Source organism: Pontibacillus salipaludis, from assembly GCF_014642405.1.
Classification (GTDB): Bacteria; Bacillota; Bacilli; order Bacillales; family BH030062; genus Pontibacillus; species Pontibacillus salipaludis.
The window spans coordinates 230,686-288,356 of sequence record NZ_BMIN01000002.1 but is presented as its reverse complement, the minus strand read 5'-3'; the positions used below and the strand labels follow the sequence as shown (position 1 = coordinate 288,356).

Annotated in this window: 44 protein-coding genes and 1 riboswitch (2 of these 45 only partly in view); of the genes, 27 read left to right on the top strand and 17 right to left on the bottom strand. The window is 41.5% G+C overall.

Translation table 11 applies throughout. From position 1 onward, the window contains the following. A protein-coding gene (locus IEW76_RS03465; protein WP_188650955.1) for an adhesin crosses the window boundary here: on the top strand, positions 1-30 show its 3' end. It extends 246 nt beyond the left edge of the window; 30 of the gene's 276 nt are visible here — the last part of the coding sequence; its start codon lies off the left edge, out of view; the stop codon is at positions 28-30. Between the two features lie 80 nt (positions 31-110). Here the strand turns inward: IEW76_RS03465 and IEW76_RS03460 are convergent, their stop codons facing one another. Both IEW76_RS03460 and IEW76_RS03455 read right to left on the bottom strand, forming a co-directional pair. After that, complete coding sequence (locus tag IEW76_RS03460) at positions 111-854, bottom strand: ABC transporter permease (RefSeq protein ID WP_188650954.1); 744 nt, start codon at positions 852-854, stop codon at positions 111-113. Positions 855-871: 17 nt separating this feature from the next. After that, positions 872-1,783 carry an ABC transporter ATP-binding protein gene (locus IEW76_RS03455; protein ID WP_188650952.1) on the bottom strand — a complete coding sequence of 304 codons (912 nt, stop codon included), beginning with the start codon at positions 1,781-1,783 and terminating at the stop codon, positions 872-874. Positions 1,784-1,945: 162 nt separating this feature from the next. Here IEW76_RS03455 and IEW76_RS03450 point away from each other — a divergent pair, with 162 nt between their 5' ends. Together IEW76_RS03450 and mqo are read left to right on the top strand one after the other, a co-directional pair. Next, entirely contained in the window at positions 1,946-2,389 is a 444-nt protein-coding gene (locus tag IEW76_RS03450; RefSeq protein ID WP_188650950.1) for a GNAT family N-acetyltransferase, read from the top strand. A gap of 265 nt (positions 2,390-2,654) precedes the next feature. Next, positions 2,655-4,193: a malate dehydrogenase (quinone) gene (gene mqo, locus IEW76_RS03445; protein WP_188650948.1), complete on the top strand. Its 1,539-nt coding sequence runs from the start codon at positions 2,655-2,657 to the stop codon at positions 4,191-4,193. Between the two features lie 90 nt (positions 4,194-4,283). Here mqo and ahpF read toward each other — a convergent pair whose 3' ends face one another. The 3 genes from ahpF to IEW76_RS03430 all read right to left on the bottom strand — a co-directional run bounded on the left by ahpF (position 4,284) and on the right by IEW76_RS03430 (position 8,251). Beyond that, entirely contained in the window at positions 4,284-5,813 is a 1,530-nt protein-coding gene (gene ahpF, locus IEW76_RS03440) for an alkyl hydroperoxide reductase subunit F (protein WP_188650946.1), read from the bottom strand. A 13-nt stretch (positions 5,814-5,826) separates the two neighbouring features. Beyond that, complete coding sequence (gene ahpC / locus IEW76_RS03435; protein WP_188650944.1) at positions 5,827-6,390, bottom strand: alkyl hydroperoxide reductase subunit C; 564 nt, start codon at positions 6,388-6,390, stop codon at positions 5,827-5,829. A gap of 349 nt (positions 6,391-6,739) precedes the next feature. Next, positions 6,740-8,251, bottom strand: coding sequence for an esterase/lipase family protein (locus IEW76_RS03430; protein WP_188650942.1), 1,512 nt, complete (start codon positions 8,249-8,251; stop codon positions 6,740-6,742). A gap of 499 nt (positions 8,252-8,750) precedes the next feature. Here IEW76_RS03430 and IEW76_RS03425 point away from each other — a divergent pair, with 499 nt between their 5' ends. From IEW76_RS03425 to IEW76_RS03415, 3 genes are all read left to right on the top strand, one after another. Next, a complete protein-coding gene (locus tag IEW76_RS03425; protein ID WP_188650940.1) occupies positions 8,751-9,065 on the top strand; it encodes a hypothetical protein in 315 nt (104 codons plus the stop codon). Between the two features lie 391 nt (positions 9,066-9,456). Then, positions 9,457-10,554 carry a DEAD/DEAH box helicase gene (locus tag IEW76_RS03420; protein WP_373285937.1) on the top strand — a complete coding sequence of 366 codons (1,098 nt, stop codon included), beginning with the start codon at positions 9,457-9,459 and terminating at the stop codon, positions 10,552-10,554. A 210-nt stretch (positions 10,555-10,764) separates the two neighbouring features. Beyond that, the gene (locus tag IEW76_RS03415; protein WP_036780416.1) at positions 10,765-11,199 is read left to right on the top strand and encodes a universal stress protein; all 435 of its coding nucleotides are present in this window, start codon (positions 10,765-10,767) and stop codon (positions 11,197-11,199) included. A 572-nt stretch (positions 11,200-11,771) separates the two neighbouring features. Here the strand turns inward: IEW76_RS03415 and IEW76_RS03410 are convergent. From IEW76_RS03410 to desA, 3 genes are all read right to left on the bottom strand, one after another. Then, entirely contained in the window at positions 11,772-12,371 is a 600-nt protein-coding gene (locus IEW76_RS03410; protein WP_188650938.1) for a response regulator transcription factor, read from the bottom strand. Beyond that, complete coding sequence (locus tag IEW76_RS03405) at positions 12,368-13,504, bottom strand: sensor histidine kinase (protein ID WP_188650936.1); 1,137 nt, start codon at positions 13,502-13,504, stop codon at positions 12,368-12,370. The genes IEW76_RS03410 and IEW76_RS03405 overlap by 4 nt, the downstream gene beginning before the upstream one ends. Before the next feature lie 189 nt (positions 13,505-13,693). Then, positions 13,694-14,749 carry a Delta(5) desaturase DesA gene (gene desA, locus IEW76_RS03400; protein ID WP_188650934.1) on the bottom strand — a complete coding sequence of 352 codons (1,056 nt, stop codon included), beginning with the start codon at positions 14,747-14,749 and terminating at the stop codon, positions 13,694-13,696. A 259-nt stretch (positions 14,750-15,008) separates the two neighbouring features. Between desA and IEW76_RS03395 the strand changes: the two genes are divergently transcribed. Continuing rightward, on the top strand, positions 15,009-16,343 hold the full coding sequence (locus tag IEW76_RS03395) for a dipeptidase (RefSeq protein ID WP_188650932.1): 1,335 nt from the start codon (positions 15,009-15,011) through the stop codon (positions 16,341-16,343). A gap of 74 nt (positions 16,344-16,417) precedes the next feature. Here the strand turns inward: IEW76_RS03395 and ade are convergent, their stop codons facing one another. After that, the gene (ade, locus tag IEW76_RS03390; protein WP_188650930.1) at positions 16,418-18,160 is read right to left on the bottom strand and encodes an adenine deaminase; all 1,743 of its coding nucleotides are present in this window, start codon (positions 18,158-18,160) and stop codon (positions 16,418-16,420) included. A gap of 150 nt (positions 18,161-18,310) precedes the next feature. Beyond that, a riboswitch (purine riboswitch) is annotated at positions 18,311-18,412 on the bottom strand. Between the two features lie 197 nt (positions 18,413-18,609). On the opposite strand from ade, the gene IEW76_RS03385 reads away from it, so the two are divergent. Next, a complete protein-coding gene (locus IEW76_RS03385) occupies positions 18,610-19,803 on the top strand; it encodes a class I SAM-dependent rRNA methyltransferase (protein ID WP_188651131.1) in 1,194 nt (397 codons plus the stop codon). Positions 19,804-20,352: 549 nt separating this feature from the next. On the opposite strand, the gene IEW76_RS03380 is transcribed toward IEW76_RS03385, so the two are convergent. Then, positions 20,353-21,414: an NAD(P)/FAD-dependent oxidoreductase gene (locus IEW76_RS03380; RefSeq protein WP_188650928.1), complete on the bottom strand. Its 1,062-nt coding sequence runs from the start codon at positions 21,412-21,414 to the stop codon at positions 20,353-20,355. 388 nt (positions 21,415-21,802) lie between these two features. Between IEW76_RS03380 and glgB the strand changes: the two genes are divergently transcribed. The 6 genes from glgB (at position 21,803) to IEW76_RS03350 (ending at position 31,895) form a co-directional block, all read left to right on the top strand. Continuing rightward, positions 21,803-23,695, top strand: coding sequence for a 1,4-alpha-glucan branching protein GlgB (gene glgB / locus IEW76_RS03375; RefSeq protein ID WP_188651129.1), 1,893 nt, complete (start codon positions 21,803-21,805; stop codon positions 23,693-23,695). Then, entirely contained in the window at positions 23,692-24,852 is a 1,161-nt protein-coding gene (locus IEW76_RS03370) for a glucose-1-phosphate adenylyltransferase (RefSeq protein ID WP_188650926.1), read from the top strand. Before glgB ends, IEW76_RS03370 begins: the two co-directional genes overlap by 4 nt. Before the next feature lie 15 nt (positions 24,853-24,867). Continuing rightward, the gene (glgD, locus tag IEW76_RS03365) at positions 24,868-25,974 is read left to right on the top strand and encodes a glucose-1-phosphate adenylyltransferase subunit GlgD (RefSeq protein ID WP_188650924.1); all 1,107 of its coding nucleotides are present in this window, start codon (positions 24,868-24,870) and stop codon (positions 25,972-25,974) included. A gap of 80 nt (positions 25,975-26,054) precedes the next feature. Continuing rightward, complete coding sequence (gene glgA, locus IEW76_RS03360) at positions 26,055-27,494, top strand: glycogen synthase GlgA (RefSeq protein ID WP_188650922.1); 1,440 nt, start codon at positions 26,055-26,057, stop codon at positions 27,492-27,494. Between the two features lie 24 nt (positions 27,495-27,518). Beyond that, the gene (locus IEW76_RS03355) at positions 27,519-29,960 is read left to right on the top strand and encodes a glycogen/starch/alpha-glucan phosphorylase (RefSeq protein ID WP_188650920.1); all 2,442 of its coding nucleotides are present in this window, start codon (positions 27,519-27,521) and stop codon (positions 29,958-29,960) included. 21 nt (positions 29,961-29,981) lie between these two features. Beyond that, positions 29,982-31,895 (top strand): glycoside hydrolase family 13 protein, encoded by a 1,914-nt coding sequence (locus IEW76_RS03350; RefSeq protein ID WP_188650918.1) that lies wholly within the window; start codon positions 29,982-29,984, stop codon positions 31,893-31,895. Between the two features lie 130 nt (positions 31,896-32,025). On the opposite strand, the gene IEW76_RS03345 is transcribed toward IEW76_RS03350, so the two are convergent. Both IEW76_RS03345 and IEW76_RS03340 read right to left on the bottom strand, forming a co-directional pair. After that, positions 32,026-33,093 carry a DmpA family aminopeptidase gene (locus tag IEW76_RS03345; RefSeq protein WP_188650916.1) on the bottom strand — a complete coding sequence of 356 codons (1,068 nt, stop codon included), beginning with the start codon at positions 33,091-33,093 and terminating at the stop codon, positions 32,026-32,028. A gap of 63 nt (positions 33,094-33,156) precedes the next feature. Further along, positions 33,157-34,311: a DUF2515 family protein gene (locus tag IEW76_RS03340; RefSeq protein WP_188650914.1), complete on the bottom strand. Its 1,155-nt coding sequence runs from the start codon at positions 34,309-34,311 to the stop codon at positions 33,157-33,159. Between the two features lie 365 nt (positions 34,312-34,676). On the opposite strand from IEW76_RS03340, the gene IEW76_RS03335 reads away from it, so the two are divergent. Then, positions 34,677-38,414: a pullulanase gene (locus tag IEW76_RS03335; protein WP_188650912.1), complete on the top strand. Its 3,738-nt coding sequence runs from the start codon at positions 34,677-34,679 to the stop codon at positions 38,412-38,414. A gap of 38 nt (positions 38,415-38,452) precedes the next feature. On the opposite strand, the gene IEW76_RS03330 is transcribed toward IEW76_RS03335, so the two are convergent. Then, a complete protein-coding gene (locus IEW76_RS03330; RefSeq protein ID WP_373285935.1) occupies positions 38,453-39,217 on the bottom strand; it encodes a Cof-type HAD-IIB family hydrolase in 765 nt (254 codons plus the stop codon). 216 nt (positions 39,218-39,433) lie between these two features. Between IEW76_RS03330 and IEW76_RS03325 the strand changes: the two genes are divergently transcribed. From IEW76_RS03325 to nei, 12 genes are all read left to right on the top strand, one after another. After that, entirely contained in the window at positions 39,434-41,629 is a 2,196-nt protein-coding gene (locus tag IEW76_RS03325; protein WP_188650908.1) for a Z1 domain-containing protein, read from the top strand. Between the two features lie 174 nt (positions 41,630-41,803). Continuing rightward, positions 41,804-43,387 (top strand): L-lactate permease, encoded by a 1,584-nt coding sequence (locus IEW76_RS03320; RefSeq protein WP_188650906.1) that lies wholly within the window; start codon positions 41,804-41,806, stop codon positions 43,385-43,387. A 773-nt stretch (positions 43,388-44,160) separates the two neighbouring features. Then, the gene (locus IEW76_RS03315; RefSeq protein WP_188650903.1) at positions 44,161-45,747 is read left to right on the top strand and encodes an L-lactate permease; all 1,587 of its coding nucleotides are present in this window, start codon (positions 44,161-44,163) and stop codon (positions 45,745-45,747) included. A 92-nt stretch (positions 45,748-45,839) separates the two neighbouring features. Continuing rightward, complete coding sequence (locus tag IEW76_RS03310) at positions 45,840-46,550, top strand: FadR/GntR family transcriptional regulator (protein ID WP_188650901.1); 711 nt, start codon at positions 45,840-45,842, stop codon at positions 46,548-46,550. Positions 46,551-46,659: 109 nt separating this feature from the next. After that, complete coding sequence (locus IEW76_RS03305) at positions 46,660-47,376, top strand: (Fe-S)-binding protein (protein ID WP_188650899.1); 717 nt, start codon at positions 46,660-46,662, stop codon at positions 47,374-47,376. Between the two features lie 16 nt (positions 47,377-47,392). Then, positions 47,393-48,817, top strand: coding sequence for a LutB/LldF family L-lactate oxidation iron-sulfur protein (locus IEW76_RS03300; RefSeq protein ID WP_188650897.1), 1,425 nt, complete (start codon positions 47,393-47,395; stop codon positions 48,815-48,817). Beyond that, positions 48,817-49,527, top strand: coding sequence for a LutC/YkgG family protein (locus IEW76_RS03295; protein ID WP_188650896.1), 711 nt, complete (start codon positions 48,817-48,819; stop codon positions 49,525-49,527). Before IEW76_RS03300 ends, IEW76_RS03295 begins: the two co-directional genes overlap by 1 nt. 28 nt (positions 49,528-49,555) lie before the next feature. Beyond that, a complete protein-coding gene (gene glcD / locus IEW76_RS03290) occupies positions 49,556-50,965 on the top strand; it encodes a glycolate oxidase subunit GlcD (RefSeq protein ID WP_188650893.1) in 1,410 nt (469 codons plus the stop codon). Then, on the top strand, positions 50,962-52,284 hold the full coding sequence (locus IEW76_RS03285; RefSeq protein WP_188650891.1) for a (Fe-S)-binding protein: 1,323 nt from the start codon (positions 50,962-50,964) through the stop codon (positions 52,282-52,284). The genes glcD and IEW76_RS03285 overlap by 4 nt, the downstream gene beginning before the upstream one ends. A 388-nt stretch (positions 52,285-52,672) precedes the next feature. Continuing rightward, positions 52,673-53,425: a threonine/serine exporter family protein gene (locus IEW76_RS03280; protein WP_188650889.1), complete on the top strand. Its 753-nt coding sequence runs from the start codon at positions 52,673-52,675 to the stop codon at positions 53,423-53,425. A gap of 18 nt (positions 53,426-53,443) precedes the next feature. Continuing rightward, complete coding sequence (locus tag IEW76_RS03275; RefSeq protein WP_188650886.1) at positions 53,444-53,887, top strand: threonine/serine exporter family protein; 444 nt, start codon at positions 53,444-53,446, stop codon at positions 53,885-53,887. A 4-nt stretch (positions 53,888-53,891) separates the two neighbouring features. Next, on the top strand, positions 53,892-54,722 hold the full coding sequence (gene nei / locus IEW76_RS03270; RefSeq protein ID WP_188650884.1) for an endonuclease VIII: 831 nt from the start codon (positions 53,892-53,894) through the stop codon (positions 54,720-54,722). Between the two features lie 70 nt (positions 54,723-54,792). Here nei and IEW76_RS03265 read toward each other — a convergent pair whose 3' ends face one another. The 4 genes from IEW76_RS03265 to IEW76_RS21050 all read right to left on the bottom strand — a co-directional run. Continuing rightward, entirely contained in the window at positions 54,793-55,167 is a 375-nt protein-coding gene (locus IEW76_RS03265; protein WP_188650882.1) for a hypothetical protein, read from the bottom strand. 24 nt (positions 55,168-55,191) lie between these two features. Beyond that, a complete protein-coding gene (locus IEW76_RS03260) occupies positions 55,192-55,707 on the bottom strand; it encodes an acyl-CoA thioesterase (RefSeq protein ID WP_188650880.1) in 516 nt (171 codons plus the stop codon). Between the two features lie 248 nt (positions 55,708-55,955). Next, a complete protein-coding gene (gene cidR / locus IEW76_RS03255; RefSeq protein WP_188650878.1) occupies positions 55,956-56,846 on the bottom strand; it encodes a cidABC operon transcriptional activator CidR in 891 nt (296 codons plus the stop codon). A gap of 110 nt (positions 56,847-56,956) precedes the next feature. Then, positions 56,957-57,671: the 3' portion of a Na+/H+ antiporter NhaC family protein gene (locus tag IEW76_RS21050; RefSeq protein WP_373285942.1), read on the bottom strand. 815 nt of this gene lie beyond the right edge of the window; only the last 715 of its 1,530 coding nucleotides appear in the window; its start codon lies off the right edge, out of view — the gene reads right to left on this strand; its stop codon occupies positions 56,957-56,959.

Here is a 57,671-nt window from a genome sequence, read left to right as displayed (position 1 = left end):
TTTGTTATTAAAGGACTCCCAACGAACTAACAATATGTAAGGTATTGGATCAGTTTTATCTATTACTTAAACCCCCAGGGCTCCTGCCTGGGGGCTATTTGAATGGAACATTAGCTTCTCGATTGTCGTAAGAAACGAGGATAAGAAAGTAGAGCGATGACACCACCAGCCAAGCCTGCTAAGACTAAGATCAGCATGTTCAACCATATGTCGGCTATTCCACCGCTCGAGAGAATGACTTCTTTGTATCCTTGTAGCGCCCAGTATTGAGGCAAGGCTTTACTAATGTTTTGGACGACTTCAGGCATAAATTCGACTGGCATCCAAAGTCCACCGAGCAATGCTCCACCTAAGGCGAGAATCTGTGTTAGGGCAATGCCCATGTTTTCCGTTTTGACAATTACAGCCATGGCCATGCCCCATCCGGTCACGATAAACGCGAGAGCCAAGGATAATAGAATAAGAGCTAAAGGATTTCCGAGCGGAAGGTCATAGACAACGACACCAAATCCGAACAAAACCGCAATTTGAATAAGTACGATAATGATGAATGGCAGCCATTTGCCGAAAAAATAGTGATGGGTCGATAGAGGTGTGCTAGCTATCCTTGCAACCATCCCTCGCTCTCTATCTTTTACAAAAGCAATAACCATTGAAATCATGATAAAGAAAGCAAACATGATTGTATAACCAGGAATAATCTGAGTCACGACTTCTTTATAACTTTGGCTCTCATCTCCAGAAAAAATTGCTACAAACGCAACAATAAAAATAACCGGTAGAACAAATGTCCAAAACCATAGTCCTTTATCCTGAATCGTCTTTTTCAGTTCAGTACGAGCGATTGCCCACATATCTGTTCCTCCTTTTCTCAAGAATCTCTTAATTGGGTGCCGGTTAAATTGAAGAATATATCCTCTAATCTAGGGTGGTATAGTTCGAGTCTGCGTGGCTCTAAACTATGTTCTCGGCAGTGTGTCACCAAATTCTCTAAAGTAAGAAGTGGTTGTTCACTATTGAGTAGGTAGCCATGGCCTTTCGATTCTACCTCCCCAAAGCGTTGAAGCATCTCGGTCTCAATGCTCTCCCCGGAGATAAATAATGAGGGCTTTGCGTACTTCTCTAACAACTCTTCCATCCGCCCGAACTCCATGAGCTTCCCCTTATCAATGAGACCAATACTGTCACACAGCTGCTCGACTTCCTCCATATAGTGGCTTGAGTAAATAATTGTGCTCCCCTCAGCCTTCAGTTGATGAATAATGGAGAAGATCGAATTTCGTGATTGTGGGTCAATGCCAACAGTAGGTTCATCCATGATAACAATGCTCGGTTTATGTAAAAGCGCACAGCCAATATTCAGTCGACGCTTCATACCGCCTGAAAACGTTATGACTTTATCCTTCGCTCTGTCTTTTAAGCCGATCTGTTGTAGTACTTCCTCCATTCGAATCTGTAATTCTTTTCCCTTTAGCCCATATAAGTTGCCAAAAAGTATTAGATTATCCTGAGCTGTCAACGTTTCCTCTAAGCAAATTTCCTGGGGAATATATCCGATCTGCTGCTTAATCTTTATCCGGTCCGTAGAAACCTTCCAGTCTTTAACGTGAATGTCTCCATTAAAGTCTAGTAGTATTCCAGATAAGATTTTCATCAGTGTGGATTTGCCAGCCCCATTGGGTCCGACTAGCCCAAAGCATGTGCCTTCGTCAATCTTAAAACTAATATGATTCAATGCTTTTATTGCTTCATACTGTTTACTGATATTCTCTATACTGATCACTGTTCATTCTCCTTTCTGCTTCATCTGTTCCATATATATGTTTTATCTCCTATACGTAGTTCGAGAATTTTCGTTTCATACATTTGGAAAAATTTTTAAATTGTTTCGTTCTTGCAATGATAAACTATATATTGAGTTTATTTTTTATCAGAGGGGGATCTTATGATCGAATTTAAAGATATAGATCGACACAATTTTTTTGATGTAATTAACTTGCGTGTAGCGGATGAGCAGCAATCATTTGTAGCCCCAAATGTATTCTCCCTTGCACAAGCAAAAGCTTTTTCAGAGTGTCTTTGCTTAGGCATTTATCACAATAAATTGTTAGTTGGGTTTACAATGTACTGCATAGATTTTGAGGATAAGGAATACTGGATCTATCGCTTAATGATTGATGCTAGGTACCAGTCGAAAGGCTACGGGAAAGCTGCCATGAAGAAGCTAATTGAAAGGATAAAACAGGATCAAAAGCACCATGTGATCTATTTAAGCTTTGAACCTGAGAACAATCAGGCTAAGAGTTTGTATGAAAAACTGGGATTTAAACCAGATGGTCGAGTAATAGATGGGGAAATCGTGTATAGCCTCACATATAGTAATAAGTGATCGGAGCGTTGAAACTTTTATACGGTTACTCATGTCCACTATTTTCACATATAACCGTATCTTACCGATGAAAAAAGTTCATAATGGAAGTAATCTACTCTACTCACTTATGGTCGTTATACTATACTGTTGCAATAGAAGTAATTTTCAATATTTTTGGAAAGTGGTACACTAGTAGTAGATTGAAAATAACTAGAAGAGGTGTAGCACCCCGGGGGCGGGGATAAGCTATATTTTTTCTGCAAGACATAGGGAGTATAGGCTAATGAGTAAAAACTATGCGAAAACTGACGTTATTTTAATTGGTGCAGGCATTATGAGTGCCACATTGGGATCTTTGCTAAAAGAATTAGTACCAGAATGGAAAATCAGAGTGTTTGAAAAGTTGGATAGTGCAGGGCAAGAAAGCTCGAATGTATGGAATAATGCAGGTACGGGCCATGCTGCATTATGTGAACTTAATTACACAAAAGAACAAGAAGATGGCTCCATTGATATTTCAAAAGCTATAAAAGTAAATGAGCAATTTCAAGTATCTAAACAATTTTGGTCTTATCTTGTAAACAACGGCCGAATCCGGAAACCACAAGAATTCATCATGCCATTACCACATATGAGTTTCGTTCAAGGAAAAGAGAATGTGGAATTCTTGAGAAAGCGCTACCAAACCATGTCAGCTCATCCGCAGTTTCAAGGGATGGAGTTCTCCGATGAGAAGGAGCAATTAACAGAATGGATGCCACTTATGATGAGGGATCGTTCATCAAATGAGGCAGTAGCAGCAACGAAGATGGATTCTGGGACAGATGTAAACTTCGGAACGATTACACGTAAAATGTTTGACCATCTAGAGAGTAAAGATCTTGAGATCAACTATAAACACAATGTAGAGGACATTAAGAGGTTAAGTGACGGCACATGGGAAGTGAAAGTGTATGATCGTGAGCAGGCACGTATTGAATATCATATAACTAACTTTGTCTTTATTGGTGGTGGCGGAGGTAGTCTTCACCTATTGCAGAAGACCGGTATACCTGAATCAAAACATATTGGTGGATTCCCTGTAAGCGGGCTATTTATGGTGTGTAATAATCCTGAAGTGATTGCCGAGCACCGCGCTAAAGTATATGGGAAAGCAAAAGTAGGGGCACCTCCAATGTCTGTGCCTCATCTAGATACAAGATTTATCGACAATAAGCAGTCCTTATTATTTGGTCCGTTCGCAGGCTTTTCTCCAAAGTTCTTAAAAACGGGTTCACTGCTTGATCTATTTACATCTGTGAAATCGGATAACCTTGTAACGATGACAGCTGCAGGTGTGAAAAATGCTTCTCTAACAAAGTATTTGATCGAACAAGTAATCTCCTCAAAAGAAAAGCGTATGGAAGAATTGAGAGAGTTCATTCCAAACGCCAAAAGTGAGGATTGGAGTTTAGCTGTCGCGGGGCAACGAGTTCAAGTCATTAAAGATACAGATGCAAGCGGGAAAGGAACTCTACAGTTCGGTACAGAAGTAGTCAGTTCTTCAGATGGCTCAATTGCAGCGCTACTTGGAGCTTCTCCGGGTGCTTCTACAGCCGTTCACGTTATGCTTGAGGTAATGGAAAAATGTTTCCCGCAACAGATCAAACAGTGGGAACCGAAGATAAAAGAGATGATTCCATCTTATGGGCTTGTATTAGCTGAGCATCCAGAGCTTCTTAAGGAAATTCATAAGAATACTGATGAGGCGCTCGGGTTAAACAAAAAGCCTCTTCAACGTTATCTTTCAACAAATGAAAGCGAAATCAGCAAGACATCTTAGAAGATACCAGTTAGGTTATGATTTTGAATCCAGTTGTTATAAAAAAAGTCGCTACTCGTGTAGGAGTAGCGACTTTTTTATTGATCATTATTAGTTGCGAATCAGGTAATCAAATGCACCTAATGAAGCATTTGCTCCTGTACCCATTGAGATAATGATTTGATTATTTGGAACGTCTGTCACATCACCAGCAGCAAACAGTCCAGGTACGTTCGTGGCATTGTGTTTATCGACAACAATTTCACCAATTTGGTTACGTTCAACAGAATCATCTAACCATTCTGTATTCGGAACAAGTCCGATTTGAACGAACACGCCTTCAAGCTTCACGTGGTTCTCTTGGCCCGTTTCCCGGTCCACATACGTAATGCCATTTACGTTAGCGTCACCTGTAATTTCTGTTGTTTGTGCATTTGTGTGAATGGTTACATTCGGAAGACTATTTGCGCGGTCTTGTAAGACTTTATCAGCTTTAAGTTCTGAAGCAAATTCAAGAACTGTCACATGCTTAACAATTCCAGCTAGGTCAATAGCTGCTTCTATACCGGAGTTACCTCCACCAATTACAGCTACGTCTTTACCTTCGAATAATGGACCATCACAGTGTGGACAGTACGCAACACCTTTATTTTTGAACTCTTCTTCGCCCGGTACGCCAACTTGACGCCAGCGAGCACCAGTCGAGATGATTACACTCTTACTCTTAAGAACGCCACCGTTATCAAGCTCAAGCTCGAACATACCGTCGTTCTTCTCTAAGCGGCTTGCACGTTGAAGATTCATTACATCAATGTCGTAATCCTTTACGTGTTCTTCAAGACTAGCAGCAAGCTTCGGTCCTTCTGTGCTAGAAACACTAATGAAGTTTTCAATACTCATCGTGTCTAGTACTTGACCACCAAAACGTTCAGCTACGATCCCTGTGCGAATTCCCTTACGCGCTGCATAAATTGCTGCACTCGCACCAGCTGGGCCGCCACCGACAACTAATACATCATATGGGTCTTTATTGCTGAACTCTTCAGCGCTAGGGCCTTCAACAATCTTGTCTAAGATTTCTTCTAGCGTCATGCGGCCACCGCTCAAGAATTCTCCGTTAAGATGCAAGGAAGGAACAGCCATAACGTTTTTGCTTTCAGCTTCTTCTTTAAATGCTGCACCGTCAATCATTGTATGCGTAATGCCTGGGTTTAAAACACTCATCATGTTTACCGCTTGTACGACATCAGGACAATTATGACAGCTTAAGCTAACATAGGTTTCAAAGTGATATTCACCTTTAATATTCTTAACTTGATCAATAACGCTTTGGTCAACCTTAGGTGCTCTGCCACTAACTTGTAGAAGAGCAAGTACTAAAGAAGTAAATTCATGTCCAAGAGGAATACCTGCGAACGTAACTCCAGTATCTTCTCCGACGCGATTCACACTAAAGCTAGGCGTTCTGGATAATTGTGCTTCCTCGAATGTAATCTTAGAAGACATAGAAGCTAGCTCTTCAACAAGAGCTAGCATGTCTTTTGATACTTTATCAGAACCTGCACTAACTTTAAGCACGATATCGCTTTCCAATAGTTCTAGATATTGGTTTAATTGAGCTTTAATATCTGCTTCAAGCATATTGTGCACTCCTTTAGATTTTACCTACTAGATCTAGGCTTGGTGTTAGAGTTTCAGAACCTTCTTCCCATTTAGCTGGGCAAACTTCGCCTGGATTCTGACGAACGTATTGAGCTGCTCTGATTTTACCTACTAAGTTACTTGCGTCGCGACCAATACCGCCTGCATTAATTTCTACAGTTTGGATAACGCCATCTGGGTCGATGATGAAAGTACCGCGATCCGCAAGACCTTCTTCTTCGTTTAATACTTCAAAGTTACGGGAGATTTTTTGAGAAGGGTCACCGATCATTGTATAAGTGATCTTGTTAATCTTTTCTGAGCTATCGTGCCAACCTTTGTGAACGAAGTGAGTATCTGTAGAAACAGAGTATACTTCAGCACCTAGTTCTTGAAGTGCAGCGTATTCGTTTTGAAGGTCTTCAAGTTCAGTTGGGCAAACGAATGAAAAGTCTGCAGGGTAGAAGCAAACAACGCTCCACTGACCTTTAAAGTTTTCTTCTGTTACATCAACGAATTCACCGTTTTTGAATGCTTTTGCGTTGAATGGTTGTACTTCAGTACCGATTAATGACATGAAAAAATCCTCCTCTGTTTTGTGTAAAAATTATTAATTTAAAATCATTATAATTCAAAAACTATTATTATATACATTAGTAAATTTGTCAAGCTGTTAAGGCATATTTAAGCTTTTAATATGCTCTAAAAGGATCTTTTGCGGAAAATAGTTCTGAAAAGAATACGTTATTTTGTGTTGGAATGGAAAAGTTCGATTATCATTCTCATACTTATATTCTTACCTACTCTAGTGCCCTGCTAAACGTCTGAGCATTCTATTTTGTACAGAAATCAGTATGGATATGCATGTGAAAAAACGCCTGCTCACTTTAAAGGAGCAGGCGTTTTCATCATAAAATAGATAGGGGTTAATGTCCAAATAACTGCCCGTTTTTATCCACATAAACGGATTGAACCATTGTTCTCTCAAAAGGATGTTGGTCCACTGTCCCCTTCATATTTACTGTCATATTATAAATTCCTTCTCCGAGATTTGGCAGTCTATAAGAGTTTTTAGACATGTTGTTATTCACTTTCACTTCTTTCAGCTTTCCTTTTTTGTAATAGGAAACGGTCATATCCGCCTTTACTTTTATTTTATGGTCTTTTGAGTTGATGTGGACCGTTCCGTTATTGATAGTAGTAGTAAGGAAGGTGTTAAGCGGACTAGTGTAAGTAACGTCCAACAAAAAGTGTTCCGTTCGCTTATTTTCTGCTAGCAGGGTCCATTTCCCTGATGTAGGATTTTTTATTGTAGTTGAATGGTGATAGGCGCCGTTCAGATATTCTGTCTCATCTTTATCTACGCTAAAAGTAGTGTGAGCTTTCCCATTTGGAGAAGTCAAATGAATTGTAGTTTCTGGTTGGTCACTGATCCAATCAATTGTAATAGCATCGACATCCGGCTCTACTACAATGGTTTCTTGAGTGGTGCCCTTATAAGAGCCGCCATGGATATAGCTATTCACATTCTGTTCAGAGTCTCTTGTGTTCCCCTCTTCGATGCCCATAGCCTTAGCTTGAAAGTTAGCAAATGAATACACACTTTCGCTTAAATAGTCCTCAAAGAGGGAGAAGGTAGAGGAGCCCTCTTTGATGGTCGTATGATTCCAATTGCCGACTTTAATTTCGGTAGCATAGGGGAGGCGTGAACTCTTTACGGTTACAGCCCCATCGTTACTACCGTAAGCGCTTAAGTATAGTCCGCCCCAGTAAAGTGAACTTCCAAAACTTCCCCACTTTGTTCCACCTAGAGTATAGATGGGGGTATGAAGTACGTTGGGGTGATCATCTGTTACAGAACGGTAGTAATCCATATAACCTGTTTGTAGGGAATAGGTGGCATCGTTTTTGCTTCCAAGAATTCCAGATAGCCAACCTGCCCAACTGCTGTAAGCTAAATCAGCTAGCTGCGAGCCATAGTGAGGGGAAGAAAGAGTGATGACCCTCTCTACATAAGGGTCTGCTCCGTAATGTACGAGAGCTGCCTGTGTATCGATCCCTCCTTTGCTATGAGCGACGACAACTACTTTTTCTCCAAAATGGTCTGAGATCTCTTTGATTTTTTGGGCAAGCATAGCACCGTTATCCCACATATTCTTTGTTGGATAGAGGTCAATGAAGGATGTTTCATATCCAGCTGCAAAGGCGGTTTCATCCATATCATTATTGTTCGTCCATGTAGTTGATGAACTATTTAAGCCATGAACAAACAGAATGGGGTGCTTGGAAGAAGTAATCGAGGAAGGAGATTCACCAATCCACCATTCCCCAGGTGTACCAGCTACACCTCCTTCTTTTAAAGACCCAGCCATAGTAATTGAAGGCAACATGAGAACAAACAAAGCTAGAAGAATCAACAGACGCATTCCTTTTTTCATGAGCGATCTCCTCTCTGTAAGTAGACTCAAAACCCTAAACTATATGGACAATTGAGGGAGGTTAGCACCAACTTTCCAAAAATAGACCAAAGGAACGGCAAGTAGTTAGGCATTTGGTTGCGTATTCATTTTAGAGGTGTATATGGTTGCTTATAAAATCATGACCTTGTTCTCTAGTGCCTAAATGTTGGTGAACAGTAAATCGTTTGTGGATTTTAAAGTCTAGCTATCAATTCCTCCTGTAATTTTTTATATTTCTCTTTTATGAGTAAGATTTTTTATTGAATCTGTACCATTAAAATCATGTCGGATCAAAGAGAGTTAGCACTTGTGAAGTCGACTCTGACTATGATTCTTACTGGAACGACGACAATTGTAGCCATACTGTAAAACGTTGCCGTTATTTGAAGAACGAATCAAAAAGGAAATAGAGAGGTTTCGTCCAATTTAATAGGCATAGGAAAATGAAACACAATGATTATACAGGAGGAGATGCAAGATGAAGAAAATGGGTGCTATGGTTTGGAGTATGCTGTGGGTGTTGAGCTTAGCTTCGGTTGTGAAAGCTGTAACGGTTTCAAATGTATTCCCTGTAAATGTGTCGATCGAAGGATTTTCACACAAGAATGTTCGGTTAAGTGGAAATAAGGGAAGAAATGGAGTTCTTGATTACCGATCGATGAAGCGTTTATGTCAGACCAAAGAGTTTTGGTGTAAGGCTAGGGGGAGTCCGAGAGGGAAAATCGACGAGCTTATCGTGTATTTGGTCAGGGTTCGGTCAAGTTTTAATGAGTTGCCATGTGTTTCTCAATGACAGGTGGACTTTGCCGTCATTGACCAAGTATTTGAGTGGATAATTTACTTCAAAGGAAGGGGTTGGAATACGATCATTTTCTAAGGCTCATTTACGCTTTATCAAGGGGGGAATGGAGCGTTTAAAATAGATAATCTAGAAGGTATGATTCCATTAGGATGAGGGAGGAGGAATATAAGGGAGAAGAAGGCGTCTGCACGGACTAAGATGCCATAGTGAATATAGATGTAACGAGGGAGGGTCGTAGAGGGAAAGAGTACGCGTTACTCGTACTCTTTTTACCTATGTCTTATAGTATTAGAACGCTTTCGCTATAAGAAAATGTATATATGTATTCTTAGAGAGTGATACAATAGAAGAATACGATGAAATAAAGAAAGAGGATACGCCTTTGAATAGTTTTAACCAATTTAACTTAAATGAAAAGAATATAATGCGATTGAAAGAAATGGGGATTACAGCTCCAACTGATATTCAATCGGAAGTCATCCCTTTGATATTAGAGGGTCATGACGTGATTGCTCAAGCTCAAACTGGTTCTGGTAAGACCTATGGCTTTTTACTACCTTTGCTCGAGAAGATTCATATAGAAGATCCCAGTGTACAGGCTCTTATTGTCGCGCCTACGAGGGAATTGGCTCTTCAGTTGACAGCTGAGTTAGAACGACTCTCTGAAGAGGTTAGTGTGCTTGCTGTATATGGCGGTAAAGATGTACAGCAGCAAGTAAAAAAACTAGATAAAACTCAGGTTGTCATTGGTACACCAGGGCGCCTGTTAGATCATATGCGCAGAGGAACAATTGATCTATCGAACGTTTCCTCTCTTGTATTAGATGAAGCGGATCAGATGCTTCATTTTGGTTTCTTTGAAGATGTTGAAACAATTGTGCGTAGCACACCAAACGTGAAACAAATGGCGCTATTTTCTGCGACCCTTCCATCTGATATTAACAAATTAGCATACAAGTTTATGCGTCACCCTAAACAAGTTCGTATTCAAACTAAAGGACGAACGGTAGAAGAAATTGAACAATTTGTGGTAGAGACGACGGATCGTAAAAAACAAGAAGCGTTAAGAAAGGTTGTTAAAGAAACGCAACCTTTCTTAGGAATTGTCTTTTGCCGAACAAAGAGACGGGTGAGTAAACTTTACGGTGAGTTAAAAGCGATGGGGTATCAGGTTGATGAATTGCACGGAGACCTCTCTCAAAAGAAGCGAGAGAAAGTAATGGAACAGTTCCGAGAAGCAAAGGTTCAATTACTAGTAGCGACAGATGTGGCTTCAAGAGGTTTAGATGTTGAAGGCGTAACACACGTCTATAACTATGACATTCCTCAAGATGTTGAGAGTTACATTCATAGGATTGGAAGGACAGGACGTGCCGGTGATGACGGTGTTGCCATTACGTTTACTGCTCCTAAAGATCAACAGATGCTTGCTGCAATTGAAAAAGGGATATCCCAAAAACTTAAGAGAAAGCAGCTCTAACTAATCTTCTTATAGAAATAAAATCAAGCCATGTAAAAAAACCGTTCAAGGGCGTCGCTTTGAACGGTTTTTGTATAGACGTTGATCTCTCTGAGGCGAAACAGGGGGTAAAGAACCGATTAGAGAAGACTTTTCACTCTGAATAGTCTGATAAAATATGTTAAAATATAAGTATAAACACACACTCTATGGCAAAGGAGAGGGTTGATCATGCGTAAGAAAATCCTCGTAGCATATGATGGTAGTGCGATGAGTAAACAGGCGTTACAAGAGGCGAAAAGCCAGGCTGCTGATGCTCCAGATGCAGAAATTCACGTCGTTTCTGTTGTACGCACGTCAGGTCCTTTTACCAATGCACAAATGTCTAAAAGCATCGGAAATGAATTAGCCGAACAATACCGTACCGATATGAATCGCCTCAAAGAAGAAATGAAAGAAGAGGGCGTAGAGGTAATCACCGATGTCATCGTTGGTAAGGTTGAAAAAAATGCAGGTGCACGAATTTGTGATTATGCCAAAGAACGTAACATGGATTTGATTATCGTCGGTAATCGTGGCTTTGGTAATGTGAAGAAGATGATTCTTGGCAGTGTCAGTAATAACATTGTCCAGCATGCTACTTGTCCCGTCCTCGTTATGAAGTAAGAGTGATGGAGTACATTCGGGTTAAATAAAGAGGAGACCTCCCACCATCATGGGAGGTCTCCTCTTTATATCGCCACTATTGCTAGCCTATTCCACATAAGCTACCTTATGCGGAGGACTCGAAGCTGAGATAGTTTAGCAGGAAAGAGGGCCGTTGCGTTTGATGAGTGGTTGGGCTTGCTCGGGGACAACTCGCTTTCCTGCGGGGAGCTGGGAAGCCTCCTCGTTCGCTGGCGCTCTCTGTGGGGTCTCCCCTAGGCTCCTTTTCCCGCGGGAGTCTCGCCGTCCCCGAGCAAGCCCTGGCTTAAATAGGATAACGGCCCTCGAGCGCATCGGGTGGCCCTGTTTCTCTCAGATGACTTGTTTCCGTTCATCCAAATATAGAAAAGGTGGGCCTGGAAACTGCGAGACTCCCGTGGGCAGAAGAGCCTAGGTGAGACCCCGCAGACCGGCTGTGCCGGTCGAGGAGGCTCACCAGCTCCCCACAGGAAAGCGAGTGGTTTCCAGGCCCACCTTACGCGCCATGAAAGCTAACGGAAACGTATCTCTAATAATCAACAAACAAAACCATCTTATTTAAACCAGCCTTTTTCCTTAAAACGTGCGATGGCTTCAATTCGGTTGCTTACTTCGAGCTTATCTAAAATCACAGAGATATAATTGCGTACTGTACCGGGAGTGATATAAAGTTCATTTGAGATATCCTTGGTATTTTTCCCATCAGCCATAAGCTGCATGACCTGTTTTTCTCGTTCGGTTAATGGGTTCTCATTTCCGTAGGCAAGGTCCACAAGTTCTGGGGCAAATATGCGTTGGCCATCCATGATTCTGCGTATAGAAGTAGCCAGTTCTTCACTTGGGCTATCTTTTAGTAAATAGCCGCTTACTCTTGCTTTTTGTGCGCGTTCGAAGTAACCGGCTCTTGCGAATGTTGTGAGAATAATGATCTTACAATCCTCGTCTTTTAATTCTTCAGCAGCATCCAAACCGGTTTTCATCGGCATTTCGATATCCATAATACACACGTCTGGCTTTTGTTCCCTTACGAGCTTACAAGCTTCTTCACCGTTATTAGCCTGCCCTACAACTTCCATTCCTTCTTCAAGATCTAAAAGCGCACCAAGGGCTCCGAGCATCATGCGCTGGTCTTCTGCAATGACAATTCGTATCACATCAATCCCTCCTCTTCAGTTTGGTGTGCAACATTTGGTACACGGATTGTAAGGGTTGTACCATTTGAGTTTTGGATATCCAACGTTCCATTAACAAATTCCAAGCGCTCTCTCATTCCTTGAAGTCCATGTCCTTTTAATGAATCGATTTTATCAGAGATGCCAACTCCATCATCTCTTACCTCAATCATCACTTCCTCACTTGACTGCTGGATTGCTACATGACAAGTCTTCGCCCTACTATGTTTAACAATATTCGTGGCCGCTTCTTTTAAGGACATGCTGAGGACATTTTCTGTTAATAAAGGAGTATGAGAAAGCTCTGGATTTCCTTCAAGTATAAAGGTCATTTCTGCTGCTTCTATAATTTGCTGAACTCGAAAGATTTCCTCATTGAGCTTAGATCCTCTCATATTTGAAACCATTTCGCGCACTTCCTTTAAAGCCGTTCGTGCTGTTTGATTTATGTCTTGTATTTCTTTAACCGCGTTATCAGGTTTAACGTGAATCAGTTTGCCTGCTAAATCACTCTTAAGACCAATTAGGGATAGTTTCTGACCTAAAGTATCGTGTAGATCTCTAGCGATTCTTTCCCTTTCCTCAATTACCATAAGTTGAGAAATTCTTTCGTTTGCATGCTCTAACTGCCCTTCAAGTTTCTGTTGTTGGTTGCGATACCGAATGGTAAAGGGTAGTAGTATGACACCGATAATCGTGATGATGATAAAAGGAAGTTGTGGAAGCAGAGACTCGTTCTGAGCAATATAGACGGTGGTTGCTGCAGCGAGTGTTGTTGTTAGATGTACAATATAGAGAGACAGAAATCCTCCTTTATGCTGGATGTTTCCAATAAAGAACGCCAGGAATAATGAAAAGTACACATAGCCAAACAGTAACGTCATGATTAGACTAATGGCAATTTCAATACTCACCCAGACGTAGGCAAATCCACTCTCAGAGTTAAATGAACGTAAATAAGCAACGAAAAACAAAGCGATCATGACTATGCCAAATAAAATCTCTATCACAGAAGAAGAGCGGAATATAAAGAAAAATGGCAGTAAACAGAAGATAATCCATACATACGTACTAAGACCGGTATTTTTAGGGATGATGTGAAACCAATTTTGCACCACATTTCCCTCCTTCCTATATTTGTTTTATGTAATCTTATATAAGCATATCTTACTTCAGTTTTCCCTGTCACTTATAGCCTTTTTAAGCGTTTTCGGACAACTTTTTTAGGGGAAATCCGATCTTGGTCTGCTTTGTTTAAACTCTAGAAAAAAGACCCCAACCAAAGTGGAAGGGATCTTGGTTTCTTATTTTTCTTGTAGAGTGGGACGCTTTTGTCCAAGCATCGATTGTTCCTTTGCTTCTTTTAAGCGTGACTTTGCCTCTTTGAAACTTACGAACGTTTTGTTCTTAGTGTCATAAAGACGGAAACGTATGGATTCTAAGCTCGTTTTAAGTGTAATTGTAGTAGCATGTTCTAATGGTGGTGTAGCATCGTGTGCTTTCTCTAAATTATAATTAGGGACTCTTGGACTTAGGTGGTGCACGTGATGAAAGCCAATGTTTCCTGAGATCCATTGTAATACCTTAGGAAGTTTGTAATAAGAGCTTCCGTCAACGGCTGCTTTTACAAAGTCCCATTCGCTTTCCTCTTCAAAGTAAGAATCTTCGAATTGGTGTTGTACATAGAATAACCAAATACCAAGCATACCCGATACATATAATATAGGCAGGTTAATAATTAGGAACGCCTGCCAGCCGATTGCCCAAATCATGAAAGAATACAAAATGACAATAGCCACATTCGTAATATACGTGTTCATGCGCTCTTTCTTTTTCGCACCTTTGCGATTAAAGCGATTGGCTATTAGGAACAAGTATAGTGGGCCAAGTCCAAACATCACGAAAGGATTACGATACAAACGATACGCTAAACGCTGTTTGAAAGATGCTTCTTTATATTCTTCAATGGTCATTACCCAAATATCGCCTGTGCCCCTTTTGTCCAGGTTACCACTTGTCGCATGGTGGATATTGTGATCGCGTTTCCATTTCTCAAATGGAAACAGTGTGATAATACCGGCTATTGTGCCAATAATCCGGTTTGCTTTTTTGTTTTTTAAGAAGGATTGGTGTGTGCAGTCGTGAAAGATAATGAAAATTCGTATGACAAATCCACCGGCAATCATCGCTAATGGAATGGTAGCCCATACAGAAATCTCCAGGCTAAGATACGCTAGATACCAAACAAGGATAAATGGAACAAATGTGTTAATCATTTGTTTAATACCTGCGGTTGAATCAGGCTTTGCGAAAGCCGCAACACTCTTTTTTAATTCTTGTTGTTGTTTTTTTTGATTCATATGATAACTCCTTCAAGCAAGCTTATTGATTGAACTGTTCCTCTAATGATAAATGAACAGCAAACGCTTTATAAGACATAAACGTCAGGTGGGATATATGACATTTGTCATGGGTTGTCTTCCTTTTTGAACCAATTCATTTTATGTTTTGTATTATGCTTAAAATCATGCAACCAATCTCAAACTAAGAGCGGGGTTTTCGAGGCATGGAACGTTTTCTTGTTATAATGAGGGCAAGATATACAAAGGAGGATGAATTATGAATCATAATGAACACTACATAAATGAGCTTAATGAATTCTTGAAGATTCCAAGTATCTCATCAATGCCAGAACACAAAGAAGATGTGAAAAAGGCAGCCGAGTGGTTAAAAGGATCTCTTCAAAAAGCAGGGATCGAGAACTTGGAGGTTATTGAAACAAAAGGGCATCCGATTGTCTATGGAGACTGGCTTCATGCAGAAGGGAAGCCTACGGTATTAATCTATGGACATTATGACGTTCAACCTGCTTCTCCGGAGGAACTTTGGGAAACACCTGCATTCGAACCTACAATACGAGACGATAAGCTCTATGCAAGAGGAGCAACTGATGATAAGGGGCAATTGTTTATTCACGTTAAAGCTGTGGAGAAGCTGATGCAAGAAAATGGTGAATTACCAGTTAATGTGAAGTTCTGTATCGAGGGAGAAGAGGAAATGGCAAGCCCGAACCTGCCTCCATTTATTGAAGATAACCAGGAAAAATTAGCTGCAGATGCTGTTTTAATTTCGGATACGTCCTTTATCGAAAAAGGGCAGCCTGCTATTTGTACATCTCTTCGCGGGGCCTTAGCTATGGAACTTAACTTGAAAACAGCAAATACGGATCTTCACTCCGGGGTTTACGGGGGCGGAGTTCCAAATGCAATCCACAGTCTCGTGAATTTGTTAGACTCCTTCCATGATGACAATGGAAAAGTTGCTGTAGAAGGGTTCTATAAAGGTGTTCAAGATCCTACCTCACAACTGAGAGAAGAAGTGGCTTCTATTCCTTTTGAAGAAGAAAAGACAAAACGGGAACTAGGATTAGAATCCTTCTACGGAGAGGAAGGCTTTACGTTCCAGGAGCGCACAGGTATTCGTCCTACTCTCGAGATTAATGGCTTAGCTGGCGGTTTTCACGAAGAAGGATTTAAAACGATTGTACCAAGTGAAGCTCATGCGAAGATAAGTTGTCGTCTTGTAGGGGACCAAGACCCTGAAGAAATTTATGAGGCGATCTTAGACCATTTAAATAACTATAAGCCAGTAGGGGCAAGTTTTGAAACGAAGAAGTTAATAACGGCTAAGCCTGTTTCACTTCATTCAAATAATCCTATGATTCAAAAAGCAGCCGCTGCTTATGAACAGGTTTATGGGGTGGCACCTCTATTTCCGAAAGAAGGCGGTTCGATCCCGATTGTAGAAGTGTTCTCTCGAGTGCTACGTTCCCCGGTTGTGATGATGGGCTTTGGTTTACCATCGGAAAATTTGCACGCTCCGAATGAACATATCCATCTAGAGAATTTCACTAACGGAATTGAGACGGTTACGACTTACTTGAAGTCACTATAGTGAAGAAAAGAAAGGCTCTTTCTGAATCCTGTTTCAGAAAGAGCCTTTCTATAGTTTAGTCTTTTTATAAAGCTTTAGGAAGACTTGGAATGGGCCGATTGGTTAGGAATGTGTTGACCTAAGTTGACATCGAATAGTCCCATGTCAGTAATCTTTAATGATGGTATAACTGGTAACGTTAAGAAGGAAAGAGTCAGAAATGGGTTGAAGGAGCCTGCAAATCCAAGAGTTTGAAGGGACTGCTTCACTTCTTTTAAAGAATGGTACACGTTTTCGCAAGATTCGATAGACATGAGTCCTGCAATAGAAAGGGATACCGAGGACAGAATCTTTCCATCTCTGACAACGGTTAGCCCTCCATTAATCGTTTGAAGCGATTGGATGGCAGCAAGGATGTCCTGATCATTTGTTCCAACAGCTACAATATTATGGGAGTCGTGGGCAATGGTGGTTGCGATTGCCCCGTAAGATAACTGGAACCCTTTTACGATTCCTACCCCTATATTCCCTGTTTTGTTGTGACGCTCCACCACAACCACTTTCAAAAGGCCATTTTCTGTTGATGGTTGAAAGGATCCACCTATGGCATCAACACTGGTGCTTACATGATGGGTAACTAAATTATTTGGAATGATTTCGATTACATTTGTGAGTTGTGAAGCATCTATAGGAATCTGTAAGTCTTTTTCATTTATTTCTGGTATGGATATCGTATTCGTTAAGGTTGGTGTTACTGCAGTAGAATGGCTTCCATTAGAAGATGGAGGAAAGGACACTCTTTCACCACCTTTATATACTTCAGAAATGGTAACATTCTTTAGGTCATCTAATAACACAAAGTCAGCGACATACCCTGGCGCAATAGCTCCCTTATGGGTGAGACCATAGCACCTGGCAGCATTCAATGTAGCCATTTGTATGGCTTGAAGCGGCGGGACCCCGTGCTTAATAGCGAGACGGATATTATGATCAATGCTTCCTTCATCTAACAAGTCATCGATGTGTTTATCGTCAGTGCAAAAGAGAAAACGGTGGCCGTTACTTGGAGTGACAGCTTGAACAAGTGCGGAAAGGTCCTTAGATACAGAGCCCTCCCTGATCATGACATACATTCCTCTTCTGACACGTTCAACTGCTTCTTGAGCGGTTTTGCACTCATGATCTGTATCAATACCAGCTGCACGATAGACGTTAATTGCATTTGTATCCAACCCAGCGAGGTGACCATCTATTTTCATAGGACTTTGCATAGTTATTTTATCGATTACATCTGGAGAAGCCTGGCGCAAAGAATGATAGTCCATCATTTCAGCGAGGCCTAATACACGAGGGTGCGCTAAATAAGAACGGAGATCCCCTGCTAATAACGTGGCACCGGCGTGTTCAAAAGGCGTTGCAGGAACGCAGGAAGGGAGCATAATGAATGCATCTAAGGTAAGCTCTTCTGAATTCTGTATCATAAAGTCTAAACCATCCGTCCCTGAGACATTAGCGATTTCATGTGGATCGGTAATGACGGATGTAACTCCATGTGGCAAAACGACTTTCTCAAATTCTGACGGAGGCAACATAGAAGATTCAATATGCACATGGCCATCGATAAAACCAGGGCATAAGTATCTTCCCTCTGCATCAAGCGTTTCTTTACCTTTGTAACTACCAATGCCTACAATGAAGCCGTCTGTAATCGCGACATCCCCTTCAAAAACCTCTAAATTAAATACATCAGCAATACGAGCATTTTTTATAACGAGATCAGCTTCCTTCTCTTGATTGGCTATAGAGATATGGTTGGTGATTTTCTTTGTCTGGGTCATCTTGTTTGCCTCCTCCATATATAGAACCTGTTAACGTTTCGATCCATTTAGTATCTTGGGGTACAAAGCCAATAAAATTAAAAAAACTCTAGCTATAGCTAGAGTTTGACAGAGAAAGCATAAGTGATAGATATACAGAAAATAAACGTATACGTATCTTATGCCTCTCGTAGTCAAACCATTTACGGTAGTTTGGTAGAAACTTATGGACCTTATCTCCAAGATTATACGAAAGTTCTAAATTCGGTTTTAAGTTAACGTTTATTCTATAAAATGTTTCATATGTTTGTCAACGACCGGTTTATAGATCCCATGCGAACTGTACCCATTCACTCGTTCTTCTGATATGATGGGAAGCATCGGTATGAAACGGCTGAAACAGCGTAATAATTTGAATAAGCTAGGTTCACTAAAAGCAGGTACACATTTCTAGCAGATTGGGTGAGATGATGAAGAAAGAAATTAAATTAAAGATAAAACAAGACTACGCGAAAAAGATTAAAGATGGTTTCCCTTTGATTGAAAAGGAAGCCCTGACAAATGCTGAGGTTCTTAGCGAAGAAGGTCAAATACTACATTTAATGGATGAGCGTGGTCGTTTTATAGCAAAAGGATACTACGGAGAGCAAAATAAAGGGTATGGATGGGTGCTAACCCAGCAACAAGAAGAAGCCATTGACCAATCGTTTTTTGAAAAGAAGATTAGGGTGGCCCTTCAAAAACGTAGCGGCTTTTTCAAAGATGACTCTACAACGGCTTTTCGAATCTTTAATGGTGAAGGAGATGGCGTAGGGGGCTTAACGATCGATCACTACGAGTCCTTTTACGTAGTGAGTTGGTACAGCGAAGGGATCTACGCTTTCAAGAATCAAATCCTAAAGGCTTTACAGCAGTTGGTTGAGTACAAAGGAATTTATGAGAAGAAGCGATTTAACACAGGCGGAAAATATATTGACGACGATGATTTCGTAACAGGAGAGCGCGGCGAATTTCCTATGATCGTCAAAGAGAATGATGTTCAATTTTCCGTGCATCTGAATGAAGGTCCTATGACAGGGGTGTTTTTAGATCAGCGTGAGGTACGTAAGAAGATTCGCGATCATTACGCAGAAGGAAAAACGGTACTAAATACCTTCTCCTACACAGGAGCATTCTCTGTATTTGCCGCCCTTGGAGGAGCCCTGAAAACAACAAGCGTTGACTTGGCTAATAGAAGCTACCCGAAAACGGTGGAGCAATTTAGCATCAATGGAATTGACTACGAAGCACATGATATTAAGGTTATGGACGTATTTGAATATTTTAAATATGCAGTAAAGAAGCAGTTAACCTTTGACATGGTCGTTCTCGATCCCCCAAGCTTTGCACGTTCTAAGAAGCATCGCTTTAGTGCTGCAAAAGATTATAAAGACTTACTCAAACAAGCCATTGCTATTACAGAAGACAACGGCGTAATCGTCGCCTCAACAAACTACAGTGGCTATGGCATGGGGAAATTTAAAGGATTTATTGAAAAGGCCTTTAAAGAAACCGGGCATCGTTACAAAATTGAAGAACAATTTACCCTCCCCTCAGACTTTGCAACGACCAAAGCCTATAAACCAGGAGACTACTTGAAAGTGGTCTTTATTAAGAAGCTATAAGCCTGTATTATGGTCCGTTACGGAATAGAGGCTAGGGATTGCTGGGGGACAACTCGCTTTCCTGCGGGGAGCTGGTAAGCCTCCTCCTTCGCTAGCGCTCCGTGCGGGGTCTTACCTAGGCTCCTTACCCCGCGGGAGTCTCGCAGTCCCCCAGCAATCCCTGACGTTAATTGGGTAAACGGACCTTGTGTTTAGGTGCTCAAGCTGTCTTCCATATTGGGCGCGTTTCCGTCTCTCCTGATTTAGTAAAGGTGGACCTGGAAATTTCGAGCTCCTTCGAGAGAGAGCTAGACGATACCCCGAGCGAAGCGAAAGAGGAAGCTAAAAAAGAAAGAGGAGGTTCGACTAAGACTATCACATCCTGTGACAACGTCGAACGACCCCGAGTCGTGTGGGGCCGCGGAAAGTGAGTGATTTTCGAGGCCCACCTTACGCTCCATTAAAGCTAAAGGAAACATATCTCTTGATCGCAAACGAAATTCATTGAATTAAAGTAAAGATCCAAATATAAAGACGCTTAGAGTATTCTATACTCTAAGCGTCTTTATTTTAGTGGCGTCTATGAAGCCACAGTACACCTGATTTTGCGAGGCGTGGTAATAGTCCTGTTACTGGTTTTTGCATCATGTTCCCGAATCCATCTGATTTTCCTAAGGAACCAAGAGAACCTTTTAATTTAACCTCTTTTGGCTTATCCGGTTCTTTTCCGTTATAAAGGGCTAACAAAATGGCTGCAATGTGTTCCCCTTGTTGGCCTGCTAATTGGCCACTAGGAGAATAATTCGATGAAGCGCAATCCCCAACGATATAGACATTAGGTTGTTCAGGTACTTGGTAGTAATCGTTGATGATGATTTTTTCTTGCGGGTCTTTTTCGAACGGTAAGGCACGAACAAGGTGGTTAGGTCTTACACCTGCTGTCCAGATCGTGACGTCATTTACAAAGCATATGCCATTATTACATACGCCATCACGTTCTACATATTCCACATTTGCATGATGAATAACTTCTACATCATTTCGTTTGAACCAATCTTCTACATACTCTTGAATTTTTGGGTCAAAAGGACGGAGAACGGTTTCTCCTCGGTCCAATAAGCGAATATTTAAATCGGGACGACTCTCACGAATTTCAGAAGCAACTTCAATTCCGCTTAATCCCGCTCCGACTACAGCTACCTTTCCATGTGCGTTAAGGTTTCCTACTTCGAATCCGGCTTTCCTTGCCTTCTTAAACGTTTGTACACTCTGCGTATATTCAGGAGCCCCTTGTACACCGTGATAGTTGTCTTCACACCCAAGTCCAATGACGAGATCATCGTATGGAACAGGATCTGTGTGTTCACGAACGACAATTTGTTGATCATGAATATTAATCTCCATAACCTCTCCAAATACATAATCAACTTGATCATGTTCAGGAAAATCAATACGAACTTCTCTATCTGCTTTCGTCCCAGCAGCAATTGCGTAAAATTCGGTTTTAAGTGAATGGTATGGATTACGGTCTACCATTGTAATATGAACGTCTTTTGGCAACCCACCTTCAAGCAAATCTTGAAGAATCTTTAACCCACCGTAGCCGCCACCGACGATAACTAATCTTTTCATAACGAAACACCACCAATTCGTATTCACTACTAAGCTATTAGAAAACGCTTTCCCTCTTAAAGGTTATCAAAAACGAAAAAGGAAGACTAGAAAAACTATCAGAAAGTTGAAATGGAACTGTAATATTTTATTATGACGAAGAATAAAGGAACCATGATCGCTTGAATGAAGTGGTTTCAAAGCAGAAATGAGAGCGTTTCCCTATATAGTGATATAAGTAAACATTTTTCGACAAAACTTTCAGAAATTTTTAATAAATATTAATTGTAATGGACTTGGGAGGATTCTATAATAACAATAAGCATAGATTGTAAGATGTTTTACAAATAAAAAAATCCTCTTACACAGAGAGAAAAGGGTGAGTGATAGTTTGGTCACTTCGACAACCATGGATCACGATATCTACTTATTTCACCAGGGAAATCTACGTTATGCCTATCAACTTCTTGGTGCACATATGGAACAGCAAAATGGGCAAAGTGGGGTACGGTTTACAGTATGGGCGCCGAATGCGGTAGAGGTAAATGTGGTCGGAACATTTAACGACTGGGATGGACGACAACACCCTATGGAGAAATTGAATGAAAATGGCCTATGGTCTACATTCATTCCTGATTTACAGAAGGGCACCATTTATAAATACGAAATTTTAACGCCTCACGGGCATTTACAATTGAAAGCTGATCCTTATGCTTTCTCAAGCGAGTTACGCCCCAATACGGCTTCTGTTTTACATCCTCTTGAGCATTATGAGTGGAATGATCAATTGTGGATGAACGAAAGAAAAGAAACCAATCTCTATGAATCACCTATATCGATTTACGAGCTTCACCTTGGATCTTGGAAAAACATTGAACCTGAAGTGTTTTATACATATCGGGAGTACGCAGACATGGTTATTCCGTATGTGAAAGAACTTGGTTACACACACATTGAACTTCTCCCCCTTACAGAACACCCCTTCGATCGTTCATGGGGCTATCAAGCAACGGGGTATTTTGCTGTAACCTCCCGTTACGGAACACCTGATGATTTTAAATACTTTGTAGATCAATGCCATCAGAATGGGCTTGGTGTTATTTTAGATTGGGTTCCGGGTCACTTTTGTAAAGACCAGCATGGTTTACGCAGGTTTGATGGAGAACCTCTCTATGAATATAGCGACCCCAAGAAGGCTGAGAAGTCACAGTGGGGAACTCTTACATTTGATTTTGGTCGCAACGAAGTTCAAAGCTTCCTTATTTCTAATGCGATCTATTGGTTAAAAGAATATCATTTGGATGGTCTTCGCGTTGACGCAGTTGCCAGTATGCTCTATCTAAGTTTTGGTAAAGAAGATGGAGAGTGGGAGCCGAATGAGTACGGAGGAAGCGAAAACCTCGAGGCAGTGTCTTTTATCAAAAAGATGAACGAAGCCATATTTGAAGAGGTACCGAATGTCCTTATGATGGCAGAGGAATCTACTTCGTGGCCATTAGTCAGTGCACCTACTTATGTAGGAGGGCTTGGCTTTAATTATAAATGGAATATGGGCTGGATGAATGACATGTTGAAGTACATGGAGATGGATCCAATCCACAGGAAATATCATCATAACTTAATTACGTTTTCTTTGTTTTATGCTTTCTCAGAGAATTTTGTGTTGCCGATTTCTCATGATGAGGTCGTTCATGGAAAGAAATCGTTACTCAATAAAATGCCCGGAGATTATTGGCAGAAGTTTGCTAATTTACGCGCGTTCTTAGCTTATATGTACGCCCATCCAGGTAAGAAACTTTTGTTCATGGGATCGGAATTTGGTCAGTTTGATGAGTGGAAAGACTTAGAGGATCTTGATTGGGAGCTGCTCAATTTTGATGCTCATGCTTCTACTAAGCAATACATGAGTGATCTTCACAAAATTTACAATGATCATCCTGCTTTATGGGAGATGGACCATAAAGGGGAGGGTTTTGAGTGGGTTGATCCGAATAACTATGATCAAAGTATCGTCTCATTTATTCGTAATAGCCGTGCAGATGACCAGTTGGTCGTGATCTGTAACTTCACCCCAGTTGTTTATCACGATTATAAAGTAGGTGTACCAACAGAAGGAGTCTACGAAGAAATATTCACAAGTGATGCTGTTCAATATGGTGGCTCAGGTCAGGTGAATGATAGACCACTTCATACGGCTGCTATACCGTGGCAGGGTCAGGGACAACACGTCACGATGACCATCCCACCACTGGGTGTAAGCTTCTTGAAAAGAACTTCTTTACTAGAGGAGGACAAGTCTTGAAAAACAAAGAATGTGTAGCGATGTTGTTAGCTGGTGGTCAAGGTACAAGGTTAAAGTCTCTAACGAAGGAGCTGGCTAAGCCAGCTGTGTTCTTTGGTGGAAAGTATCGGATTATTGATTTCCCTTTAAGTAATTGTACGAATTCGGGGATTGATACAGTCGGTGTCCTGACCCAATATGAACCATTGGTTTTAAATCACTATCTTGGCATTGGATCACCTTGGGATTTGGATCGAAAATATGGTGGTGTTTCCGTTTTACCACCTTACATGCAAGCAGAGGGCGGTGGCTGGTACACAGGTACAGCGAATGCGATCTACCGCAATTTAAAATTTCTCCACCAGTATGATCCAGAGCATGTATTAATTCTATCAGGTGATCACATTTATACGATGGATTATTCCTTAATGCTTGATTATCATAAAGAGCAAAACGCAGATGCTACTATTTCTGTAATCGAGGTGCCTTGGGAAGAAGCAAGTCGATTCGGCATTATGAATACAAAAGAGAATGGTGACATTATAGAGTTTGATGAAAAGCCTGCTTACCCAATGAGTAACTTAGCTTCTATGGGGGTTTATATCTTTAAGTGGGATGTGTTGAAGGAGTATTTAACTGCGGATGATGCTAAATCAGATTCTTCCCATGATTTTGGAAAAGATATTATCCCTGCCTTACTACAGGACGAGAAGAAGTTAAAAGCCTATACATTTGAGGGTTATTGGAAAGATGTCGGTACAGTAGATAGCTTATGGGAAGCTAATATGGACTTACTGAAAGAAACGCCTGATTTAGATTTGAATAACTCTTCGTGGAGAATCTATTCAAAAAATCCAAATCAGCCCGCTCAGTACTTATCCTCAACATCTCGCGTCCGCAATGCGCTCATTAATGAAGGTTGTAAAATTTACGGAACAGTAGATACGTCAATCCTATTCTACGGCGTACACGTGGGAGAGGGAGCGGTTGTAAAGGATTCTGTGATTATGCCGAACGTAAAAATAGGTAAAAATGTACAAATTCACCGCGCCATTATCTCTGAGGGTAGTGTGATTGAGGATAACAGTGTGATTGGTGATCCTGCGCCAGGCAGCGAAATAACCCTTGTTGCAGAAGAAGGAAGCATTATGGCGAACAGTTATGCAATGACTCAATAAGTAGGGGGAAATGTTATGGAACGAATAGCGGGTATTATTAATTTAGATCATGAACAGGATATGCTAAATGAGTTAACTTATTTCAGGTGCGGAGCGGCCGTTCCTTTCGGTGGGCGCTATCGTATGATTGATTTCACCGTATCAAACATGACAAATTCACGTATTGAGTCTATTGCAGTATTCGCTCGTCGAAAATATCGTTCTCTAATGGATCATCTTGAACAAGGAAAAGCTTGGGATCTCGACCGCAAGCGTGGAGGATTATTCATCTTGCCACCTGATTGGAATGACCCAACTGATATATCAAAAGGTGACCTTCAGCATTATCATAATAATATCGATTTTTTACGTCGCACATCAGCAGAATATATACTCGTTTCAGGATCTCAACACATTTGTAATATCGATTTTCAGGAGGTACTGAAGGAGCATAAGGAAATGGATGCAGATGTCACCGTTATTTATAAAAAGGCCGATGAAATGATGCCTGAATATCAATTAGCTCAGAAGTTGAATATTGGTGAAGGAAACCGAGTAGAAGCCTTTCATAACGAGCATTATAATCCGAACATTTACATGGAAATGTTCCTAATTAAAAAGAGTGTGTTACAAGATTTAGTGGAGAAGGCTATTGCACATGGACATTCCCACTTTTTCCGAGATGCCATTAAAGATCAATTACCTATAATTCATGTCCACGCCTATGAATACAAAGGCGCACATGCTCTTGTAAATTCATTAGAGAGTTATTACCGAAACAGTACGAATTTATTAAAAACAGAAGAGCACGATCGTCTATTTAAAGATGATGCACCTATTCTGACAAAGGTGAAGAATGAAGCACCTTCGAAATATATGCACGGATCTGATGTGAAGAACACATTAGTCGCTAATGGATGTGTAGTAGAAGGTCATGTGGAGGATAGCATTCTCTTCAGAGGTGTAAAAGTAGGCAAGGGGGCTGTCATTAAAAACTCTGTGATTATGCAACGATGTGAAATTGCAGATCATGCAGTATTAGAAAATGTCATCCTTGATAAAGATTGCACCATCACAGAAGGCAAAACTCTTATTGGTGCACCTGAGAAGCCATTTGTTGTAGCAAAGCGCAAAACAATGTAAAAGGATAAGGCGGGGCTGCCTGGACTCCATTTCGGCAGTCCCTTTATTGTTTTCTATACATTTTAAGAGGAGTGATTAGCATGAATGTATTGATGATTGGATCAGAATGTACCCCTTTTATTAAGTCAGGAGGATTAGCTGACGTACTAGGGTCCTTGCCGCAAGCGCTGAAAGATCAAGGAGCTGATGTGCGAGTTGTGTTACCAAAGTATCAGGAGATGAAAGATGAGTGGAAAGATCAGCTAACGCTTATGGATACACTCACGATTCAACTAGGATGGCGTCAACAGTATGCGGGGATAGAATACTTAGAATATGAAGGAATTCCCGTTTATTTTATTGATAATGAGTATTACTTTAAACGTTCTAATTTATATGGATATGAGGATGAAGCGGAGCGTTTTGTTTTCTTTAATCGCGCTGTAATGGAAATGGTTCGTACCTTAGAATGGAAGCCGGAAGTTCTTCATTGCCATGATTGGCAAACGGGATTGATTCCGCTCTTTTTACACACTCACTACAAAGAAGATCCTGTATTTGAAGGTATGAAAACTGTTTTTACGATCCATAATCTTAAGTATCAAGGTATCTTCCCTCAATCCGTTCTTCATGACTTAATGGATCTGGATGAACGTTTTATGACGGTCGATGGTATCGAGTTCTTTGGGAATATTAGCTTCATGAAAGGAGCTCTAAATTTCTCAGATACGATCACAACGGTTAGTGAAACTTATGCAGAGGAGATTCAAACACCTTATTATGGGGAAAACCTAGATGAAGTACTTCGCAAACATTCTCACCGACTTACTGGCATTGTCAATGGCATTAACCTCCAAGACTATAACCCTATGAAAGATGAATCACTTGCTTTCCCGTATCGTAGTTCATTAATAAAGAAAGCTCAAAACAAAATGTGGCTTCAAGAGAAGCTGGGACTTCCGGTTGATCAAACGATTCCGATGATTGGGATTGTTTCTCGTCTAGTCGAGCAAAAAGGGTTTGATCTTATTGGAAGAATCTTAGATGAGTTGTTGGAACAAGCTGATGTTCAAATTGTGCTGTTAGGAACAGGGGAACAATATTATGAACAAATGTTTCAGTGGTTTGAACATAAGTATCCAGACAAAATTTCAGCTAACATTACATTTAGTGAATCGTTGTCTCGACAAGTGTATGCAGGGAGTGACCTCTTCTTGATGCCATCTCGTTTCGAGCCATGTGGAATTGGACAGTTGTTAGCCCTTCGTTACTTAACTGTACCGATTGTTAGAGAAACAGGTGGTCTTGTAGACACTGTTCATCCATTTAACGAGGCTACAGGTGAAGGGAATGGGTTCAGCTTCACAAACTTTAATGCACACGATATGTTATTTACCATCCGTCGCGCCATTGACATTTATCATGATCAAGCAACGTGGAAAAGTTTAATTAAGAACGTCATGAAAAGCCAATATTCCTGGGAGAATTCTGCGAAGCAATATATGGACTTATATCAATCGATGCTAAAAGTTTATGCCTAACGCATCAGAATGGAGGATCCCAGTATGTTCAGCAGTAAAGAAGAGTTTAAAGAGGTATTTGTTAAGAACCTAGAGTCTGAAACTGGTAAAACAAAGGATCAGGCAACAGAACAAGATGCATATCGTGCTTTGAGCCATTTGGTACGCGAAAGACTCCTTCAGAAATGGAAGGAAACGGAGCAAGCCTATCAAACCTCTGGTAAAAAGCAAGTCTACTATTTCTCTATGGAGTTCCTGATGGGGCGCTTACTAGGGAACAACTTACTTAATATGGGAGTATTAAACGTAGTAGAGGAAGGGCTTATGGATCTTGGTCTTACATTGCCTATCCTAGAAGAAAAAGAAGCAGACGCCGGACTTGGGAATGGTGGACTCGGTCGGTTAGCAGCTTGTTTTCTAGATTCATTAGCCTCTCTCAGATTGGCTGGACATGGAGTTGGACTCCGTTATCGAAATGGTATGTTTACACAAAGATTTGTAAACGGACAACAAGTCGAACTTCCTGATCATTGGTTACAAGATGGGTATATGTGGGAAGTAAGGCGTGATGAAGCGGCAGTAGAAGTGCAATTTGGTGGAGAAATTGAGTCATATGAAGACAAGGATGGCGATCTCCATTTTACTTATAAAAATAGCCAAAGCATCCGAGCGGTTCCTTATGATCTTCCTGTAGTAGGGTACGAGGAAAAATCCGTGAACACGCTTCGTTTGTGGAGTGCAGAGCCTGCGGAAGAAGATTTGTTAAACAAGGCCCAAATCGAACAGGCACACGGAAACTTTATTGGTCATCAACGTGATTTAGAAGAAATTACTTCCTTCCTTTATCCAGACGACTCCCATGAAGAGGGGAAGAAATTGCGCTTAAAGCAGGAATACTTCCTTGTCTCTGCTGGGTTACAAAGCATTATAGCTCAATTTGAAGAGTTAGATCTTCCTTGGACTGACTTCAGTGAGAGAGTTGCTTTGCATATAAATGATACTCACCCCGCACTAATTGTGCCGGAACTGATGAGAATCTTTATGGATGTTAAGGGATTAGGATGGGAAGAGGCATGGTCGATCACCCAATCTTCTGTCTCTTATACAAATCACACGACTCTAAGTGAAGCACTTGAAACATGGCCAGTTGATGTCATACGTACATTAGTACCGAGGATCTTTATGATTATTGAAGAGATCAATGAGCGTTTTTGTCAATCATTATGGGAACAAGACCCAGGAGACTTCGACCGAATTGCTCAACTCGCTATTATTGCAGATGGGACCGTCAAAATGGCCCATTTATCCATAGTTGGGAGTCATAGTGTTAATGGTGTCGCTCGTCTCCATACAGATATTCTAAAGAAACGTGAAATGAAAGCTTTTTATGAAGCATTTCCGGAGCGGTTTAATAATAAAACGAATGGGATCACACATCGCAGGTGGTTGCTTCACGCGAATCCATCTCTTTCTGAACTCATTACCAATACGGTAGGAGAAGGGTGGAAACGTCAACCGAATCGGATGAAGGAGCTATTAGCATATCGGGAAGATGGGACTTTTTTAGATGAATTGCATCAGATCAAACAGCAGAATAAGGTCAATCTAGCTCAATGGATTGAGAAGGATCACGGGATTGCAGTAAATCCGGATTCTATTTTTGACGTTCATATAAAACGACTTCATGGATACAAGCGTCAATTACTAAATGCTCTTCATATTATGCATCTATATAACGAACTAAAGGCAAATCCTTCAAAAGAAATGACGCCAAGGACATTTATTTTTGGGGCGAAGGCGGCTCCGGGGTACTATTTTGCTAAAAAAGTTATAAAACTAATTAATACCATTGCTGAAGTGGTGAACCATGACCCTGATACAAAAGATACGATCAAAGTCGTCTTTATGGAGGATTACTCAGTATCGTTAGCTGAAAAGATTATACCTGCAACGAATGTTAGTGAACAAATCTCTACAGCTAGCAAAGAGGCTTCTGGTACAGGAAATATGAAGCTTATGATGAACGGAGCTCTTACGCTTGGTACGATGGATGGAGCTAATGTAGAGATTCATGAAGCGGTTGGGAACGATGCCATTTATACCTTTGGGCTTAGCTCTGAAGAAGTGCTCAGCTACTACCAAACAGGCATTTACGATGCCATGGAGATGTATAACCATGACAAACGGATTCGTCGCGTTGTGGACCAACTTTATCACTATAGTCCTTTCTCAAAAGGAGATACTACGTTCCATGAGCTATATCATGCTTTAATCACACATAACGACGAGTACTTCTTGCTAAAAGATTTCAATAGCTATGTGGCAGCTCAAGAAGAGATTAGCCATGATTACTTGAATCAACGAAAGTGGAATGAAATGAGTTTACTGAACATTGCTCATTCCGGTGCGTTTTCAAGTGACTATACCATTCAGAACTATGCAGATGATATATGGAAGATCAGTGAAGCAAAAATGCTGAATGGATAGGTTCTGGGGGAGGGAGTCCAGGTGAAGCATTTGGATATATTTCATAACAGTTTTGATACAGTTTATCGTGATCCTTTTGGTGCAGCGCCAAAAGGATCACATGTAAAGTTAAGTATTGATGTTCATCACCGCCAACACGTATCAAAAGTGAGTCTTCACTATATTTATGATCAAACGAATGAAGAACATGTAACGGAGATGGACGTATATAGTGAGGAACATCAGTTTAGTGGGTTTGAAGTGACCATTACAATGCCTGAAGAGCCTCAACTAGTTTGGTATTACTTTGAAATCGAAACAGAAGATCACTCTTTATATTATGGTCGTAAAAGTGCCGAAGAAAGTGGAGAAGGTATGGTGTATGGGGAGAATCCCCCTTCTTGGCAAATCACCGTTTATGACCCCTCCTATCAAACACCAGACTGGTGGAAAAACGCTACTATGTATCAAATATTTCCTGATCGATTTCATGCGTCTGGAGATATTGAAATGGCGAGAGCCCCTAAAACAAGCCTTGTTCATGCTCATTGGGATAATGCCCCTTACTATATTCGTAATGAGAGAAGAGAGGTTGTGAGATGGGATTTCTTTGGAGGAAATCTGAGGGGAATTATCAATAAACTGGACTATATTGAATCTCTCGGTGTAACGGTCCTTTACTTGAATCCGATTTTTGAAGCGGAAAGTAACCATCGCTATGACACAGGAGATTATCATAAAATTGACCCTCTCTTAGGGACGAAAGAAGATTTTGAAGACTTGATTCGAGAGGGGAAAGCTCGGGGTATTGAAATTATGCTCGATGGCGTATTCAGCCATACAGGCAGCAATAGCATCTATTTTAATCAGCGTGGAGAATATGATTCAGTTGGAGCCTATCAATCTAAGGAATCCCCCTATTATTCTTGGTATACGTTTCACCAGTATCCAGATGAATATGATGCCTGGTGGGGGGTGGGAACGTTACCAACTCTGAATAAAGAAGATGAGAGTTATCAGCATTTTCTTGTTCATGATAAGGATAGCGTAATCAGAACGTGGCAACGATCAGGAATGAATCATTGGCGTTTAGATGTAGCGGATGAGTTAACGGATGATCTAATCCGGATGATCTATCAAGAGCTAAAAACTCATCAACCTGACAGTGTTCTTTTAGGAGAAGTATGGGAAGATGCATCGAACAAAACTGCATATGGAAAGCGGAGAGATTATTTTCTTGGAGGCGTCTTGGACTCTGTTATGAATTACCCCTTGCGAGCACTGATGCTCGATTTTATTCGTGGTGAGATGGACGCCATTGCACTGCATACCCGTCTTGTTACATTGCGGGAACACTATCCAAAAGAATATTTTTATGCTGTGATGAACATGCTCTCAAGCCATGATGTAGAACGGATAAAAACCTTACTAGAAGAAGCGTTACCAGTACCTTCAGATGGTGAGAAGGATGCTTTAATCGTTAAACAGCTTAAAGCTTTGAGCTTATGGCTCTACACATTTCCAGGGGTGCCCTCATTGTATTATGGAGACGAAGCAGGTTTAACTGGAGGCGAAGATCCGGATAATCGAAAACCCTATCCATGGGGACGAGAAGATCAAGATCTTCTAAACTGGTACAAAATGATGGGATCTGTTAGAGGTGAACACCAAGCTCTTCGAACAGGGGATTGGATTTCAAATGCCCCGGATCCGGACGTCTACACGTTTGTTCGCTCAATTGAAAATGGAGTAGATGAATTCGGAACGGAAGCATCAGATGAAGAGATGATGTTTGTTTTTAATCGAAATATAAACGAAGCTAAATCAATAAACGTACCTGCTAAAAAGGGAAGATGGCAGGATATTATCCATAAATCTGTGTATAAAACGAAAGGGAATACATTATCCCTAACCCTATCATCTAGCGAATGTATGCTACTGAGACGTTTGCATTGATCTAAGCCCTGTTATATTCACAACAAGTTAGGAAGCTTTTCTTCTTTAATCGTTCAACATAAAAACGACCAGGGTCGAGTACTGGTCGTTTTTATATGTTTATGGTGACTGATTCAGTAAGGTAACTAGACTATTCTTCGAAGGTAAGTCCATACCGTCCCATAGCCTCTATGAGAGACATAGCTACACGCCCGTCTCGCATGGTTGTCGTTTCTGCTGTAACGAGTGCATTGAGTATGGCTTCTTCTGTTGCTTCTCCAACCGCCCTGAAAGCAGGATTTAAATCTTCTTCGTGTATAGAAGGTATGGATATAGGTTCGATTGGTTTTTCGTGAGGGATCTTCGTGGCTGTGGAAAATCCAATGGCAATATCCCCGCTCCCGTGAGCAATGGTTGAGCCTGTTCTGGCTAGGCCAGTACTCGTGCGTTTAATAAGTCTATTTAACTGGCGGTCTGTAACCGGGAGATCTGTAGCGACAATGATCATAATAGATCCTCGATCAGGTTCATTTGGAGAATGGCTCAGGTGGTCATGTATGGAGTGTCCAACGGGAGTGCCGCTCACGTTCAAATCCTCCATTTGACCAAAATTAGCTAGAACGAGGACGCCTATTGTATATGTTCCATGCGTAAGGTCAATGAGGCGGGATGAGGTTCCAATGCCACCTTTTAAGCCATAACATACCATTCCGCGCCCAGCCCCAATTGCTCCTTCCTCGAATGTGGCAGATGCTTTGTTAATGGCTTCATACACATGTTCACTTGTAACCGCCGATTCTCGTATATGATTAATGAGCATGTCATTACATTCCCCTACCACAGGGTTCACGGTTCCCGTTGTTCGACCAATCGCTTTATTATGCTCTACTATGTATTTTGTAAGCCCCTCAGTAGCTGCCCCAACACTTAACGTGTTCGTTAATAAAATGGGAGTCTCGAGAGTCCCTAACTCATTTAATTGGACAGTTCCTACTGTTTTACCAAACCCGTTAAGGACATATGAAGATGCGATTAGTTTCTCTTGAAACGTGTTTCCCTGGTGCGGCATAATCGCCGTTACACCTGTTTTCCACTCTTGATCATCGATGGTAGCATGACCCACCGTAACCCCGGCTACATCTGTTATACTATTGTTCTTCCCCGCTTCTAAACGACCGATCTTTACTCCGTAATCACGTATCCTTTTTTTGCAATGCAAAGACTCACTTCCTTTATCATGCTTTCCTTACCCCTTCTTCATTACTTATTAAAATCCTTTATTTCAATTTTTACGATGAAAAATAATCTGCTTAGCTGCTACAGCCAGTTCAATTTTACTCAGTGCTTCACAATGAGCTTCTTTCATGTTTTCTTCTGTTGAAGTAGGAGGGGTAAGTAAAGGTGAAGCAAGGTCCCAATGAGTAAACCAATCATCTGGAGAGGATGGGGAATGGTCTATTATTTCCCAGGCTATGTTTAAAGGTGGGCTGTATATACGAGTAGCTCCTTTGCGTATTCGGCAGCGTTCAAGTTTAATGGAAAGTTTTCCTGGAGGTGATTCCCGAACGGTATGGAAAAGGTGCGGCCAATAATCTTTTCGTGATCCGGTGTGAGGGTGTTTCTCTGCCCAATGAACAATTGAGCGTAACCGCTTAGAGTTGGAGAAAAGAGTTGCATAAAGCTCTTTTCCAAAATTGATACGACTTGAAATGGAAGCGAATTGATGAACGGTATGTCCACTAAAATGAATTTCGTTTTGTTTCCTCTTATTTGCAAATGGGAATAAAATCTGAGTTAAACCGAGCCATTCTTGTATTTTAAAATCTATTGTATCTAAAACGGCTTGTTTAAAAAAAGGGTTATGAATTACCCTTTTCTCGATATAATGCTGTTCATTCATAATAAGTGCAGTAGACAAGGTGGAACGGTCTTGTTTATCTAAAAAATAGTTCCAGATCGGTTCCATAAATCGGGATACGTTAAAGTGTGATAGTAAATGGAATAAGGACTGATTGTGTTGGAGGCTGTAGTGATAGAGAAGGAGTTGAGGATAAGCATCTTGGAAGATTAGCCAATTTGCTCGTTCTAAAAGCCTGAAGTAGTTCTTTTGTTCTTTCTCTGAAAGGAGTTTAGACAGCCATTCTCCCTTTAAATCGGTCATACTCCAACCACTGTTTCTTGAAACAAGATGAGCTAACAATGCCCACTCAATTTCGGGGTAGGTGTTATAAAATGCGAGATACTTATTCGTTCTAGTAATATTCGATTCATTGTGAATTTGAGTAGATCGAGTGATCTCTTTCACAATATCTCGTTCAAATGCTGTTAAAGGTGGAACAGAATTGTGTAGCAGCTCGTCTTTGATTGTCTTCGTTTTAAGCGCATTCATCAATTCCTTATTAGAGTCTTTAGGTTGTGTTTTCCATATTGCAAACAAAGAGATCTCCCCCTATAAACAGTTGCTATTCCATATGTATGGCGATATTTAAAAAACATGATTAAAACTATTCTGTGAGCCAAATATACTAGTTGGTAGTCAAAAGTAGGATTTACAACAAACTTATATTTTGGTTTAATATGGATAACTTTATAGCATCGCTCCTGCTCTAGTAATAGATTCAGATCACATATTACTAGTTTTTAATCCACTTTTATGCAAACGCTTTCACTTTATTTGCATTAAACTATTTTTGTCACTGTCTTAATCTTGTAGATCGTGAAGGCGAACGATCGCTTTAAATGAAAGCGATTGCGCAAGGGCGCCGTTATAAGGAAATTCGTTCATGAGGAAGGGGAGGCTTTATGAAGAAAGCTTTCAGAATAGGGATTGTAGCGGTTTTGCTTCTAAGTATGGCATTAACACCAGGAGTTACATACGCTGTGACAGACGCAGATGGTCATTGGGGTGAATCAGGAAGTGAACGATGGGACTCAAAAGGAGATCATCACTTAGTAACACGTGCAGAATTTTATCATATTTTGAATCACACCTTTCAATTTACGGAAACGGCTGAAATTCCATTTAATGATGTAAAAGGGGACTGGGACGAGGGTGTGGTATCAAAAGCACTTGCGGCTGGTTATGTGGAAGATACAACAAAGCCTACTATTCGTCCCAATCAACCCATTTCAAGAGAAGAATTTGCGAAAGTGATAGCAAATGTTCTCGAAATGGAAACAGAAGGAAAAGGTGAATCTATTACGTTCAAAGATAAGAAGCAAATGAGCACAGAAACACTCGAAGCGGTTGGGGCAATGGTAGAAGCGGGATATATGGAAGGAGTTAGCAAAAACAAGTTTCACCTTTCTAAAAAGGTATCAAAAGATCAATTCACGATCGTGTTTAATCGCATCTTTGAGGAAGTCTACAGTGAGCCAGGGGCTTACGCAGATCAAACAATAGAGGGTAATCTATTGGTGGCTTCAAATGACCTTTCATTTAAAAATAGTATCGTAAAAGGAAACCTTTATCTTGCCCAAAGTGTCCCGGCTCCAAATGGGCTAGTAGTAGAGGGAGATATCATTAGAGTGGGGCCAGGAGATTACGAGGAACAATCAGAAGTACCTGAAGGCACGCTTCGTATCCACTTCCAGAATGATCAGGAATCGTATGAAGACTTAGGTGTGTGGGTATGGAATGATGTTGCTTCACCGACAGAAAATTGGCCTAAAGGAGCTCTTTCTTTTGAAGGAACAGATGAATACGGCGCATATGTGGATATTAAATTAAAAGAAAATGCGCAAAATGTTGGTTTCTTAGTCGTAAATCGGGTAAGTGGAGAGAAACAGCTAGAAGATCAGAGCGTACAACTTACAACGCCCGATAAGAATGAAGTATGGGTGCAACAAGGAGGAAAAAAGGTGCTCCCTTATGAACCGGTAGAACTTGAGGAAAATGAGGTACGCATTCATTACGTTCGAGAAGATGAGACGTATGACAATTTAGGCATTTGGATTTGGGAAGATGTTAAAGAGCCAAGTGAAGATTGGCCAGTGGGTGCCTTATCATTTGATGGAGTGGATGAATACGGTGCTTATGTTGACGTTACGTTGAAAGAAGATGCTAAAGAATTAGGTTTTCTTGTACTAGATAAGGAAAGTGGAGAGAAAGAGGCGGGAGATAAGGTGTTCTCCTTACTTGATCAATATAATCGCCTTTGGATCCAAGAAGGGGATAATACAGTTTATACCTCTCCTTATTGGGAAACCCCAACAGGACTTGTATCAGCTGAGGTACTCTCACAAGAGAAACTTCTGTTACGTTATACAATGACGAAGGGGCTAACAGAAGGTCAGTTACAAGAAGCGATTACTGTAGTTGATAAGGAAGGTGAGGACGTACCGGTTGATGGGGTCACAATCGTCGATGAGACAACCGTAGAACTGAACGTTTCCATTACACCTGACATGGCTCCATTCGAAGTTACGTATGCTGGTCGTACAGTCTCAGCAGATGTAGGTTGGCGAATGATCGATGAACTTTATTCCTATGATGGGAATGACCTTGGTGCATCGTATCACGAAGGTGATGCCACATTGAAGCTCTGGGCACCAACAGCAAGTAACGTCGTTGCAACGTTTTATGATAAAGAGAATTGGGATGAATCAATTGGTCAGATGCCTCTTACAAAAGGAGAAAAAGGCGTTTGGATGGTAGATGCAAAAGCATCTGATTTAGGGGTAGAGGACCTTAGAGGTTACTATTACCAATATGAGGTTACGAACAATGGAGAAACGAAAACCGTTTTGGACCCTTATGCCAAGTCCATGGCTCCATTTACCGTAAATACGAAAGGAGAAGCGGGACCAGACGGGGACAAGACAGGGAAAGCGGCTATTGTTGATTTAAGTCAGACAAACCCTGAGAACTTTACCCATGCAGATATTCCGGGCTTCAAGAAGCGAGAAGATGCAGTGATATGGGAAGTGCATGTAAGGGACTTCACGTCTGACCCATCTATTTCAGATGAGTTAGACAATCAGTGGGGCACATTTAATTCCTTCACTGAAAAGTTAGAGTATGTGAAGTCATTAGGTGTGACACACGTCCAAATTCTACCTGTAATGGCTTGGTACTACGGGGATGAAACAGCAATGGATGAGCGAGAGCTCGACTATTCTGCAGCGAATAATTCATACAACTGGGGGTATGATCCTCATAGCTACTTTTCACCTGATGGAGCTTACTCTGAAAACCCTGCAAATCCAGAGCAAAGAGTGAAAGAGCTAAAGCAGATGATTCACGAAATTCATGAAGCAGACATGGGTGTCGTTTTAGATGTTGTATACACCCATATGGCAAAATCCGACTTTCTAAACGATATTGTTCCAGGATATTATTTCTATCAGGATAGCGATGGGAACTTTATTGGAGGATTTGGGAACAATTTAGCAGCGAATCATAAGATGGCTGAGAAGCTAATGGTTGATTCTGTGAAATACTGGTTCGATGAATATAAAATCGATGGAATGCGATTTGATATGATGGGAGATGCCTATAATGAATCGATCCAGAATGCTTATAATGCAGCAGCAGAAATTAATCCTGATGCCCTCTTCATTGGTGAAGGATGGAGAACCTTTGGTGGTGCAAAAGCAGAACCAGCGCTAGAAGGGCAAGGTGCAGACCAGGACTGGATGGATGAAACAAATGATGTTGGAGTATTCTCAGATGAAATGCGTAACGAATTGAAGTCCGGATTCGGTTCAGAAGGAGAACCGCGTTTTATCACAGGTGGTGCTCGTTCGATCGATACAATCTTTAACAATATCAAAGGCCAGCCATCCAATACACCAGCGGATGATCCGGGTGATATGGTGCAATATATAGCAGCCCACGACAACCTGCCTCTTTATGATGTGATTGCGCAGTCCATTCAAAAGGACCCAAGCGTTCCAGAAAATCATGAAGAGATTCATAAGCGTATTCGTCTAGGGAATACGATGGTATTAACATCACAAGGCACTGCGTTCCTTCATGCCGGCCAAGAGTATGGAAGAACAAAACAGTGGTTTGGGGAAGGAGTACCTGAACAGAAGTATCACGAGCTTACAGATGAAGAGGGGAACTCGTTTGGGTACTTTATCCATGATTCCTATGATTCATCTGACGCCATTAATATGTTCAACTGGGCTAAAGCTACAAACGAAGAAGAGTATCCAGTGAGTACAACAACAAGAGATTTTACAGCTGGATTAGTTAAATTGCGTCAGTCTTCAAACGCTTTTCGATTAGGTGAAATGGAACTGGTGAATGAGAATGTAACAAGGATTGCTGCACCTGAAATCCAGGATGAAGATTTAGTTGTGGCATACAAAGCTCAATCAACAGATGGTACCGGATCCTATTATGTCTTTGTGAATGCAGATAGCGAGACACGAAACCTTACGTTAGATACAGATCTAACAAAAGGCACAGTTTTAGTTGACAACGACGAAGCAGGAATTCGAAAAGTACAGAGTCCGAGTGGATTTGAATTAGCAAGTGATTCTATTACGTTAGATCCATTAACGTCTGTGATTGTGAAAGTAGATGAATAAAAGAAAAAGCCAACACCTTCGTGGTGTTGGCTTTTGTGTTATTGGTTTAAAACATGCTCAATTGCCTTGGCCACACCATCTTCTTTATTGGTGCTTGTCACCCACTGGGCTTCCTGTTTAACGATGTCCTGAGCGTTCCCCATAGCTACACCGTATCCAGCCTCGCGAATCATAGCCAGATCATTAACGCTGTCTCCGACTGCCATCACTTGATCCATGGTTAAATCTAACCAGTCTGTCACTTTTCGGAGCGCAGTAGCTTTATTAATCCCTGCTGGGTTGACCTCAATATTCGTAGGACTTGAATTCGTAACTTCAAACGCGTCATTGTTCTCTAATTCGCTTAGAATCGTTTCTCTAAGTTCAGGGTCCTCAAACTCAAACCCATATTTCAGCCATTCATAATCTTCAACTTCCTTTTCAAAGGGTTCATGACTGTTGAAGCGTCCTTCTACAGTGGAAGACCAGAAAAATGCGTTGTGCTTATTGGTCAAGTCCCATAGGTGTCGAACATCCTTGCCACTTAAAGGATTCCGTTCCACAAGGTTGAAGCCTTCATCATAAATCTCACCGCCGTTAATGGTAATAAGATATGCGGATTCACCCAGCGGTTCAATAACCTCTTTGCAATTAGGTAAAGAACGGCCCGTACTAATAACAACGTGGATTCCTTTTTGTTTTGCCTCGTGAATAGCCTGTTTGTTCGCTTCAGAAATTTCATGGTTCGGACTTAACAAAGTCCCGTCCATATCTAAAGCGATTAATTTGATGTCTTTATGTTCCATTGTAACGCCTCCTATCATAGCCCTTTCATTTTAATACAAAACAATACAAAGGAGAACCTTGGGTGTTAGTTTGCTCCTGATAGGAGAACAATACTATGCTCAGATTAGCGCGCTGCTCCCCCTGCCTCATTCCGGAGAAATTTGTTATACTAGGACGTAGATTAAAGAAAAGCCATTGCTCTGTTTGAAGGGGAATGGCTTTTTTTATGGAAAGATTATAGAGGAGTGACCGTTATGTCAGTCAGCCTTGATCAGTCTATCCGATTAGATGGTCAATTTTATCAAACCTTAAAAAAAGAGAAACGATACAATTGGGAAACAAGTCAGTGTATTGAGAACACGGTCAAGAGTTTAGTTGAGGAACATACTAGTGCTAACCGCCCGGGTATGCTGCTTGGAAAGGTGCAATCAGGGAAAACCCGTACATTCCTTGGGGTTATGGGGTTAGCGTACGATAATGGATATGATCTTGTTATCATCCTAACAAAAGGGACAAATGCATTAGCCAGACAAACCTATGTCCGAGTGCATCAAGAATTTGCTTCTCATATCGAAGATGATTACATGCGTGTCTTTGATATTATGGGCTTGCCTGATAATTTGAGGAAATGGGAGCGCCGTCAGAAGCTCGCGTTCATTGTTAAGAAAGAAACCAAAAATATGGATCGATTGAAACAGACTTTGTTTGAGAAGTACCCTGCTTTGTCTTCTAAGCGAATCCTTTTCATCGATGACGAGGCAGACTTTGCAAGTGTTGCCTATCAAAAGAATACAGAAGCCAATATACAAGAAATGCGCGTTATTTCAGGAAAGATTGACGAGTTACGTAAAGTCCTCACATCGACTTCTTACTTGCAAGTAACGGCTACACCTTATTCCTTGTACCTACAACCAGAAGAGCGACGAATTCATGAGAATAAAGTGTTCCAACCTGTTCGCCCTGCTTTTACTGAGCTCGTGCCTGTTCATGATCAGTACGTAGGGGGAGAGATGTATTTTGAGAAGTCTAAAGATGATGATCACTTGGCGTCTTACCTATTCCACGAAGTGGACGATCGGGAGCTTGAAGTGATGAAGAAACTGGACAGGCGAAGATTAAAACTTAACGAGCTTCTCTATCAAAAAAACATTACCAATATAAGACAAGCATTCGTTAATTTTATTGTGGGTAGTTCGATTCGAAGATGGCAACAACGTAAAAACGGAGATCGTATGAAAAAGTATTCATTTATGATTCATACGGAAAGAGGGAAAATGGCCCACGCCTGGCAAGAAGAATTGTTAAATCGTATGGACGCCCAGCTAAAAGAAAGCGCTCAAAACGATGACCCAATATTTAGGGAGCTCATAGAAGACTCTTATAAAGACCTAATAGGTTCAGTTTCAAAAGTGGATGGTCCTAAGCCTTCTTTTCAAGAGATATTCTACGAAGTTCGAAAGGCTGTATTGGAAGAACACGTGGTGAGTTCCGTTGTCAATTCAGAGAAGGATGTGAATGAGCTTCTAGATCATACAGGGCAGCTCCAACTAAGAGCTCCGATGAATGTGTTTATAGGGGGACAAATATTAGATCGAGGAATTACGATTGGCAACTTAATCGGTTTCTTCTATGGACGAAATCCAAAATCTTTTCAACAGGATACCGTTCTTCAGCACTCTCGTATGTATGGGGCTAGGCCACTTGAGGATGTGGCGGTGACACGCTTTTACACGACTCGAAGTATTTACGACGTTATGGAACGTATTCATGAGTTTGATACAGAGCTTCGGGAGTCCTTTGAGCGTGGAGGTCATGAGCAGGGCGTTGTGTTTATTCAAAAGGATCCGATGGAAGAAATCATACCATGTAGCCCTAACAAGATCCTCTTATCAAATATAAGAATGTTGAAACCTCATAAACGTATGTTACCTATTGGGTTCCAAACCGGCTACAAAACACACATCCAAAAGACCATCAACCAAGTGACAAAACAGCTTGAGAAATGGCGTGTTTCTGCTGTTAAGCATAAGGGTGAAGCGTTTCTCATACCGGTAGAAGCGGCGAGTGAGATTCTTGCTCAAATCTATCAAACGATTGAAATGGAACATGGGTATGAGTGGAATCTAGAAGATTACCAATCTATGCTCCATTACCTTTCCAATGAACACGAATCTAAGGAAAAGGGGTATGTGTGGATTGTAATGCGTCACGGTCGTCAAATTAAACGATTAGACCAGAACGGGCGCTTTGAATCATCTCCAGATACTCCTGGAAATGGGCAAGGGGAGCTTGCAGTAGCACGTAATGTGGCTACACATGTTCCGGCTCTTATTCTTCTACATCAGCAAGGGAAGAAAGAACAGGGATGGAGAGGGGCTCCGTTTTGGTGGCCTATTCTTGTGGCGCCAAAAGAGACAAAGACCGCCGTTTATGCAAGTAAAACGGTGTGAATAAATACTGTAACGAATTCGCCACACAATGCACACAACTTTGTCACCAGTATCTATTGAGATCCGCCGCTTCTCGACATATCATTAAGGTAGAGTCAGTCATCTGATGACTGACCTTTCCACTTGTTTATTCATAGATTGTCGAGTTTTATATAAAGTTAGGAGGATTTCGTTATGCTTGTATTGAGTGCATTAAGTGCCATCATAGCTCCGTTTATCTTTTTAGTTTTGCTTCGCATGTCAGCTGTAAAAGGAATGTTGTTTAGCGCCATTATTGTGATCCTTTTATCCTTTACAGTGTGGGGAGTGGGGAGTAACGTTATCTTAGCTTCTATGTTGCAAGGCTCTCATAAAGCTTTGACGATCCTTCTAATCCTGTTCGGAGCAATCGTGCTCTTAGAAACACTGCGCGGGACAGGAGCTGTTACGCGTATAAATCAGGGCTTCCGAAATATTTCTAAAGATATGAGAGTTCAAGTAATTATTGTGGCCTTTCTTTTTGGTTCTTTGATTGAGGGGGCAGCAGGATTTGGTACACCAGCTGTCGTTACCGGTCCCTTAATGGTGGCTTTAGGATTTACACCTATGGCAGCAGCAGCGCTTGCTCTAATTGCCGATAGCTCAGCGGTTTCCTTTGGGGCAGTGGGAACCCCCGTTCAGGTAGGGCTGAGTAATGTACCAGGTGCTGATCTTACTTTCTTTCAGACCATTGCCGTAAAGATTACCCAGATCGATCTATTGGGAGCTACATTTGTTCCGTTTATTTTAGTCCTGATTTTGACCATTTTCTTTGGCAAAGGTAAGGGAATAAAAGCTTCAGCGCCATTATTACTATGGTCTTTGATGGTAGGATTAACGTATTCCATTTCGGCTCTATTATATGCGAAATGGTTCGGCCACGAATTTGTGTCCATCCTAGCAGCTTTGACAGGGCTAGTTATGGCAACCGTAACAGCTAAGAAAGGAATCTTGCTTCCGAAAGAGGAATGGAAAGAAGCATTACAAGAAGACTTTAAAGAAGATGAAGAAGCTTCTTCTATGAGTTTATTGACGGCTTGGTCTCCTTACTTGGTTGTTGTAGCACTATTATTAATCACACGAATTGTGACGCCTGTTAAACAATTCACGTTAAATGTTCTAGACCTTTCTTGGGATGGAATTCTTGGATTTGAAGGGATTTCTTCTGGATGGCAAGTATTATACTCTCCAGGTACTGTTTTAGTAGTAGCAGCTTTAGTAGCTTTAGTGATTCAAAGAAAGTCTTTTTCAACATTTGCGAGCGCTTCAGTAAAAGCGGTTGGTTCCATCAAAAACGCAGGATTAGCACTACTCTTTACATTAGCATTAGTCCAAGTCTTCACAAACTCTGGTATTAACGGCAACGAGTTAGCTAGTATGCCTCAATACATCGCCAAGTCACTTGCTGGTGGATTTGGTTCCATGTGGATCTTTGTCGCTCCGTATCTAGGAGAGCTTGGATCTTTCATTACAGGAAGTGCAACGGTTTCAAACCTAACATTTGCACCTGTTCAACATAGTATAGCTACCCAAACGAATATGAATAGCGATATTGTTCTAGCCGTCCAAGTGATGGGCTCATCAGCTGGTAATATGATCTGTGTGCATAATGTAGTAGCAGCATCCGCAGTCGTAGGTCTGGCTGGTAAAGAAGGAGATATTATCCGAAAAACCCTCGGACCAGCCCTTCTCTACGGTGCCTTAGCTGGAGTAGGTGGGTTTATTCTTTTATCCTTATAACTCTTAAAGCGATCCTTACAAAAGGATCGCTTTTTTTGCTTGGTAGGATTGTTGAAGACTTTAAGCTGAGAAGAGGTTTCCGTCAACTTTAATGGAGCGTAAGGTGGGCCTGGAAATCACTCGCTTTCCGCGGGCGAGCTGTCGAGCCTCCTCGGGAAAACCACCCTGCGGGGTCTCGTCTACCTCTTTCTCCCGCAGGAGTCTCGCAATTTCCAGGCCCACCTTTGCCATATGGGGAGGGACGGAAACGCACCATATTTGTGGGAGAGGGGGCTTAAGAGCAACTATAATAAGCAGGTCCGTTCACCTAATTAACGTTAGGGCAGGCTTGGGGTCGCCTTTTCCAAAAAGCTGACTTATCCGTACGGTCCTAGGCACCACTCCTGCACTTTAAATCTAGGGGAGACCCCGGAAAGCGCGTAGCGATTGAGGAGGCTCCTACTGCCGCAGGAGTCTCGCAATTTCCCGGACCACCTTTGCCGTATGTAGAAAGAACGGAAGCATGTCTACCAGGAGGGGGGATTTGGAAAACTACCATTATGAGCGAGCTTTGGGGCCGTTCTACTACTTCTGACACCCCCACCACTCAATTAACGTAACGGCCTATTCACACAAAGCCTTTTATCTCAATTAAAGAAATTTAAAGAAGTTATTGAAAACAATTCCATTTTCCATTAGTATGTTTCTAAAGCAGGTCATCTGATGACCTGCTTTTTAATAAAATAAATTGAAAGCGCTTGCGTAATTAAATTGAAACAGGGGGAATGTGGGAGATGCTTATTTTGACGGCACTGAGTGCCATTATTGCACCGTTTTTGTTTCTCGTTTTGCTACGTATGTCAGCAGTAAAAGGAATGTTTTTTAGTGCTATTATTGTCATTTTATTAGCTTTCACCGTTTGGGGAGTTGGGGGAGAAGTGATTGTAGCTTCTGTGCTCCAGGGGACACATAAGGCATTAACCATATTATTAATCTTATTTGGTGCCATTGTGTTACTAGATACTCTCCGAAACACAGGAGCGGTCAGTAGGATTAACAAGGGGTTTCGAAGTATATCTGGTGACATGAGGGTTCAAGTTGTCATTGTGGCTTTTTTATTTGGCTCTTTGATTGAAGGGGCTGCAGGGTTTGGAACTCCGGCTGCTGTAACGGGGCCTTTAATGGTTGCGCTAGGATTTACACCTATGGCTGCTGCGGCATTGGCCCTTATTGCGGATAGCTCAGCTGTTTCATTTGGTGCAGTAGGGACACCTGTTCAAGTAGGATTGAGTAATATACCTGGTGCGAACCTATCATTCTATCAAGATGTGGGTGTTAAGATTACTATGATTGATCTGATGGGGGCCACATTTATTCCGTTTGTTCTCGTGTTTATCTTAACTTTTTTCTTTGGAAAGAAAAAAGGGTGGTCCAACGCTTTGTCTTACTTACCATGGACGCTATTAGTAGGGGCAACCTACTCCTTATCTGCCTTTTTGTATGCCTCTCTTTTCGGACATGAATTCGTATCGATTTTAGCTTCGCTAACAGGGTTAATTGTAGCGACTGTCACAGCTAAAAACGGAGTATTGCTACCAAAAGGGGAGTGGAAAGATGCTCTAGAAGGTGACTTTGAGGAAGAGAAGGACCAGTCTAACATGGGTCTTCTTAGAGCGTGGTCTCCATATGTCGTAGTCGTTCTTCTTCTCTTAATCACAAGGATAATCCCTCAAGTGAAAGAGTTTACGCTCAATGTTTTTGATCTGTCTTGGGAAAATATACTGGGATACGAGAAAATTTCCTCAGGGTGGCAAGTTCTTTATTCGCCGGGGACGGTTCTGATTATAGCGGCCATATTAGCTGTTGTTATTCAAAGAAAATCGTTTAATAACTTCACAAGTGCAGCCGCAAAGTCTCTTGGCTCTATAAAGAGTGCAGGCCTTGCGTTACTATTCACGCTAGCTCTTGTACAGGTGTTTACAAACTCTGGGCTGAATGGGGAAGATCTCTTAAGTATGCCGCAATACATTGCTCAAACATTGGCAGGTGCTTTTGGCCCAATGTGGATCTTTGTTGCACCATTTTTAGGTGAATTAGGTGCCTTTATCACGGGGAGTGCAACAGTCTCAACCCTCACCTTCTCACCTGTTCAATATAGTATTGCAAACCAAACTGGATTAAATACAGACGTCGTGCTTGCTGTCCAAGTCATAGGCGCAGCGGCAGGTAACATGATTTGTGTTCATAATGTAGTAGCAGCTACTGCGGTTGTAGGGTTGACCGGGAAAGAAGGAGACATTATCCGAAAAACCCTCGGACCCGCCATCCTTTACGGGGTGTTAGCTGGAATAGGCGGATTTATTCTTCTCAACATTTTGTAAAAGAGAACATGTAATGATATCGGTTTCTTTCCAAATTCAAGGATTTCCATTAAAATAATAGTAGGTTTTACTTGAAGGTGGAGGATGACATCATGGAATACAAACAAATACGAGCTAGAAAAATATACGAAGAAGTAGCAGATTCATTAATAGACATGTTAAGAGCCGGAGATTTACAACCTGGAGATCGATTGGATTCAGTTGAAAGCTTAGCTAAAAGCTTTCAAGTAGGTCGTTCTGCGATACGTGAAGCTTTAAGTGCGTTAAGAGCTATGGGGCTTTTAGAGATGCGCCAAGGGGAAGGGACTTTCGTGAAGCAGTTCGATCCTTCGAGGTTCTCAGTACCCGTTTCTGTCGCTTTCTTAATGAAGCAGGAAGATATTAAGGAATTATTAGAAGTACGTAAAATACTAGAAGTAGGTGCTGTAGAATCAGCGGCTACTCACTATACCAAAGAAGACATAGAAGCTATGCAACAAGCTCTAACTGCAATGGAGAAGGCAAAGGGTAATGGTGATTTAGGTGAAGAGGCGGATCTAGAGTTTCATTTAGCTATAGCTCATGCTACACATAATCAAATGTTGATTAATTTAATGAATAGTGTTTCTGAAATTATGATGGAAACCATGCGAGAAACACGAAGATTATGGCTTCATTCTGAGCAAAAGACGACCACCTTGCTTGAAGAGCACCGTACTATTATGGAAGCCATTCAAAATCGGGATCCAGTGCGCGCAAAATCACTTATGTTTGAACATTTAACAAAGGTTGAGCAAGCTTTAAGTCAGTTTATAAATAAATAGAGTGTATGGGGCCATTGCTTCTTGCAGGGATAAAGAGGCATTGGTTCAACCCAGTCATCAGATGACCTGCTTAATGGGCGCGGGTCCAATCACCAGGAGGTAATAATAGATGAAGGTTTCGTTATTTATAACGTGTTTATGTGATGTAATGGCTTCTGACGTAGGAAAGGATACAGTAGAAATCTTGGAACGGTTCGGATGTGTTGTGGATTTCCCAGAGACCCAGACGTGTTGTGGTCAGCCTGCTTACAATAGTGGCTACGTGACAAAAGCTAAAGAATCCATGAAGCAAATGATGAAAGCGTTTAAACATTCAGAGTATGTAGTGAGTCCATCTGGATCATGCGTAGCGATGCTTCATGAGTACGCTCACTTATTCAAAGATGACCCAGAATGGAAAGAAGTAGCACAAGAGTTAGCTAATAAATCTTATGAACTCACTCAATTTTTAGTAGATGTTTTAGGAGTAGAGGATGTAGGTGCCACTTTCTCTGGGAAGATCACCTACCATCGTTCATGCCACATGACAAGACTTTTAGGGGTTACAGAAGCTCCTTATAAATTATTAAAGAATGTAAAAGGGCTAGAAATAGTCGATTTGCCTTTGTGTGAAGATTGTTGTGGCTTTGGTGGCACCTTTGCAGTTAAGCAACCATCAATATCAGAGCAAATGGTAAAAGAAAAAACAGAGCACATAGCCGAAACCGGGGCTGATTATGTTGTAGGCGGAGATATGGGTTGCTTGATGAACATTGGTGGACGTCTGAGCCGTGATGATCGTCAGGTTACAGCTCTTCATATTACGAAAATCCTAAATAGTCATTAAGGAAGGAGGAAGATGCATGGGTATTAAAATTGGAAATGCACCATTTAGAGATCGGGTTCAAGAAGGAATTGAGAATGACTTTATGCGTGGGGCCGTTTCCTCAGCTCAAGGTCGATTTCGTAGTGGGAGACTAAAGGCAGCTGAAGAGTTAGGTGATTGGGAAGACTGGCGTACGTTAGGGGAAGAAATTCGCTCCCATACGCTACAGAACCTGGACTATTATTTAGAACAATTAAGTGAGCAAGTCTCCAAACGTGGAGGGAAAGTCTTCTTTGCCCAAACAGCTGAAGAAGCAAATGAATATATCCGAAACGTGGTTCAGAAGAAAGAAGCGAAGAAGATTGTAAAATCAAAATCAATGGTGACAGAAGAGATCGGTTTAAATGAAACGCTTGAGAAAGCCGGTGCTGAGGTGGTAGAGACGGACTTAGGCGAGTGGATCTTACAAATGGATGAAGACCCTCCATCTCATATTGTTACTCCAGCCCTTCATAAGAATAAAGAACAAATTCGAGAAACCTTTGCTAGTAAGAAAGGGTATAAAAATTCCGACCTTCCTGAAGAACTTGCAACCTTTGCTCGAGAACAACTGAGAAAGGAATTCTTATCAGCTGATGTGGGGATTACAGGTTGTAACTTTGCCGTTGCCGAATCAGGCGCCGTTACGTTTGTGACGAATGAAGGGAATGCAAGGCTTGTTACAGCTCTTCCAGAAACTCAAATCTCTGTTATGGGGATGGAGCGCCTTGTTCCTACTTGGGAAGAACTAGATGTCATGGTGAGCTTGTTAACAAGAGCTGCTGTCGGTCAGAAACTCACAAGCTATGTAACGTCTATCACAGGTACGAAGCAGGAAGATGAAGTAGATGGCCCTGAAGACTATCACCTTGTCATCGTTGATAATGGGCGTTCAAAAATATTAGGAACAGAATTTCAGTCTGCTCTACACTGTATTCGTTGTGCGGCTTGTATTAATGTATGCCCTGTTTACCGTCATGTTGGAGGACATTCATATGGGTCCGTTTATCCAGGTCCAATTGGCGCCGTCTTAACCCCTTTACTAGATGGATATGACGATCATAAAGACTTACCTTATGCTTCTACGTTATGCGCTGCTTGTACAGAAGCATGCCCGGTTAAGATTCCTTTGCATGAACATTTAGTGAGGCATCGAGAAATCATTGTTGAAAAAGAGAAGAAAGCACCTAGGTCGGAAAGAATGATGATGGACGGTTTTGCAAAATGGGGGTCTCACCCGGCCGCTTACAAACTAAGTACGAAAATGGCACGAAAAGCATTAAAGCCGTGGACGAAAGAAGAAGTTATTCAAAGTGGTCCAGGACCTTTAAAGGGGTGGACAGATGTTCGTGACTTCCCTGCCCCAAGTGAGCAGACATTTCGCTCCTGGTTTAAAACGAGACAAAAGGGAGGTCGTTCCTAATGAGCATTCAAAATCGCGAATCGTTCTTGAATAATGTGGCAGATCAACTAGGGAGAAAAAGACGTTCTAAAGGGGTCACCCGTCCTCAATATAGTGTTGAACCGCAGTGGAGGGTATTTGAAGGTGCGACTCAAGATGAACTGATAGATAAGCTTGAGGATCAGTGTCGCGTAATCCATACCCATTTTAAGCGTTCAACGATGGATACCTTAACGGAAGTCATTTCTCAATCGATTGAAGAAAATGATGGCCATGCTGTTGTAGCAGCTGACGATAAAAGAAATGACGAGTACGGGCTCACTTCTTTTTACGAAAACCTACATGATGAAGGAGTTGCTTTCCATTTGTGGGATCCATCTAAAGGTCGAGAGAATATTCAATTTGCCGAACGAGCAGATGTAGGGATTACATTTAGTGATATAACCCTTGCTGAATCAGGAACGGTTACCCTTTTTAACCACCAGGGGAACGGGCGATCCATCAGTCTCCTTCCGAGAACGTATATAGCGATTATACCTAAGAGTACGCTTGTACCCCGTATGTCTCAAGCTGTAAGGCATATTCATAAGGCCCATGCCGATGGTGTAGATGTCTCATCTTGTGTAAGTTTTATAACCGGACCGAGTAACAGTGCAGATATTGAGATGAACCTGATTGTAGGTGTACATGGACCAGTAAAAGCCACTTATATTGTGGTTGAAGATATGTGAGCTCGCACAAACGAAAGGGGACCTCAATATGATCAGCGTAGATGCACGGGAGAAGCTTAAATCGATAGTAGGGAACGAAAATTATCAAGATTCAAATGAAATGAAATTGGTGTACTCATATGATGCTACACCAAACTTTCAATCGCTTCCTGATGCGATTGTCAGCCCTAAAAATACGAAAGAAGTCAGTGAATTGCTCAAAACGTGTAATGAATATCAGATACCAATCGTTCCGAGGGGATCAGGGACCAATCTTGCTGCTGGTACATGTCCAACAAACGGGGGGATCGTTCTCCTTTTTAATCATATGAAAGATATTATAGAGATCGATGAGGACAACTTAACCGTTACCGTTCAACCTGGTGTCATAACGTTGGATATGGTCAATGCCGTAGAAGAGAAGGGTTTTTTCTACCCTCCAGACCCAAGTTCGATGAAGATTTCAACAATGGGCGGAAACCTTATGGAGAACTCTGGTGGTTTAAGGGGACTGAAATATGGTGTGACTCGTGACTATGTATTAGGTCTTGAAGTCGTGCTTCCTAATGGCGATATCGTTCAAACAGGTGGGAAGTTAGCAAAAGATGTAGCAGGTTATGATTTAACGAGGTTACTCATTGGTTCTGAAGGAACACTTGGGATTATTACAGAGGCTACTTTAAAGCTTATTCCAATGCCAGAGGCAAAGAAAACCGTTTTAGCTGTGTATGAGGATCTCGAGTCTGCTGCGAGATCTGTTTCAAAAATTATCTCTGATAAAATCATCCCCACCACGCTTGAGTTTATGGATCAATCTACAATCAAGGTAGTAGAGGATTTTGCCAAAGTAGGACTTCCAGTAGAAGCAGAAGCTGTTCTCCTAATTGAGCAAGATGGTCCGATAGAGGTAGTAGAGCGGGATATGGCTCATATTGAGAAGGTTTGTAAAGAGATGAATGCGATCAGTGTACAAGTCGCTCAATCTGAGGAGGAAGCGGATGCGCTTCGGACGGCACGCCGTTCTGCATTATCTGCTTTAGCCAGGTTAAGGCCTACTACAATCTTAGAAGATGCCACAGTGCCACGATCTGAAATAGCGAAAATGGTACATGCCATTAAGGAGATTGAGGAGAAGCACAACGTGACGATTTGTACATTTGGACATGCGGGGGATGGAAATTTACATCCGACTTGCCTGACAGATGCAAGGGACCACGATGAGTTAAAACGGGTTGAGCAAGCTTTTGAAGATATTTTCGTAGAAGCTATTAAGCTTGGTGGGACGATTACAGGTGAGCATGGGGTTGGCGAAATGAAATCTCCTTACCTTGAGCTTAAATTAGGGGAAGCTGGAGTGAATGCTATGAAGAGCATTAAACAAGCCTTTGACCCTAACAACATTATGAACCCAGGTAAGATCTTTGCGAAGGATGAACGAAAGCGAGTCGTGATAGGATGACCACAAAGGAACAGCGTAAACAAAATGTTCAACAATCGTTTGAAGACCGAATGGAGTACGATGAGCTTTTAAACTGTATGCGGTGTGGGTTTTGCTTGCCGAGCTGTCCGACTTACCTTGAAACAAATCGGAATGAAGCGGCATCTCCCAGGGGAAGGATCGCTCTTATAAAAGGCGTTGTTGACGGTGTTATTGAGCCTGATCAAGATTTTGAAGACCAGTTAAATATGTGTCTTGGATGTCGGGCTTGTGAACCAGTCTGCCCATCAGGTGTGAACTATGGACATATACTAGAAGAGGCTCGTGACATTTTAGAATCGAACAAGAAGCGGACAGCTCCGGAGAAGGCGGTTCGCTGGTTTGCCTTTGATAAGTTGTTTCCTCACCATCAGAATATGGTTAGAGTAAATAGCTTGCTATGGTTCTATCAGTCTAGTGGAATTCAATCTGTAGTTCGAAAGAGTGGGGTGCTGAAGCTATTCCCAGACAATATGCAAACAATGGAGAAAGTGCTTCCGCCTATTCCAAAGCCAAGTGATTTAAAATCCCGTCCAAGGCATCTTCATGCAGAAGCGGAACAGAAGGCGCGTGTAGCCTTTTTCTCAGGTTGTTTAATGGATACGATGTTTATGAAGACAAACGATGCAACGCTCTCTTTGTTACAAAAAGCAGGCTGTGAGATTGTAGTACCAGAAGACCAGGCTTGTTGCGGCGCATTACACGGTCACAGCGGGGAAAAAGACTCGGCCAAGGCATTAGCAAAACGCAATATAGAAGCATTCGAATCACTCCAAGCCGACTACATTATCTTAAATGCCGGAGGATGCGGGGCCTTCCTCGTTGATTATGGACATCTATTAAAAGATGAACCAGAGTGGACGGAACGTGCAAAGGCCTTCTCGGAAAAAATTAAAGATATCTCTGAGGTTTTAGTAGAGATGGATTTTCATAAGAAAGACTTAAAGCTACCAAAACGTATAGCTACGTATCAGGATTCCTGTCACTTGCGAAATGTAATGAGGACGCATACAGCTCCTCGTAAGCTGTTGTCCTCTATAGAAGGGGTGGAGTTTGTTGAACTAAAAGAAGCCGATCACTGCTGCGGATCAGCTGGCATATACAATTTAGTTCAGGAAGAAATGTCTATGCAAATCCTTGATCACAAAATGGAGAAAGTACGCGACATCTCCCCTCAAGTAATCGTAACAGCCAATCCGGGCTGCTTATTGCAAATGAAAATGGGCATAGAACGAGAAGGGTTAGGAGACCAAATGGAAGCCGTCCACTTAGTCGACCTCCTCCTTGAAGCCGTGCAATAGTAACTGGAAAATGCCGTTGCCGTATTGAGCTAGAGCTTGCTGTGGGACAACTCGCTTTCCTGCGGGGAGCTGGTAAGCCTCCTCCTTCGCTAACGCTCTGTCCGGGGTCTTACCTAGGCTCCTTATCCCGCGGGAGTCTCGCCGTCCCACAGCAAGCTCTAACGTTAGAGTAGTGAACGGCAATGCTTTAAATATAACAGATCTCCCTCTTTATATCGTATGGGAGAGCTTCTCAAATTTATGTTTTCTCAGTTGGGTGCTTATACGATGGGAACTAGTCAGGTGAGTGAGTCACCTGGCTTTTTTATATTGATTATAGATGTTGATTCTACTGCCTGGAATCGGCTACACTTTATACACGTATATACAACTAGAAAGGGGGAGGCGTATGGAAGAGAGAAGTACTCAACAGGAAATGGTTGAACTCTGTTTATTTATAGGAAGGATTATGCTTCAAAACGGTGCGGAAACATACCGAGTGGAAGATACGATGACAAGAATTGCAGCGTCATATGGGAAAGAAGATGCGCAAAGCTTTGTGACACCTACAGGCATTGTCTTTTCTTTAAGTCGAACAGAACCATCGAAACTTGTTCGGGTTTCCGATCGGACGACAAATTTACATAAAGTGACGCAGGCTAATAGCATTTCAAGAAACATAACAGGCGGCGATTTAACTCTTCGAGAGGCTTACGAACAGCTGGATGAAATTGATAAATCTGGTACTTATTACTCGATGGGAACGCAAATTGCAGCAGCTTCATTGGCTAGTGGTTGTTTTTCTATAATGTTTCAAGGGAATTGGTATGATTTCCTTCCAGCTTGTATTTCAGGTGGAATTGGTTTTATCGTGTTGTTGCTATTACACCAACTATTTGAAATTAAGTTTTTTGCTGAATTCTTGGCTTCATTGTTTATTGGTACCCTTGCGTTTACATTTATGTCATTTGGCATTGGGCATGAAACGGATAAGGTTATTATAGGTTCTGTAATGCCCCTTGTTCCTGGACTTCTTATTACAAACGCTGTGCGAGATCTAATGGCAGGTCATTTAATTTCAGGGCTCTCAAAAGGGGCTGAAGCATTTTTAACAGCTTTCGCCATTGGTGGAGGCGTAGCGATTGCCTTTTCAATTTTTTAAAGATGGAGTTGGACGCTTATGATTATGGAACAATTTATATTAAGCTTTATTGCCTCCGCAGCCTTTGGAATCATATTTCAAGCGCCCAGAAGCACACTGTTGAAATGTGGGCTAGTCGGCTCCTTAGGGTGGGTCATCTACATGTTGTTTATACAAGCAAACATTGATGCTGTGACCGGGACGTTTGTTGCATCCTTTGTTATTGCGATGATTAGTCAGTTCTTTGCGAGAAGGTATAAAACGCCTGTTGTTGTTTTTAGCGTAGCGGGTATTATTCCTTTAGTACCTGGAGGGCTAGCTTATGACGCGATGCGGAACTTTGTTCAGAACGATTACGGACAAGCCCTTCCCATTGCGGCGAAAGTGTTTATGATCTCAGGTGCGATTGCAATAGGTCTTGTGCTTTCTGAAGTTATGAATCAAATTAATAAAAAGGTGAGAAAACGGAAACTGTGGAGGTGATGAAATGCCTGAAGGTCCGGAAATTAGACGAGCAGCTGATGAGGTAGAGAAAGCTCTTCAAGCTTCAACGATTTTAGAAGTCTCTTTTGCATTTGAGGTGCTCCAAGAATATGAATCCTTATTCGCTAATAGTGAAGTGATCCGAGTAGATACAAAAGGGAAAGCGATGCTCATCCGCTTTAACAATGGGTATACCATTTATTCTCATAACCAACTTTACGGGAAATGGTATGTACGTAAATCTTATAACTACCCTAAGACCAATCGCCAGTTAAGGTTAGCGATTCATAATGAGAAGAAATCTGCTCTGCTTTATAGTGCTTCTGATATTGAAGTGCTTAGGGATGAAGAGGTTGACTTTCATCCGTTCATATCCAAGGTTGGACCAGATCTTTTAAATGAACAGGTTACGGTTCCGGGCTTAACAGAGCGCTTCACCTCCACTCGTTTTCGTAAGAGGAAGTGGACTTCTCTATTGTTGGACCAATCTTTTTTGGCGGGGGTTGGAAATTATTTAAGGAGTGAGATTCTCTTTGTGGCAGGAATCCATCCTGAACTACGTCCCATAGATTGTACATCTCATCAAATTGAGAAAGCCGCTGAAGCTGTTATAACGTTAATGAATCGATCCTATAAAACAGGTGGCATTACGGTTGATGAACACCTAGCAGAACGTTTAAAGGCCAAAGGCGAGAAACGACCCCAGTATCGACACTTTGTCTTTAATAGAGAAGGAAAACCTTGTCGAGTTGATGGGACAGAAATTAAAAAGATTACAGCTGCATCCAGGCGCTGCTACTATTGCCCAACTTGTCAGGCCAAAGAGGGAGTATAGAAAGCGTTACTGGAAATGACCCTTTACCAGTAACGCTTTTAGCAACTTTTCATTCACATTTCTTCGCTAGTTAAGCCGTCGCGATCGATGGACCCACTAGACTTTCTGGAGATTCCCCTAGAGCAAGAAGGCTAATTTTGGTGTAGCCAATCCTTTGATAGTGCACGAGAATGCTCTCAAGATTGTGGATCTGAGGATGTTTCTTTAAGGTGTTGATCTCATGCTGATACAAATTGAGTACCGATTCTTCAATGAAGTCAGGAGCACATTGGCTCGGGTCTTCTTGTTGTAATAAACATCCCATATAATCATATCGGAGCTGCAATTGTCTGGTGAGTTGAATGACATGGATAAATTGCTGGAACAGCTCTTGTTCTGTTGCTTGTAAAGCTTCTAAATCCCCTTTAACCTCACGTAATTGCTTAAGACTGGCTGCTTTAATCATCCCTTATTCCTCCGATCCGTTGATTTATTCGTCCCATGGCTTTTCTAACGTAATATATTCAGCAAGTTCTTTACTCTTTTCTCTTCGTTTTTTGCGAGCTTCAGCACGTTCATTAGCTGAGCTATAAAGAAACTTCTCTTCTTCCGTTTCAGGTATAACACGTGGAACTTTGACAGGTTTCTTATCTTTTCCTAATGCCACAAAGGTAAGAAAAGCTGTAGCGGCAATCTTCCGCGTTCCCTCTATCATGTCTTCTGCAATGACTTTGCAAAAGATCTCCATTGAACTATTTCCTGTTGAACAAACAAATGACTCTACACAAACGGAATCTGTTTGGCAAATCGGGTGTAAAAAGTGAATCGAGTCTGTAGATGCTGTGACACATTCCTTTGCTCTTGAGTGTCGGCGAGCGGATAGCGTTGCACATCCATCTAGTTTCTTCATTAAGACGCCACCAAATAAGGTGTCATAGTTATTAAGATCACTGGTAAGAACTTGGTCAGTATTGACGATACGACTTGCTTTAGCTCGTTTTTCCATATTAGGCGTTCCTTTCTAACATCTATGGTGCAGATCGACATGTCTTTCTGAAAGAAGCAATGATTTCTTCTATACATCTAGTGTAAAACCGTCCCAATTGGAAGTAAAATGGGCTATTTGCATCTCCAACATTGATGAAATCTATGAAACGGCTTACAAGCATGGAATATATGCATACAAAGAAGAGCTCACATAATAAAAAAGCTTAGAGCGACAACTCTAAGCTTAGAAAGAAAGTATGATGATAGCTATGATGGATTAGGTTGAATGATGGTTTGAACAAAGTCGACCCATTCTTGTGCGGCGTGAGAAAGATAATGATCAGGGTTCCATATGATATCGAGTTCCCAAGTTAAGGAGGGAGCTTGAACCGGTATAGGACAGAGGTCCCTATGTAGATTTTTGATGACGCTCTCAGGTAACAAGGTTATACCAAGTTTACAGGCTACCATCTCCTCGATAAAGTCCCATTGAGAACTTTCTGAACGGACGGTGGGCTCAAATCCAGCTTGGCGGCAAGATTGTACGATTCTCTCTCTAAGAACGAAATCTTTATTGAATAAGATGAATTCTTCATTCTTTAAATCCCTTAAAGATATTTCGTTACGTTTCGCTAATGGATGAGAGGGAGGAACAATTAGTTTAAGCTTTTCTTTACTAAACGTGAGGTGTTCAAACGTTCCCTCCTTAGTAGGAAGGACGACGATTCCAATATCAATTTCTTCATTAGCCACTTGTTCTTCAATCCGCTTCGATCCATGCTCCATAAATTGGAAAGTAATGTGCGGGTATTTTTCGTGAAACTGTCCAATCATGGTGGAGAAGAAGGTGGTATCCATAAGAGGTGGGAGACCTATTCGGATTTCGCCTTTCTTGAGCTCCACTAGTTGATTAATTTCTACCTCTAAATCTTGGTAAGCTGCATCGATAACTTTAGCTTGTTTTAAGATGACTTTGCCTGCATGGGTGAGCGTTAATTTTTTGCGAGACCGATCAAACAATACTACTCCGAGGTCTTCTTCAAGATTCTTAATCATTTTGCTAATAGTAGGTTGGGTTAAGTATAGTTCTTCAGCTGCACGTGTGAAGCTGTTGAAGCGGGAGACAGCAATAAAATATTGCAAGTGTTTAATATCCATCGTAACCACCTTCAATCTTTTCGGGATTGGTAACCTAAAGACATTCTACCGCAACTTTTTTTGAATGAGAATGCAATAAAAACTCCTACCATAAAGGTAGGAGTTAGCATTTACATAATAAATCCGGTAATGAGAAAGAGTACAGAAGCAACTCCGGCTGCGGTAAGTGCGTACGGGAGCTGTGTATTGATGTGACTCATATGATCACAATCAGCTCCTACTGATGACATAATACTAGTGTCAGATATTGGAGACGTGTGGTCTCCAAGGGCACCACCTGAAAGGACAGCGGCTGCCGCTAAGATAGGATCGCCTCCTGTAGCGAGCAATAGGGATACACCAATTGGCATCATGATGGCCCAAGTTCCAAACGATGTTCCCATAGAGAAAGCGACAAAACCAGATAAAATAAACAATGAAACGGGCACCATAGATGAAGGAATTACCCCGCCTGCCACTTCTTCAATAAAGGCAGCAGCACCAGTTCCCTCTGGAGCAGTGGCGCGCATGATGTCTCCTAATGTAACGGCAAGGATAATAATAATTCCGCCAAGGATTACCGTTTTACTGCCTTCAAATAATTCATTTAAGAATGTAATAGGTGACATCTTTTTCGTGAGCGTATATTGGAAGAAAGCTGTTAGGATTCCTAGAGAAAAACTGATTAACAACATTTTATTCCCATCTAGGGGCAACTTCTCTATAGCGATAAAGTAAGGAAGCGTGTAGTTCCACAACCCAAGAAATACTAGAGTGCCAATTGTCACTCCTAATGGAAGAACCATATCCATGGGAGATGCATGGTCTGCCTTTTCCGTACTGGCT

Excerpts from the sequence above, each read along its gene's own strand:
- IEW76_RS03460 (WP_188650954.1), bottom strand. The coding sequence starts at position 854 with ATGTGGGCAATCGCTCGTACTGAACTGAAAAAGACGATTCAGGATAAA.
- IEW76_RS03450 (WP_188650950.1), top strand. The coding sequence starts at position 1,946 with ATGATCGAATTTAAAGATATAGATCGACACAATTTTTTTGATGTAATT.
- mqo (WP_188650948.1), top strand. The coding sequence starts at position 2,655 with ATGAGTAAAAACTATGCGAAAACTGACGTTATTTTAATTGGTGCAGGC.
- ahpF (WP_188650946.1), bottom strand. The coding sequence starts at position 5,813 with ATGCTTGAAGCAGATATTAAAGCTCAATTAAACCAATATCTAGAACTA.
- ahpC (WP_188650944.1), bottom strand. The coding sequence starts at position 6,390 with ATGTCATTAATCGGTACTGAAGTACAACCATTCAACGCAAAAGCATTC.
- IEW76_RS03430 (WP_188650942.1), bottom strand. The coding sequence starts at position 8,251 with ATGAAAAAAGGAATGCGTCTGTTGATTCTTCTAGCTTTGTTTGTTCTC.
- IEW76_RS03425 (WP_188650940.1), top strand. The coding sequence starts at position 8,751 with ATGAAGAAAATGGGTGCTATGGTTTGGAGTATGCTGTGGGTGTTGAGC.
- IEW76_RS03415 (WP_036780416.1), top strand. The coding sequence starts at position 10,765 with ATGCGTAAGAAAATCCTCGTAGCATATGATGGTAGTGCGATGAGTAAA.
- desA (WP_188650934.1), bottom strand. The coding sequence starts at position 14,749 with ATGAATCAAAAAAAACAACAACAAGAATTAAAAAAGAGTGTTGCGGCT.
- IEW76_RS03395 (WP_188650932.1), top strand. The coding sequence starts at position 15,009 with ATGAATCATAATGAACACTACATAAATGAGCTTAATGAATTCTTGAAG.
- ade (WP_188650930.1), bottom strand. The coding sequence starts at position 18,160 with ATGACCCAGACAAAGAAAATCACCAACCATATCTCTATAGCCAATCAA.
- IEW76_RS03385 (WP_188651131.1), top strand. The coding sequence starts at position 18,610 with ATGAAGAAAGAAATTAAATTAAAGATAAAACAAGACTACGCGAAAAAG.
- IEW76_RS03380 (WP_188650928.1), bottom strand. The coding sequence starts at position 21,414 with ATGAAAAGATTAGTTATCGTCGGTGGCGGCTACGGTGGGTTAAAGATT.
- glgB (WP_188651129.1), top strand. The coding sequence starts at position 21,803 with ATGGATCACGATATCTACTTATTTCACCAGGGAAATCTACGTTATGCC.
- glgD (WP_188650924.1), top strand. The coding sequence starts at position 24,868 with ATGGAACGAATAGCGGGTATTATTAATTTAGATCATGAACAGGATATG.
- glgA (WP_188650922.1), top strand. The coding sequence starts at position 26,055 with ATGAATGTATTGATGATTGGATCAGAATGTACCCCTTTTATTAAGTCA.
- IEW76_RS03355 (WP_188650920.1), top strand. The coding sequence starts at position 27,519 with ATGTTCAGCAGTAAAGAAGAGTTTAAAGAGGTATTTGTTAAGAACCTA.
- IEW76_RS03335 (WP_188650912.1), top strand. The coding sequence starts at position 34,677 with ATGAAGAAAGCTTTCAGAATAGGGATTGTAGCGGTTTTGCTTCTAAGT.
- IEW76_RS03330 (WP_373285935.1), bottom strand. The coding sequence starts at position 39,217 with ATGATAGGAGGCGTTACAATGGAACATAAAGACATCAAATTAATCGCT.
- IEW76_RS03325 (WP_188650908.1), top strand. The coding sequence starts at position 39,434 with ATGTCAGTCAGCCTTGATCAGTCTATCCGATTAGATGGTCAATTTTAT.
- IEW76_RS03320 (WP_188650906.1), top strand. The coding sequence starts at position 41,804 with ATGCTTGTATTGAGTGCATTAAGTGCCATCATAGCTCCGTTTATCTTT.
- IEW76_RS03315 (WP_188650903.1), top strand. The coding sequence starts at position 44,161 with ATGCTTATTTTGACGGCACTGAGTGCCATTATTGCACCGTTTTTGTTT.
- IEW76_RS03310 (WP_188650901.1), top strand. The coding sequence starts at position 45,840 with ATGGAATACAAACAAATACGAGCTAGAAAAATATACGAAGAAGTAGCA.
- IEW76_RS03305 (WP_188650899.1), top strand. The coding sequence starts at position 46,660 with ATGAAGGTTTCGTTATTTATAACGTGTTTATGTGATGTAATGGCTTCT.
- IEW76_RS03300 (WP_188650897.1), top strand. The coding sequence starts at position 47,393 with ATGGGTATTAAAATTGGAAATGCACCATTTAGAGATCGGGTTCAAGAA.
- IEW76_RS03295 (WP_188650896.1), top strand. The coding sequence starts at position 48,817 with ATGAGCATTCAAAATCGCGAATCGTTCTTGAATAATGTGGCAGATCAA.
- glcD (WP_188650893.1), top strand. The coding sequence starts at position 49,556 with ATGATCAGCGTAGATGCACGGGAGAAGCTTAAATCGATAGTAGGGAAC.
- IEW76_RS03285 (WP_188650891.1), top strand. The coding sequence starts at position 50,962 with ATGACCACAAAGGAACAGCGTAAACAAAATGTTCAACAATCGTTTGAA.
- IEW76_RS03280 (WP_188650889.1), top strand. The coding sequence starts at position 52,673 with ATGGAAGAGAGAAGTACTCAACAGGAAATGGTTGAACTCTGTTTATTT.
- IEW76_RS03275 (WP_188650886.1), top strand. The coding sequence starts at position 53,444 with ATGATTATGGAACAATTTATATTAAGCTTTATTGCCTCCGCAGCCTTT.
- nei (WP_188650884.1), top strand. The coding sequence starts at position 53,892 with ATGCCTGAAGGTCCGGAAATTAGACGAGCAGCTGATGAGGTAGAGAAA.
- IEW76_RS03265 (WP_188650882.1), bottom strand. The coding sequence starts at position 55,167 with ATGATTAAAGCAGCCAGTCTTAAGCAATTACGTGAGGTTAAAGGGGAT.
- IEW76_RS03260 (WP_188650880.1), bottom strand. The coding sequence starts at position 55,707 with ATGGAAAAACGAGCTAAAGCAAGTCGTATCGTCAATACTGACCAAGTT.
- cidR (WP_188650878.1), bottom strand. The coding sequence starts at position 56,846 with ATGGATATTAAACACTTGCAATATTTTATTGCTGTCTCCCGCTTCAAC.